The organism is Arthrobacter sp. MP_M4 (assembly GCF_035984855.1).
Taxonomy (GTDB): Bacteria; Actinomycetota; Actinomycetes; order Actinomycetales; family Micrococcaceae; genus Arthrobacter.
In genome coordinates, this window is the sequence record NZ_JAXCHX010000024.1 from 1 (window position 1) to 55,492 (window position 55,492).

Here is a 55,492-nt window from a genome sequence, read left to right on the forward strand (position 1 = left end):
AATCCGGGACCACTGGCCATCACTCAAAACAGATGTTCGCGACACCCAACAAGCATTCCAGCCAGCGACCCCCTCATTTAGGAGACACGCCCTAGGGCTCAGCTGCCGCCCCGTGGGGCATTCCCGCCGGCGGCCCGCTGTGGGATGGCCCCTGCCGATCAGCAGTCCCTGGATTTCCGCGGCCGCGGTGGAGGGCGCCGAAAAGCAGCCGGGCGGGAGTGTCTATTACCAACCGGACCCGGATCCGCCCACCAAGCGCGGCCGCCGGGGAGACTTTTCCACAGGGTTTATCCACACTGTTGGTAACTTACACGCCTGTAGTTCATGTTCTCTCCACGGATCTGACGGCCAGTGCTGGCGATTATGCTGAGCGGCATTCCCGTGTGTCCACAATTGTGGATAAGTCCTGTGGGTTGCTCTGTGATTAAGTGGACAACTCCGCTCCGGGGCAGCAACCGCCGGTCACCGGTTCGGTCTGCCGCTCCTCCCGGCTGCAGCGGTCCGGACGCGGGGATGGAACGGCGCCCCCGGGAAAATTTGATGTCAACAAGTTTATTCACAGTGTTAATAACTTGTCTGTCCAAGCAATCGGCCCTAGATGGCGCCACTGGGCGGCTGAAACTGCGGTTGCACTCGTCTGTACGGCCGTTATCCCCAGGTGTGGATAAGTTGTGGGTACTGTTTTGTTATTAAGTGGATAACTTTGATTTCCGGCACTTTCACCCGTTCCGGCGACGGGCCCATCCGCCGGGCGTGGTCCGGCCGGCCAGAAACCTCCTGGTCAAAACTTATCCACAGGTAATCCACACTGTTAATAAGTGGCGGGCCGGAACGTCGGCTGGGGTCGTCGTCGGCTCGGTGTTCCTGAGGCCTTCAGAGCGCGGCGACGCACCCCGGAGAGAATTATTGGGCCGAAAGTTACCCACACTGTGGATAACCGGGTCAGGAGTTGTGCACAGCGCAGGGGATCAGCGCGGCCAGACGCCGGACGTGCCCCTTCGGTGGCTGTCCAGCAGGTGGGTGTCGACCATGCCGATGGCTTCCATGAGGGCGTACATGGTGGTGGGTCCGACAAACGCGAAGCCACGCTTCCTCAGCGCCCTGGACAGGGCAACGGACTCGGGTGAGGTGGTGGGGACGTCCTGGTGGGTGGCTGGCTCGGGGGTGGAATCCGGCTGGAAGGACCACACGAAGTCGACAAGTCCGCCGTCGTCCCGCAGCGCAAGGGTGGCCTGGGCGTTGGTGATGGCCGCCCGGATTTTCAAGCGGTTGCGGACGATCCCGGCGTCCAGAAGGAGGCGCTCGACGTCGGCCTCTGTGAAGGCAGCCACCGTCCCGGGATCGAAATCACGGAAGGCGGCCCGGAACGCCGGCCGTTTGCGGAGAATGGTGGCCCAAGACAGACCGGCCTGGAATGCCTCCAGACTGATGCGTTCGTACAGGCCCTGCTCGTCGCGGACCGGCAGTCCCCACTCCGTGTCGTAATACTCGCGCAGCAGGGGATCCACGGCCGCCCAGGCCGGCCGGGCCAGGCCGTCGTCGCCGATCACCGCACCCAGGGCTGCCGTGTTCATCGGGGCTCCTTCGCTCTCATACTTCTCTGTTGTGGCACCCTTTGTTCCCAGCGGGCCCGACGGAAGACGCAAAAGACCGGCACACCTGGTGTACCGGTCTGCTGCGACATACTGCGGCGTTCAGGAACGCCAGCGGGTGGTCATCAGGAATCCCACGATCGCGATGCCGAAACCGGCCATGATGTTGCCTGCTCCCCAGGCGGCGACCGGAAGCGTGCCTTCGCTGATGTAGAAGGTGATGATCCACAGGAGGCCCAGGATCATAAGGCCGAACATCACCGGCTTGAACCAGACCGCGTTGGGCTTGTTGTCTTGAGCGGTGGACGTCTGCGGCGTTGCGGGGGTGGCGCGTTTGCGTCGCTTTGACTCGGGCACGGGTCCTCCTGGCGGCTGGATCAGGAGCGCAGCTTTGGCTTGATATCCTGCAAGAAGGAATACACCGGCGGTCAGCGCGCTCTTGGTCACGTATGGGTTCTTAGTCGGAGCCAATTCTAGCTGTAGTTCCCGCCGCGGCGTCCGCCCGGAACATCCCCCGATTCGGCAATTCAACGATTGGTTCAGCAAGGCACCCATGAACACAACCAAGATTCTCGTCGTCGACAACTATGACAGCTTCGTGTACACACTTGTGGGATACCTGCAGGAGCTTGGGGCGGAAACCACAGTGGTCCGCAACGACGACGTCACTTTGGCGGAGGCTATCGACCTGGCCGAGGCCCGCGACGGCGTCCTTATTTCGCCGGGCCCGGGAAACCCTGCCGGGGCGGGGGTCTGCATTGAGTTGATTAAATGGTGCGGCAACCAGGAAAAGCCGATGCTTGGAGTGTGCCTGGGCCATCAGGCGCTGGCCGAGGCCTACGGGGGAACAGTCACCCACGCTCCTGAATTGATGCACGGAAAGACCTCGCTCGTGGAGCACCACGGCGGCGGAGTGTTCGCCGGGCTGCCATCGCCCTTCACGGCGACCCGGTACCACTCCCTCGCCGCGGTCCGCGACAGCATCCCGGAGGTCCTGGACATCACGGCTGAGACGGCCAGCGGAGTGGTGATGGGACTTCAACACCGGACGGCCCCCCTCTGCGGGGTGCAGTTCCACCCGGAGTCCGTGCTGACCGAGGGGGGCTACCAGTTGCTCGGAAACTGGCTTGAATCCCTCGGCATGGCAGGTGCCGCCGCGCGTGCGGCCGCGCTGAGCCCGCTCATCAAGCACTGATCACGGCGCTGGCCACCAGCTAGGTTCCCTCTGATTTGCCAGTCTTGGTCGGCGAGGGTGTCGGGGTGGGCGTTGGCGTGGGGGTTGGTGTCGGCTCGGGACTCGGCGGCGGAGGTGGCGGCGGAGCCTTGGCCACGGTGACGGTGACGGTCTTGCCCTGTTCCACGAGGGCTTCCGCCGCATCAGCCTGGCCGGTGATCTTTCCAGGCTCCACCTGGGAGTTTTCCACCTCCGTGGCATTCATACCAAGACCAACAGCCTTCAGAGCTGCTTCCGCCTCGGCCCGGGGAAGTCCGATGAGTTGGGGAACCACCACCTTGCCGGTGGAGACGATGATTTCCACCGCACTTCCGGCCGCCACGTTCTGGCCGGGGGCCGGATTGGTGGTGATCACGATGCCGGCGGGCACTGTGGGACTGTTGGCCATGGTGGTGCCGGGTGCCCCGGCGAGCCCGTTTTGGCGGAGGACGTCGCGGGCAGCCGCTTCCGTGCGCCCGGGGAGGTCGGCAGGAATGGTGATGACACTGGGGCCCTCGGAGATGTTCAACGTAATGTCCGAATTCGGATCCAGGGTAGTACCTGTGGCCGGGACAGTCCCGACGGCGAGACCTTTGGCGATGGTCTCGTGCTGCATCCGGTTCAGCTGGGGTTTCAACCCGGCGTTGTAAAGCCTCTGGAGAGCCTCGGTCTCCGTCAATGACGTCACTGAAGGCACCAGGACCTTGGCCACCGGGGCCGGTGCCTGGTTCATCATGTTGTACAGCCAGAGACCGCCTCCTGCCAGTACGAGGATAGTAACGAGCACGAGGGCGGCAATCCACGTCCGGCGGCGGGACGTCTGGTGCTGGGTAACTTCCCGCTCGGGCGGAAGGACCAACGGCAGGCTGCCGGTGTCCGCAGCATCATATTGGACACCGTGACCCCGCGGGGCGTGGGAAGTATCGGTTGACGCGTCCGGAACGGACCAGAGCCTGCCCGTGGGGGTCTCATCGAGGAACTTTGCGCCGGTCACCGGCATGGCCGTTGTTGCTGCGTTGTCCGGCGCCGGAACCGTATCGTTCGGGTTGGTGGGCGCTTCGCTTGCAGAGGGCGGAACCACTCCGACTCCGCTCCGCGCGGCCCGCAGGGCGCGGCGGAACGCCGCGGCATCCTGAAACCGGTCCGCACGGTTCTTTTGCAGCGCTTTCATCAGCACGCTGTCCAGGGCCTCGGAGACGTCGGGATTCAGGCTGCTGGCAAGCTCGGGAATTTCGCGAACGTGCTGGTAGGCGACGGAGACGGGACTGTCGCCAATGAAAGGGGGCCGGCCGGCCAGCATTTCGTACAACAGGCATCCGGCCGAGTACAGGTCGCTGCGGGCATCCACGGTCTCCCCGCGGGCCTGTTCAGGGGAAAGATATTGTGCAGTGCCCACCACGGCCTGGGTTTGGGTCATGGTGGCCGCCGAGTCCGCCATAGCACGGGCGATCCCGAAGTCCATCACCTTGACGCTGTTGGAGTCCGGGCAGAACATCACATTGGCGGGCTTGATGTCGCGGTGGACGATCCCGGCCTTGTGGCTGTAATCGAGGGCTGAGAGCACTCCCAGCGTGAAGTCGATGGCTTGGTCAATGCTGACTTCATGGGCTTTGATCAAGTCACGGATGGTTTTTCCGGAAACGAACTCCATGACGATGAACGGGACCCGGACAGTGTCCTCATGATCGCCCGGGACAGCGTGGTCGCCGGTGTCGAAGATGGCAACGATGGACGAGTGGTTCAGTGCGGCCACCGCCTGTGCCTCGCGCTTGAAGCGCGCCTGGAACTGCGGATCCCGGGCCAGATCCGGGCGGAGCAGTTTGACGGCCACGGTGCGGCCCAGCCTGGTGTCCACACCACGGAAGACGTCGGCCATGCCTCCGCGGCCGATGAGTTCACCCAGCTCATAGCGACCGCTAAGAACGCGCTGCCTTTTCGCGGGGCTGCGGTCCTCCCGGTGCGATGGGGGTTGGGGTGAAATGGACATTGCGGCCTACGTTCCGGTGGGGCTCGGGGTCGGGGTGGGCGTCGGGACCGCGGTCGTGGGAGCGGCCTTGGCCAGATGGTAGGTCACGACGGAACCGGCGATGACTTTGCTGCCCGAAGCGGGTTCGGCGCTGACGAAGGTGCCTGCCGCTTCCTTCTTGTTGGTGGGTGCCACGTCGGCGCCCTTGGCCCAGCGCAGGCCTGCGGCCTGGATGGCCTGCTGGACGGCAGCTTCGCTTGCGCCGGACTGCAGTGTCGGCACCGGCGCGGTCTCAGGTGCCTTAGTGGGTTCCGGTCCCTTGGAGTAGCTCACGGTGATGGTGTCGAGAGGCTGGACCTGGCCTGAGGGGTTGATGTCGATCACCGTGCCCGGCGTTGAGTCGTCAAAGACTTCAGCGCCGGTGACTTTCAGGTTCAAGTTGCCAAGTTCACTGCGGACCTCGTTGTAGGGGCGGCCCAGATAGCTTTCCGGTATCACATTGATGGCAGCCGGCGTGGATTCCGTGGGCGTTGCCGAGCTGCTGGTGGGACTGGCACTCGAAGATGTGGGTGAAGCGCTGGTCGTCGTCGGCTGGGCGCTGGTCGTCGCCGCGGTGGCGGCGCCGGTGGTGACGGCGTTGCTGCTGGCCGGGGTCTGTGGGAACAGGATCCCGGCCTGGCTCAGCATCACGCCCACCAGGGCAAACAACACCAGCAGGATCAGGGCAACCAGCGGCCAGGTCCAAGGGCTGCGGCCGCGGCGCGCCGGTTCGTCGACGGGCTCGTCGTAGTCGTCGTCTTCCGGAACCCAGTTGCGTTCCGCAGCGAGGGCATCGGCGCGTGCGGGATTGTTGCTGGCGCCGTAGGCGCTTGTAGCGGCTGCCCCGGCAGCATGCCCCGCCGCGGCCCCCGCTCCGGCGGCGCCTACCACCGGCAAAGCCGAGGTGGCCGACGTCGCCCGCTCTCCCGCGCTGATAACCCCGGTCGTTGCCGTGGGGACGTCCACGGGCGCCGTGATGGGCCCGGTCGCCGCCTCGAAGAGGAGCATGCCGGGAACTGCGGCGTGGGCAGCGGCGATGTCACCCTTGCGGATGGCTTCGGCCGCTTCGGAAAGCTTAAGGGCGTCTGCCGGGCGGTTCTTGGGGTCTTTGGCCAGCATGGACATGAGCAGGGCACGGACCGGCTTGGGAAGTGATTCCGGCAGCGGCGGCGGCGCGTCATTGACCTGGGCCAGGGCTATGGCGATCTGCGATTCGCCGGAGAACGGGCGGCGTCCTGTGAGGCACTCATACCCGATCACCCCCAGGGCATAGATATCCGAGGAGCCGGTGGCAAGCTGGCCGGTCGCCTGTTCCGGGGCCAGGTACTGGGCGGTTCCCATCACCTGGCCGGTCTGGGTGAGCGGAACCTGATCCGCGAGGCGGGCGATGCCGAAGTCCGTGACCTTGACGCGGCCGTCCGGGGTGATCAGCAGGTTGCCCGGCTTGATGTCGCGGTGGACCAAGCCCTGGGCGTGGGCAACCGAGAGGGCGCGCGCCGTCTGGGCGATCATGGACAAGGTGCGGTCCGGGGAGAGCACCTGCTCGTGTTCGATGATGCTGCTCAGCGGCTGGCCCGGGACCAGCTCCATGACGAGGTAGGCGGAGCCTTCTTCCTCGCCGTAGTCAAAGACATTGGCGATCCCGACGTGGTTCAGCAGCGCAGTATGGCGGGCTTCGGCCCGGAACCGTTGGAGGAAGCCGGGATCGCCCGTGTACTCCTCCTTGAGCACCTTGATGGCGACAATGCGGCCAAGGATCAGATCTTTGGCTTTCCAGACTTCTCCCATGCCGCCGATCGCAATACGCGTCGTCAGCTGGAATCTGCCGCCGAGGGTGATTCCTGATGAAGGCCTCACTTATTCAACACCGCCTCAAAGATCTTCTTCGCGTTCGGACTGGTTAGCTTTGCGCCGGTAGTGATGTCTACGCCTTCCATGACGATGGTGACAGCCACCTGCGGGTCATTCGCCGGGGCGAACCCGGTAAACCATGAGTTGTTCAGGCCGTCGCCGAGTTCCGCGGTGCCGGTTTTGCCGGCCACCTTGACCCCGGGCACCGCCGCGGCGCGTCCAATGCCGTCGCTGACCACACTGACCATCCACTCGTTAATTTGCCGGGCGATGTCCGGTGACGTGGAGGTCCGCAGCACCTGCGGTTTCGGCTCGTTGATGGGGCGCAGGTCCGGAGAGCGCACGGCCTTGATCAGGTTCGGCTGCATCTGCACGCCGCCATTGGCTATGGCCGCGGTCATCGTGTTGATCTGCAGCGGCGTGGCGCGCACGTCCCGCTGGCCGATTGAGGACTGCGCCAGGGAAGCGTCATCCAGCTCTTCGTCGGGGAAGAAGCTCGGAGCAAAGTCCAGCTTCAACTGGTCGCCAAAGTCTTGCCCGAAACCGAATTTCGCGGCTTGGTCTGCGATGGCTTTTTGCCCGAGATCCAGCGCGATGCTGGCGAAGGGGGTGTTGCACGATTGCTGGAGGGCGAAGGCGAACGTCGCGGTGTCGCGGGTGTAGCAGTTGCCGCCGGCATAGTTGGGCAGCCGGTACGCGATGCCGGGGAAGGACATCTCCGCAGGGTTGGGCAGGGTGCTGTCCTTGTTGTATTTACCCGAGCCGAGGGCTGCGGCCGTGTCGACAATCTTGAAGACCGAGCCGGGAGCCAACAAGGCCCCGGTGGGCCCGCTGACGTTCTGGTTCAAGTTGATTCCCGGGACCTTGTTCAGTGCGGCGAAGTTAGCGGCCTCCGCTGCCGGATCCTGCGTGGCGATGAGGTTCGGGTCGTAGGAGGGCTTGGAGACCATGGCGATAATTGCACCGGTCTTCGGATTGGTCACCACGATCGAACCGCGCTGGCCATCCGGGATGAGATCGTAAGCCAGCTTTTGAATCTTGGGATCAAGCGTGAGCTCTACCGAAGCACCCTTGGGCTGGTTTCCCAGGAAGAGTTGGCCCACGCGGTCCAGGAACTGCTGATCCGAACTGCCTGCGAGCTCTTTGCCCATGGCTTTTTCAAGCCCGGTCACGCCGAAGCTGCGGGAAAAGTAGCCTGTGATGCCCGCGTAGGGCTCCGGCTGCGTGTACGTGCGCTGGAACTTGCAGCTTTCATCGGCAGCCACGGATTCCGCTACCTGCGTTCCGCCAACAATGATGGCGCCGCGGTCGTTGCAATAGTTCTGCAGCAGGGTGCGCTTGTTCCAGGCGTTGGCTTCCAGCTCGTCTGCGCCGACCACCTGGACATAGCTGAGGGCACCAAAAATCAACACGAACATCGCGATCGCGGCGATCCAGGAATTACGAATGGCTTGGTTCACAGCTTGACCGCCTCGGTGGGAGCTTCCGGAGTGCTTTGTCCCGTGCCGGGAACGGTGGCCGGCTTCGAAGGCATGGCGGGAATGACTTTCTGTGGGTCGGGTTGCTCGCCAGGGGCCAGCGGTGTCGTGTCAACCGGGCCGCGCGCCGCGTGCGAGATCATGAGCAGCAGCCCCACGATGATCCAGTTGGCGAGGAGGGAAGAGCCGCCTGCCGCCAGGAACGGTGTGGTGAGGCCTGTGAGAGGGATGAGGCGGGTGACGCCGCCGATCACCACGAAGCACTGGAGTGCTATGGCAAAGGAGAGCCCGGTGGCCAGCAGTTTGCCGAACGCGTCCCGGGTACCCAGCGCCGCACGGAATCCGCGGGTGAAGAGCAGCAGATACATCAGGACAATCGCGAACAGGCCTATCAGACCCAACTCTTCGCCGAACGAGGCGATGATCATGTCACTGTTGGCGAACGGAACCAGGTTGGGCCGCCCCTGGCCGAAGCCCGTCCCCACAAGGCCGCCGTTGGCCATGCCGAACAGCCCCTCGACGATCTGCAGGCTCCCGCCGAACTCGCGCCCATAGACCTCGTCGGTGAAGGCGTTGATCCAGCCGTCAATCCGCAGGGCGACGTGGGAAAAGACCCGGGAGGCCACGAATCCGCCCGCGGCCATGAGTGCCACGCCGATAATCACCCAGCTGATCCGGCTGGTAGCCACGTAGATCATGACCAGGAAGAGACCAAAGAACAGGATCGAGGAGCCGAGATCCCGCTGGAATATCAGCACCCCGATGCTCACCAGCCAGGCCGCCAGCATGGGTCCCATGTCCTTGAACCGCGGGAATTGCAGGGGACCGACCTTGCGGCCCGCCAGCAGGATGAGGTCCCGGTTGGAGGAAAGATACCCCGCAAAGAATATGGCCAGGGTGATCTTGGCGATTTCACCCGGCTGGAAGGTCATGGAGCCAAACCTGATCCAAACCCGGGCGCCCAGGATTTCGCCTGCGCTGATCCCGGGGACCAGCGGCAGGATGAGGAGGACGGCACTGACGGCCAGCGAAATGTACGTGAATCGGCGTAGGACCCGGTGATCCTTGAGGAACCAGATAACGGCAATGGAAACTGCCATGGCCACGACAGTCCAGCGCAACTGGTTGTTGCCCGTGTCTTCCCCGACCCGGTCCAGCCGGTGGATCATGGCCAATCCCAGGCCGTTGAGCGCCACGACCAGCGGAAGCATAACCGGATCGGCATATTTTGCCCGGATGCGCAGAACGATGTGGAAGGCGAGGGCAGCCGCAGCCAAAAGGCTCGACTGGAACCAGAAGTCGGTGTCGAAGGCCTTCTGCTGGTCGACCCCCACCAGCGCATTGGCACCGACGCCTACGGCGAGTGCAAGGACGAGGAGGACGAGTTCGGTGTTCCGTCGCGGCCTGGGCGTAGGATCGATGGGCGTCATTTGACCGCCTCGCAGAGCGGAACTGTTGCGGCCGGGGACGGTGTGGCAGTCCCGGACGTGCCGGGGCTGGCAGTATCACCCGGAGTCGCCGTCGGGGTCGGGCCGGTGGGCGTCGGGGACGCGGTGATGCATTCGTCAGCCGGGGCGGTGGTGCCTGTGCGCTCAAGGTTCTTGACGATCCGCTGGGCATCGTAAAGGTCCCGTGCCGGCACAGTCTGGCGTACACGCTGCTGGGAAAATTCAGGAAGATCTGACATCCGGATTTCGGTCACCGTTTCGAGGGTGGAGAGCTGGATGGGGCCAAGACGCTGGGAAACCCCGTTGAAGATGGCCACGTGTTGATCATGTTCTCCGATGTAGTACCGGGTCTGGGTCCAGGCGTAGCCCAGCCACAGACCCACCGTGAGGACGGCGACGATGGCGGCGGCGATGGAGATTGTCAGCCAGCGTCGGGGCCGGACGGCGGGCGAATCGACATCAACCTCGTCCTTCGTCTGTTCCGACTTGTGGGTCAGGACCGTCGCAGCACGGCGGGCCATGGTGCGGCCGGCCACAGTGGGGATGGAGCCCGAGGCGGCGGCTATTGCGGCGGCGCCGACGAGTTCGTGGGGACGGCCGGCCAGTTCCTCGCGCAGGACCTCGGCGGAAAGATGTTCGCCAAGGTGCGGATCGGTGGCGGTCCCGGGCTCTGCCTTTCGGCCCGCGTTTTCGGCCCTGTGGTCTTCGGTGGGGCCTACGGATTCTTCCGGATCAGCGGGACCACCCGACTCCTGCACTGTTTTCGCCGCCCCGAATGTGCTTCCGGTTCGCTGGGGGTCGGTGGCGGTACCTGCGGTGGTGCCCGGGATGGAAAGGGGCGTGGAAGGGACGACGTCGACGGCGGCCGTCCGGACGTCGTCGGTTGTTTGCTCGGTGATCTCCAGCATCACCACGGTGACGTTGTCCGGTGCGCCTGCCTCCAGGGTGAGGTCCACCAGCAGCTCGGCGCACTCACGCAGGTCCCTGGTCTCCCGGACGGTGCGTTCCACGACGTGGCCGGCCACGTAGTTCAGGCCATCGGAACAGAGAAGCCAACGTTCACCCGGCTCGACCTCCAGGGTTGCCAGGTCCAGCTCGGGACTGGCATCGACGTCGCCGAGGACGCGCATGAGGACATTTTTGTGGGGGTGGGTTTCGGCTTCCTCGGGCCGCAGCCGGCCTTCGTCGATGAGGCGCTGGACGAAGGTGTGGTCCACGCTGATCTGCTCGTATTCCCCGTTGCGAAGCCGGTACGCGCGGGAGTCGCCGATGTGGGCGAAGTGGAGCTTGCCTTCGGCCAGCAGAAGGGCGGTGACGGTGGTGCCCATCCCCGCCAGTTTGGGATTCATATGGACGAGTTCGGAGAGCAGCGAATTGGCGGTCTGGATCTCATCGGCAAGGATGGTGCCGGCGTCGCCATCGTAGCCATCGCTGTCCAAATGCAGCATGTCCAGCACCGTGGCGGCAGAGGCGACGTCGCCCCCGGCGTGTCCGCCCATACCGTCTGCGACGACCGCGAGGTGGCGGCCCACGTAGGCGGAGTCGTCGTTTTTCGCCCGCACGCGGCCAACGTCCGACCGTGCGGCGTAGCGCATGATGAGCGGCCGCTTGGAGGCTCGGGGTGTGCGTTCGGCCTTGTCTGCGGGAAGATCCGGAGCAGCCATGGCTACGGCCTCAATTCAATGACCGTCTTGCCGATTCTCACGGGGACACCCAGCTCAACGGGCAGTGCCCTGGTGAGCTGCTGATCGGCCAGATAGGTGCCGTTGGTAGAGCCCAGGTCCTCGATGAACCAGCGGCTGCCCTGCGGGAACAACCGGGCGTGGCGGCCCGAAGCGTAATCGTCCTCCAGGACGAGGGTGGCTTCCTGTGCGCGGCCGAGCAGGATAGGGCTCGCTGCCAGCGGGATTGTGGTGCCCTTAAGGGGGCCTTCGGTGACGACGAGCTGGCGGGGTTGCTGTTTGGCGGCGGCGGCCGGCTCGGCGAGGGCAGGGTTCTTGCGTACCTGCCGTGCCGTCGGCGCCCCCGCGGCCGCTTTGCTGCCGATCATGAGGTCGCGGCGCATAGCGGCGACAATGCTGAAGATCAGCACCCACAGGAGCAGGAGAAATCCGAAGCGGAGGGCGGTGATGGTCAGTTCACTCACCGGCGGCCGCCTGGGTTGGCGGGCAAAAGGCGGAAGATGATTTTGGTCCGTCCCATAGTGATCGTGGCCCCGTCGGTAAGCTCCGAGGACCCCGCGATCTTGTGGCCGTTGACGTAACTGCCGTTCGTGGAGCCCAGATCGACGGCCTGGGCGGTGCCCGGGCCCGTTCTGATTTCCAGATGACGGCGGGAGACGCCGGTGTCGTCAATAAGGATGTCTGCTTCGGAGGAGCGTCCCAGCACAATCGAGGGAGCGTTGAGAGAATACCGCTGCCCGTCGATGTCCAGGACAGGTTGCATCCGCGCCGGCTGGCGCGTCGGCGCGGCCGGCATGCCCGGGTGGGAAGCCGGCGCTGCGCCGGCGGGAGCGGAGGACTTTTCGGTTCGAGACTTGATCTCGAAATCCCCGGCACGGCGTTCCTCGTCCCGGCGGAAGCTGATGCGGACGGGACCCTGGAGCGTGTAACCCTGGCTGCGCACGTGGTTGATGACGACGTCGCACAGCTCTTCAGCAAGTGGCGTGCCCCATTCCTGGGCGCGCCCGAAGTCGGAGTCGCTCAGGAGTACGTCGAAAACGTTGGGGGCCAGGGTCCGCCCGGCGGCGATCGTGATCGCCTTGTTGTCCACCTCGCGGCGAAGGTGGCTGGCAATCTCGACAGGCTCGACCTGGGCGCGCGAACCGGTGGAGAAGACCCCGCGGACGGCCTTTTCGATGCCGCGCTCGACTTTGTCCAGCAATCCCATGGTGCTTCTCCTTTCGTGACGGCTGCAGGGCAGCATTCGTTCCGGAACTCGGTTTCCCACATTTGCGGGAGCCCGCTGGTGGCGGGCACTCCTACATCAGATACTACTGGGCGAGTCTGGGAATGGCCTTAATGGACGTGGCGGCACCCCGCCAGAGAAATGCCGCTGCTGCGCGCTGACCTGCGTTGACATTAGCCTCGTCCGCTGTCGGGGGGTCCCGGCAGCACGCCCCCGCGTCGTGCACGGCCGCCAGCGGTGGTCCGCCCGGGGGCCGATTGGTGTTTTCCCGCAGTTGTCCGTTATGCTTGATCTCGCTGCTTTTACGAGGTTTGCGGTCGGTATTCCGGCCCGCAAGTGTCGCAGAGGAAGTTGCGCGCGAGTGGCGGAACGGCAGACGCGCTGGCTTCAGGTGCCAGTGTCCGAAAGGGCGTGGGGGTTCAAATCCCCCCTCGCGCACGCAAATGAGAGAACCCCGATCTTCGGATCGGGGTTCTTTTTTTTGCGCCCGAAACTGGTTCGGGGGTCGCCCCGCTACAGTCGCGACGCGCCGAAGCCGGCGACCAGAGCATCGAGTCCCAGCTCAAACGCGACGTCGGCCTGGTTCGGGTAACCTTGGGCGGCCAGGCGCGCCACGGCGGCCGTGAAGTGCGGCGTCGATGCCGCCATGCTTCCGGAGTCGAAGATGTCCGCCGGAGCGGTGACGTCATAGGCCGACCCGAAGATGAAGGATTCCAGGGCCACTATCGAGGAGATAATCCGCTCCTGTGGGAAACCAGCCCGGCTGAACCCGGCACTGACGGCCTCGTACATGGCGAGCGTTTTGGGGGCGTCCGTCACCGGGAGTACGGCGATGACGGGGATTAGAGGCGTGTGTTTGGAGAACACGTCGCGGTAGCTCCAAGCCCAGCTGCGCACGGCCCGCTCCCACGGTTCGGCCTCGAAGGCTGACACGTCAACGAGTGAGGTCAGGTGGTCCTGGACCAGGACCAGGACGTCCCGTTTGGACGAGACATGGTTATACAGGGCTGACGGCGCCACGTTGAGGGTCCGCGCCAGTGCGGCCATGGTGAATCCGTCGTAGCCGCTTCTTCTGATGAGTTGCAGCGCCGCGGCCGTGATGCCGTCCTGGTCAAGGACGGCGGCGGCAGGCCTGCCCACCCGGCGGCGCGGTGCGGCGTCCTGACGGTGCGGATCCGCGGGGGCGGTGGTGGATGCCGGCATTCCTGACCTCTCTCGTGTCTTCGGGGTTCTCCCATTCTGCCTCTACTTTACGGACGGGAGCTTTCCGGCTTTGAACTCTTCCCTGCACCGCACAAAGGGTCTATAGTCAACATAAATGAACGCCATTCATTTAGTGGGCCGCATCACTTCGCGGACACGGAGAGGACAACATGCTGGAACTTGACCGCGACGTCGTCATCGTCGGAGCAGGGCCTGCCGGGCTGACCGCAGCCCGGGAATTGCGGAAGGCCGGCCTGAGCGTCGCCGTCCTGGAGGCCCGCGACCGCGTCGGCGGCCGCACGTGGACCGATACGATCGACGGCGCAATGCTGGAGATTGGCGGCCAGTGGGTCTCGCCTGACCAGACCGAACTGCTGGCGCTCCTCGATGAGCTCGCCCTGAAGACCTATTCCCGCTACCGCGACGGCAACTCCGTCTACATCGGCTCGGACGGCGAACGCACCCTCTATACCGGCGACAGCTTTCCGGTCAGTGAGACCACCGCCGCCGAAATGGCCAAGCTCACCGCCCTGCTGGATTCCCTGGCCGCCGAGGTCGGCCCCACGGAGCCGTGGTCTCACCCCAAGGCCCGGGAGCTGGATACCATCTCCTTCCATCACTGGCTGCGGGAGAACTCCACCGATGAAGAGGCCTGCAACAACATCGGCCTCTTCATCGCCGGCGGTATGCTCACCAAGCCGGCCCACGCCTTCTCGGCTCTGCAGGCAGTGCTGATGGCAGCCTCCGCCGGATCATTCAGCCACCTCACCGACGAGGACTTTATTCTCGACAAGCGCGTGGTCGGCGGAATGCAGAAGGTCTCTGAACTGCTGGCCGCGGACCTGGGCGGGGATGTTGTTCTGAACAGCCCCGTGCGCACTATCAACTGGGGGCCTGCCCCCGGCGGAGAAAACGGGGAGCGGGTGACCGCCGTTTCAGAACGCGCCACCGTGAACGCACGTTTTGTCATCATGGCCGTGCCACCCAACCTGTACTCCCGGGTCTCCTTCAACCCGCCGCTGCCGCGCCGCCAGCACCAGATGCACCAGCACCAGTCGCTGGGCCTGGTCATCAAGGTCCACGCTGTCTACAGCACACCGTTCTGGCGCGAAGACGGCCTCTCCGGAACCTGCTTCGGAGCCGGCGCGCTGGTCCAGGAGGTCTATGACAACACCAACCATGAGGACCCCCGGGGCACGCTGGTCGGTTTCGTTTCGGACGAAAAGGCCGATGCCATGTTCGAGCTCAGCAGCGAGGAACGCCGCCGGGCCATCCTCGAATCCATTGCCGGATTCCTGGGCGACAAAGCGCTCCACCCGGAGGTCTACTACGAGTCGGACTGGGGGTCGGAGGAGTGGACCCGCGGCGCGTACGCCTCCAGCTATGACCTGGGCGGATTGCACCGCTACGGAAAGGACCAGCACGCACCGGTTGGACCGATCTACTGGTCGTCCTCTGATCTTGCCGCCGAGGGGTACCAGCACGTCGATGGTGCCATCCGGATGGGCCGCCACACCGCCGCCCGGATCGTCGCTGCGGCAGACCGCGCCCCCGTGGCTTCCCGTTAGCCCCTCGCTTCGCCCAAGACCGCTTAACAGTTCAGAAAGGACCGGCCAGATGCGTTACGTAGTGGGGTATTCAGCCAATGACAGAGGCCGCGATGCCGTCAGTCTGGCCGTAGCACTGGCCCGTGGCCGCGGTGCCAGCCTGGATCTGGTGCTGGTGGTGCCGGAAGTCCAGCAATTTGCAGCGGCCCATGCGCCCAAAGCCGGTTTCGAGAACCTTCTCCACGAGCAGGCACGCGAATGGCTGAATGAAGCCCTTGCCCTCGTCCCGGATGACGTGCCGGCGCAGGCGCATATCCGTACCGGCGACTCCGATGCCCACGCGCTGATCGAGGCAGCGGAGGAATTTGGGGCGGACATCCTGGTTATCGGGGCAACCAACGCGGGGCTTTTCAAGCGCTTTACCATCGGTTCGGTAGCCAGCTCCCTGCTGCACGCGTCCACCGTCCCGGTGGCTCTGGCGCCCCACGGCTACCACCGCACGGAGGCGTTGACCAGGATCAGTTGCGGACTCGGTACCCGGGCCGGAGCCGGGAAGCTGCTCGACTTCGCGATCGGTATGGCGGCGAACCGGGGAATTCCATTGCGGGTCGTCTCACTGCTCGCGCTCGACGGCGGCGATACCTCCGGCGCGGCGGACTCCGCCCGCGAGTACGCGGAAAAGACTGTTGCCGCAGCCGCCCCGGTCAGTCCGTCGGGAGCCCCGCTCGTGGCGGAGACGGACGTCGTCGTGGCCCAGGGCCGGGCGGTCGAGGAGGCCGTGGATGACCTCCGTTGGGAAGACGGCGAGGTGCTGGTGATCGGCTCAAGCCGGCTGGCCCACGGCCGCTCCATATTCCTTGGCAGCACCGCCAACCGGATCCTGCGGGCCCTGCCGGTGCCCATGCTTGTGGTGCCCAGCGGCTACGAACTCAAGGACCAGAACCCAGAAACCTCGAATGTAACTTCCCGAGAGGCACGCCAATGAGCACCGAACACGCGACGTCCAAGACCTCGCACGACACCCAGGCTGGACTCAGCGCCAAAGGTTTGAAAGCCGGGTCGGTGGGGCTGATCGGCGCCGTCGTCATCGGCGTCTCCTGTATTGCCCCGGCCTACACGCTGACCGCTGCCCTCGGCCCCACCGTCGCCGAAGTCGGGGTCCAGCTGCCGGCCATCTTCCTCGTGGGCTTCGTCCCGATGCTCCTGGTCGCGTTCGGCTACCGGGAGTTGAACAACGCCATGCCCGACGCCGGAACCTCCTTCACGTGGGCCTCGCGTGCCTTTGGTCCGTGGATCGGCTGGATGGGCGGCTGGGGGTTGATCGCCGCGACCATCATCGTGCTCTCCAACCTCGCAGCCGTTGCGGTCGATTTCTTCTATCTCATGCTTGCCCAGCTGTTCGGCAACCCCGAACTGGCTGACCTGACGCTTAACCTGCCGCTCAACATTGCCACCACACTGGTGTTCATTGCGCTGGCCTGCTGGATCTCCTACCGCGGCATGGAAACCACGAAGGGCGTCCAGTACGTGCTGGTCGCATTCCAGCTCCTCGTGCTCGGCTGGTTCGCCGTCGCCGCCTTCAGCCATGTCGCCAACGGATCAGCCTTTGACGCCACCGCGATCACCCCCGACTGGTTCAACCCGTTTGCGGTCGGTTCCTTCTCCGCCTTCGCCGCCGGGGTTTCCCTCTCCATCTTCATTTACTGGGGGTGGGACGTCACCCTGACCATGAACGAGGAAACCCGCAACCCGGAGAAGACCCCGGGCCGCGCGGCCACCGTCACCGTGCTGGTCATCGTGATCATTTACATGACAGTAGCCCTGGCCACGCTCTCGTTTGCCGGCATCGGGCAGGAAGGCCTTGGAGCCGGGAACCCGGAAAACCAGGGCAGCATCTTCGCCGTCCTCGCCGGGCCGGTCATGGGTCCGTTCGCCATCCTGATGTCCCTGTCCATTCTGAGCAGCTCGGCCGCTTCCTTGCAGTCGACGTTCGTTTCACCGGCGCGGACGCTGCTGGCGATGGGCCATTACAAGGCGCTGCCGGCGAAATTCGGCCGGATCAGCCCCACGTTCAAGTCCCCGAGCTATGCCACCGTGGCTGCGGCGATCGCCGCCGCAGCCTTCTACGTCATTACCCGGACCACCTCCGAAAACGCGTTGTGGGACACCATCACCGCTCTGGGCATGATGATCTGCTTCTACTACGGCATCACCGCCCTGGCTTGTGTCTGGTTCTTCCGAAGCGAGGCGTTCAAGGGGGCGCATGCGTTCTTCTTCAAGTTCCTTTCTCCGCTCCTGGGCGGCGTCATCCTGCTGGTGATGTTCGTCAAGACGGCCTATGACTCCATGGATCCGGCGTACGGGTCCGGTTCCTCCGTCGGCGGCATCGGCCTCGTGTTCATTCTTGGGATGGGCGTGATCCTGCTGGGCGTGGTACTCATGCTGGTCATGGCGAAAATCCGCCCGGAGTTCTTCAGGGGCAAGGTTCTGCGCCAGGGATATTAAGCCCGGGCAGCAGCGCAGGGGAGGGTCCTTCTTCCGGCAGCCATTGGAAAGCAAGCACACTTACCAATAGGCTGGCGGGAGGGGGACTTTCCCCCGTTCGGAACGAAAACGAGGTGACAGTATGTCGGACGCAGAAAACATCAGCAAAGTTACGGACATCATCAACGATTCGCGGATCGGAATGTTCACCACCGTCAACGAGGAAGGTGCCCTGGTCAGCCGGCCGTTGGCGGTCCAGGACGTCAAGGACGACGGCGACATGTGGTTCTTCACCTCTGCCAGCACCTCGCAGGTGGCCCACGTCCGGTCCCACCCGGGGGTCAATGTCTCGTTCGGCAAGGGCACGGAATGGGTTTCCGTGGCCGGAACGGCAGAGATCGTCACGGACCGCGCAAAGATCCACGAGCTCTGGAACCAGATGGTCGAGGCCTGGTTCCCGGACGGTCCGGATACTCCGGAAGTGGTGCTGCTGCGCGTAGATTCGGACTCCGCCGAATACTGGACCAGCCCGGGCGGAACGGCCGCGACAGTGCTGCAGTGGGTCAAATCCAAGGTCACGAACAGCCGAATGAGCGTGGGCGAAAGCGGTACTGTGTCGCTGTAGCCGGCTGAGACGGCGGACCGGCGGTGCGTCCGCGGGTCCGCCGGCGCTGTCTACCGGCGCTGTCTAGTCGAGAATCTTGAGGCCGGTGTCCCAGTTGAAGGACTCGTAGGCGGAATTGGTCTGCAGCGCCATGACCAGGAGCTGGAAGCCTTCCAGCTCACGGGAGTGCCGCAGGCCACCGACCCGCAGAGGCCGGAGTCCCCCGGCCGCTGCAAATGATGCGACGCGGTTGGCTGCGTCCTCGGAGTCGGAGGCGATGAACACATCCAGCGGCATCCCGCCCGCCGCCCCCGCCGCCAGCGGTCCGGCGAAGGTCGTGTTGAAGGCTTTGACGACGTCGGCTCCAGGCAGCAGGGCTGCGATCTCCTCAGCGGCGGAGGTCCCCGGCCCGACGGTGAGGGAATCGAAAGTGTCCATGTTGATCGGGTTGCTGATGTCCACGACCGTTTTGCCGCTGAGGGTGTCGCCGAAGTGCGTGGCCACCTCCTGGGCTGCCCCGAAGTAAAGGGCAAGCACCACGATGTCTCCCTCCGGGATCTCACCAAGTCCCCCAGAGGAAGTGCCGGAGCCGAGCTCCGCGGCCAGCTTGGCCGCGTGCTCCGGCGCCCGGTCCAGGATCTGGAGCGATCGTCCTGCTGCCACGGCGCGGAGACCGAGTGCGCGTGCCATATTGCCGCTGCCGATAATGGTGATCTCTGTCATGGCGCTTCCTTTTCAGCGGGGCGTGGACTGCGGGGATCAGGGCCGTGCGGGCGGGGCGTCAACTGAGCGCGGCGTCCGCTGCCGGAAACCCCACGGACCGGGCCGGGGTATTCAGGGGAACTCCGGCGGACCGTTCGGCGTCGGCGAGGGCCTGTTCCAGACGGGCAACGGCCGGAGCGTAGTCGGCACCGCCACGCAGCAACTCTGCCGCCTTCATCGCACGGATCAGGGCGGCGGTCTCCGGCAGCCGCGGGTCACTCATGGCGGGAAAGTCAATGCAGTGCGCGGGGTCGAGTTCGTACCGCTGCCACCGGGCCAGTGCGCGGCGGTGCCGGGCTGCCGCGACCTCGTTGCCGGCAGCCGTTTCGCGGGACAGCCGCCGGGCCTCCCGGTTCCTGAACGCCCTGGGAGCCCACACGTAAGAGGCCGCGGCCGCGGCGGAAGCAAGCACACCGAGCAACAGCCCGGCCCACGGCGCCGCCAGGGCGGGCAGAATCACGGCTGGTGCAACAATGGCGAGCCCGGCGAAACCGTCCCAAAAGACGGCGTCCGGCAGGCCGTCGTCGGCCACCAGATGCTTCCGGACCAGGTAGACCGATGCAGCCGCGGCGCATACCACCGTGAGAGCCAGGGCAACCAGTTGCCAGAGCGCGAACGGGTCGGGTACAAACAGGGACGTCATACCAACACCTTCCAGGGACCCGGCCCGATGCGGGCGCGGCTCCTGATTCCATTGGAATCCATTGGAGGCGGCCCGTCAATGGTCCCGGAACGTCCGGGGAGCCTCCCGGGAAGAGTCCGGTTCACACAGACGACGGGCCGGCGACAACCCGCTCGGCGCCGCTTACATGAACGGCGCCCACGACGCCGGGATGCCGGCAATCCTCCGAGAGGGTGCCCGTCGAGGCCTCGCCGTTTCGATGGTGCCCTGCCGGTTAGACGATTCAGAGCGTCGAGTGTGGACGGAACCGACGAAACGGCCGCAGTCTGCGGGCGGTTGCTACGGCTACTCGGCCGTTGCGCGCGCTTTCTTGGCGTCTTTCTTTGCGGCGTCGTCCTTGACCCGCTGGGCCTCGGCACGGACGGCGGCGTGGGTGGAGCGTTCGGCAACGAGCCATGCCGGCGGCGCCTGCAGCAGGGCGGTGATTTCCGCCGTCGTCAAGGCTTCTTCGACGCCGCCCCGGGCGAGGCCGCTGATGGAGACATTGAGCTTTTGCGCCACCACCGGGCGGGGGTGCGGGCCGTTGCGGCGCAGTTCGGCGAGCCACTCCGGCGGGTTCACCTGGAGCTCGGCGAAATCGGCGCGGGTGATGACCGAATCCTGGAACTCCTGGGGTGTTGCGGGCAGGTAGATGCCAAGCTTCTTGGCAACGGTGGCCGGCTTCATGGACTGGGAGTTTGCAGAGGTCATGCTTCAAGGGTATCCGGCGGCCGGCCCGCAGGGCACCAAAACAGCACCATGCAGCCGGGGGCAGGGAGCCGTCCTCCGGCCCTGGCGGTACTGTAAACATGTGTCCGCAGCAGAAGAAGCACCCCAGCCCCCCGCCGAGACCGCCGATATCCCGGACGCGGCAGCCGTCCGCGAGTTGCGCTTCGCCTATGTCGCCGGCGTGACCCCGGGCAAATGGACCCGGCGCTGGGAAGAGCGGATGCCCGATGTTCCGCTGCACTCCTTTATGTCCGACGACGGTGCCCAACTTGCCGTGCTTCGGAACGGTTCCGCGGACCTGAGCTTCGTCCGGCTGCCGGTGGACCGCGAGGGCCTGAGCGTCATTGCCCTCTATGCGGAACAGCCCGTGGTGGTGGCCCCCAAGGGGCATGAGATCTCGGTATTCGAGGAGGTGGACCTGGCCGACCTCGGCAAGGAGTCGTTCCTGGATGTGGACGACCTGGGCGGACCCGAAATGGCCCTGCAGATGGTGGCCACCGGAGCCGGCCTGGTGATCCTGCCCATGTCGGTGGCCCGCCACTTCAACGTCAAAGACACCGTGGCGCGCAAGCTCACGGGGGCGCCCACTACCGAGATCGCTTTGGCGTGGCCCAGCGACACCACGGATGAGGTCATTGAGGAGTTTATCGGGATCGTCCGCGGCCGCACGGCCGCAAGCTCCCGGCAGCCTTCCGCGCAACAGGAAAAGCCCAGGAAAGAGCCCAAGCCGGATCGTCGCGGCCCTGCCGTGAAAAAGCCCAAAGTGGCGCAGCGCTACGCTCCGAACCCGGATAAGGGCCGCGGCAAGGGCTCCCGGAAAAAGGGTAAACGCTAGCGGAACACCCTCGAGGGTCGCCCGCCGCGTCTAATTGGCGCAGGCGTCCTGGAGGGCCTTCACGGAATCGGCCGGAGCCTGGTCGCCGGAATCGGCAATCTGGCGCAACGGGGTGGTGATCTCGGCGGGAACGCCGGCGGACTCCGCGCCGGCGACCAGGCCGCCGAGCACTTCTTTGTCCTGAACGCTGACCAGGCCGTCTTCCACGAGGGCGCACGCCTGCTTCTTGACCTCACTGCCGGCAGCCGTTGCAACTTGGGAAGCGCCGTCGCTGACGGCCTTGTCCGCGGCGTCCTGCACCTGCCCGCAGCCTGTCAGCGCGATCGCGAAGGTGGCTGCGGCAAGGGCGGCGAGGCGAAGTTTCATGCATCAACCCTAACAAGGGCCATTGGGGTCCGCCCGGGCAAGCGGCGGACCGACCCGCTGCGGTCTGCCGCGGCGCCTGACAGCGGTCCAGCGGCCGGCTGGAGGCAGTGAGCCAACTCCTCAGGCTTCCGGCGCGCCCGTGGAGACGCCGCTCAGGGTGTCGATGTAATCCAGCGTCTTGTCACTGACATGCCGCACGGCAGCCAGGGCCTCCCGGACATCGGTTCTCCTGGCCTGGTCACGGAGTGCGTCCCGAAGCTCCGGTACCGAATCGACGCCTTCCCGCTCCAGCACGGCGGTGATGTCCTCGACCTGGGCAAGACGGCCGGGCGAGGGCCAGTCGATAACTTCCGAGAGTTTCCCCGTGTCGAGGTGTTTGCGGAATCCGCTGGTCGTGGCGGCGTCCGGCCACGCCTCGATCAGAGCGAATACACGGGGTTTGACGGTCTCGTGGTAATTCTGTCGCCGCTGCAGCGTCGCATCGACAATGATGGCTCCGATATGGTCCCAGCCACGGCGCTCTTCCACCAGTCCGTCAGTGCTCTGGGGGTCCATGAAAACCGGAAGGTTGGCATTGTCATCGCTGATAGTCATATGGAAATACTTTCATGTGCCGGACGCAAGCGGGAGCCGCGGCGGGACTACACCGCCCGGCCCGTCAGAGCGCTCAGTCGCCGTGGACCACGCTCTGCTTTTCTTCCGAGCGGTTCAGGTAGGCCAGCAGCAGCTCCCCGGCGCGGTCAAGGTCGCCGTCCTCCAGCGCTCCGCAGATCTCTTCGTTGTCATCGAGGTAGCTGCGGTAGAAGTGCGCGTCCACGGTGGCTTTGTGGAAAAAGAGGCGCATCTCGGCCAGCACCTGGGCCATGATCGTATTAAGGCGGCTGCTCCCGGCCAAGGCCACGATTGCCTTGTGGAAGTGCTGGTTGGCGCTGCCCAGGGCCTCCTCGTCGTCGGCTGCTGCCGCCGACCGTCCTTCCTCGATGGCGGCCCGGACCGCGGCCACCCGTTCAGGGCTTCCGCCACCCCGGATGGCGCTTACCTCTACGAACCGCCGCACGGTGTAGACGTCATGGATGTCGCCCGGGCCCAGGCTGGCAACAAAGACACCCCGGTTGGGCTGCCGGACTACCAGCCGCTCTGCCGCGAGTTCGGCGAAGGCTTCCCGGACGGTGTTGCGCGAGACGCCCAAATCCTCGGAAACAGTCGATTCCGTAAGCCGCGCGCCCGGCAGCAGCACCCCTTCGGCCAGTTGCCGCCGCAGTTCCGCCGCTACCCGGCCCGCTACCGAGGGAATGGCCACCCGCAGCCGGGCCGCCCCGCTCCCGACGGCCAAAGGGGGAGCTCCGGTCAGGCCGGAAGGGTCTCGGGATCCTGCTTCGAAGCTCGTCATACCTCAGAATTTACACGATCGTTCCATCGTGGAATCGAAGAATTGTTGAACAATCCGATGATTTAGTGCATCCTTGAGGAGGGGAACCACTGAGACGAGGATCACAAATGGCAACCATCGACCTGAACAGCGACGTCGGCGAGTCCTACGGCCGCTGGAGCCTGGGAGACGACTCGGCGATGTTCCGCTCGGTTTCCAGCGCGAACGTGGCCTGCGGATTCCACGCCGGAGACCCCAGCGTGATCCGGACGACCTGCCGGGAGGCAGTCGCCGCCGGCGTCGTCATTGGCGCCCACGTCGGCTACCGTGACCTCGCCGGCTTCGGCCGCCGGTTTCTCGACATCGACCCGATCGAACTGGCGGACGACGTCGTCTACCAGATCGGGGCGCTTCAGGCTCTGGCTGCGGCAGAAGGCGGCAAGGTCACCTACGTCAAGCCGCACGGCGGCCTGTACAACGCCATCGTCGCCCACACCGCGCAGGCGCAAGCCGTTGTCGATGCCATCAAATCCGTCGACCCGAACCTGCCCATCCTCGGCCTGCCAGGTTCGGAGGTGCTGCGCCTGGCCGAGGCCGCCGGGCTCCGCGCCGTGACCGAAGCCTTCGCCGACCGGGCCTACAACCCGGACGGCACCCTCGTCTCCCGCACGCTTCCCGGCGCTGTCCTGCACGACCACGCGGAGGTCACGGAGCATGTCCTCCGGATGGCCTCTGATTCCGCCGTCCGCACAATCGACGGCTCCATCCTGAAAATCCGCGCCGAGAGCATCTGCGTGCATGGTGACTCCCCGGGGGCCGTGACCATGGCCGCGGCAGTCCGGCGGGCCCTGACCGCCGCCGGCATCAGCACCGCCGCGTTCGTCTGATCCGGTCGCCAAGAAGCACTGCTTCACCGGTGCTGCTCCCGCCAACCGGCGCTGCTCCACCACACCCACCCAGCACAGGCAGCACCCGCACCCTGGAGGAAAATCATGACCACACCGCAGCAGGCCACCCCGGCCGCCAGCAAAAGGAAGCTGCCGCCCGGCGCCTTCAAGGCCTACGTCGCCAGCCTCACCGGCACCTCGCTGGAATATTACGACTTCGCGATCTATTCCGTGGCGTCGGCGCTGATCTTTCCCAAGATTTTCTTCCCCGTCGGCGATGAACTCGTCGGCCTGCTGCTGTCCTTCTCCACTTTCGCCGTCGGCTACCTGGCCCGCCCCATCGGCGGGATCATCTTCGGCCGGCTGGGTGACAAGATCGGCCGCAAGCACGTCCTGGTGGTGACCCTCATGCTCATTGGCGTTGCCACAGTGCTTATCGGCGTGCTGCCCGACTACTCGGCCATCGGCGTCGCCGCACCCATCATCCTGGTGTTGCTGCGCCTGGCCCAGGGCATCGGCGTCGGCGGCGAATGGGGCGGAGCGGTCCTGCTTTCGAGTGAATTCGGCGACGCCAACAAGCGCGGCTTCTGGTCCTCGGCCGCCCAGATCGGCCCGCCAGCCGGCAACCTGATGGCCAACGGCGTCCTGGCCCTTCTCGCGGCGACCCTCAGCACTGAGGCGTTCCTCTCCTGGGGCTGGCGCGTAGCCTTCCTCGCTTCCGCCCTGCTGGTGGTCTTCGGTCTCCTGATCCGGCTCAAGCTCGAGGAAACCCCCGTCTTCAAAGCCATCCAGGCCCATGGCGAGGCACCCGAGGCCCCCATCAAGGAGGTCTTCACCAAAGAACCCCGCGCCCTGGTTGCCGCCGCCCTCTCCCGCATCTGCCCCGACGTTCTCTACTCGCTCTTCACCGTTTTCGTGGCCCTCTACGCGACCAAGGCACTCGGCATGACCACCGGAAATGTCCTCGGCGCCATCCTCATCGGCTCGGCTTTCCAGCTGGTGCTGATCCCCGCGGCCGGCGCCCTCACGGACCGTTTCAACCGCCGCCTGGTCTACGGCATCGCCACCGTTGCCACAGCCCTGTACATTCCCGTGTTCTTCTGGATGATCCAGGGCAAGTCGGTTGCCATGCTCACCCTCGGCGTTGTGATCGGCCTGGCCTTCCACGCCTTCATGTACGGACCCCAGGCTGCCTTCATCACCGAGCAGTTCCCGGCCCGGCTGCGCTACGCCGGCAGCTCGCTGGCCTACACCCTGGCCGGAGTGATCGGCGGCGCCGTGGCACCGCTGGTTTTCACCGCCCTCTACGCGGCGAGCGGCAACTGGTACCTGATCGCCGGCTACCTTGCGGTCGCCGCCGTCGTGACCGTCGTCGGGCTGGCCCTCGGCATGAATCCGCAGACGCAGGAAGAAGAACGCCTCCTGCAGGGAGCCCACGCCTAAGCGGCGCAGCCCACTTTCCACGCACCGGCAACGACGAAGGCAACTGATGATTGAGACAGCGGGGGAAACCCTGGCAGTACAAAAGGCGGCAGTGCAACGGGTGAGCTCCGTGCGGGCCGTGGGAACGCGCGCAGTACTGGCCGAGCTCGCCGGAGTCCAGGGCGTGCTGGCACTGCAGGCCTTTCTTCTGGAGAAACCGCTGCCGGGCCAGCTGGACGTTCTTGCCGCGGCCGAGACGGTCCTGGTCACGGCAGACTCGCCAAGTTCAGCCAGGCGGATCGCCGCGCGGCTGCTCCGGCTTGAGTTCACCGCGCCTGCGCAGCGTGACGGGGAGCTGGTGGTCATCGATACCGTGTACGACGGCGAGGACCTCGCCGAAGTGGGGGAGCTGACCGGTCTCGGGGCCGAGGGCGTCATCGCAGCCCACACCGGGCAGGTCTGGACCGTGGCCTTCGCAGGCTTCGCCCCGGGCTTCGGTTATCTGGTGGGGGACGACCAGGGGCTTGAGGTGCCGCGGCGCAGCTCGCCGCGCACCGCCGTCCCTGCCGGTTCGGTGGCGCTGGCAGGCAACTACTCCGCTGTCTACCCGCGCCGTTCGCCGGGGGGCTGGCAGCTGATCGGCCGCACCGGGGCCGCAATGTGGGACCTGGACCGTGAGCAGCCTGCCCTGGCCGCCCCCGGGCACAGGGTGCGGTTCCGCGCGGTCCGGGACGCCGTGGCGCTGGCACCGGAACACCCAGACCGAACCCCCGTCCCCGATGTGGCTGCCGGCCTGCGGGTCATCTCGCCCGGCCTGCAGAGCCTGGTCCAGGATCTGGGCCGCTTCGGCCACTCCGGCCTGGGCGTCTCCGCAGCCGGCGCGCTGGACCGGGCCTCATTGCGCAGGGCCAACCGCCTCGTCGGAAATGCCGCATCGGCTGCCGCCATTGAAACTGTTGCGGCGGGCCTCACCGTTCAGGCGGTCGGGGACCAGGTCCTCGCCGTAGCCGGGGCGCCGTCCGAACTGTCCATCGAGTCTGGTGGCGGGGACAACGGCGAGCCGGCCCGGCGGACTGTCCCGGTCGCCGCCCCCTTCGCCCTGCTCAACGGTGAAACCCTGAGGATCGGGGTGCCGCAGAGCGGATTCCGCAGCTACCTCGCCGTCCGCGGCGGCGTGGACACCGCCCCGGTACTCGGCAGCCGCTCCACTGACACCATGTCCGGGATCGGCCCCGCACCGCTCTCGGCCGGCCAGCTCCTTGCCTCCGGCGGCGAAGCCGAATCCGGCGTCGTGGGGCATCCGGAACTGCAGCCGGAGTTCCCCGGCGCCGGCGTCACCGTGCTCGACGTCGTCCCCGGACCGCGCGCCGACTGGTTCGACGCCGCAGCCTTGGCCTCTTTCTGCGGCCAGGACTGGGAAGTGACGCCTCATTCCAACCGGGTCGGCATGCGGCTGCAGGGGAATGCGCTGCAGCGCACCCGTCAGGGCGAACTGCCCAGTGAAGGCACAGTTGCAGGTGCCTTGCAGGTCCCGCCGGCAGGGCTCCCCGTGCTCTTCCTCGCCGACCACCCCATCACAGGGGGCTACCCGGTGATCGCCGTGGTGGTCGACTCCCAGCTGGACCTGGCCGCCCAGGTCCCGATCGGTGGCAGGATCCGCTTCCGCTGGGCGGACTCCGGCACCACCGAACACGCCACCCCCGACAAAGAAGCGAGTAACTGATGCGCAAGGTCCTGATCGCCAACCGCGGGGAAATCGCCGTCCGGATTGTCCGGGCCTGCGACGACGCGCGGCTGTCTTCCGTCGCTGTCTACGCGGATGTCGACGCAGACGCTCTGCACGTCTCCGCCGCGGACGAGGCGTATGCCCTGGGCGGCAACTCGCCCGCAGAGACCTACCTGAACATCCCCAAGCTCCTCGCCGCCGCTGCAGCGTCCGGCGCAGACGCCCTGCACCCCGGTTACGGCTTCCTGTCCGAGAACGCCGAGTTTGCCCAGGCCGTCCTCGATGCAGGCCTCACCTGGATCGGGCCCACCCCCGAGGCGATCCGGCTTCTCGGCAACAAAATCACCGCCCGCGAGACCGCCGTCCGGGCCGGTGCCCCCCTCGTTGCCGGCAGCGAGGGCCCGGTGGAATCCGCCGCCGAGGCCCGCGCCTCTGCCGAACAGCACGGCCTGCCGATCGCCATCAAGGCGGCGTTTGGCGGCGGCGGCCGCGGCATGAAGGTGGTCCGCCACCTCGACGAAGTCGAGGAAGCCTTCGATTCCGCCGTCCGCGAAGCCGTCGGCGCTTTCGGTCGGGGCGAATGCTTCGTGGAGCGCTATCTCGACGCGCCGCGGCACGTCGAGGCGCAGGTCCTCGCGGACAATTACGGCAGTGTCATCGTCGTCGGAACCCGCGACTGCTCACTCCAGCGCCGGCACCAGAAACTCGTCGAAGAGGCCCCTGCGCCGTTCCTCACCGACGGCCAGACCCGCCAGATTTACGACGCCGCCAAGGCCGTCTGCCGCGAAGCCGGCTACTCCGGCGCCGGCACCGTGGAATTTCTCGTCGCCGCCGACGGCACCGTGGCGTTCCTTGAGGTCAACACCAGGCTCCAAGTGGAGCATCCCATCACCGAGGAAACCACCGGGATCGACCTCGTCCAGGAGCAGTTCCGCATCGCCGCCGGGAAGCCGCTGCGCATCACGGAGGACCCGCCACCGCGCGGGCACTCGTTCGAGTTCCGGCTGAACGCCGAAGACGCGGGCCGCGGCTTCCTGCCCTCGCCCGGCACTGTCGATGAATTCTCCGGCCCCACCGGCCCGGGAGTCCGGATCGACACCGGTGTGCGCTCCGGTTCCTTCGTCCCGCCGCAGTTCGACTCGCTCCTGGCGAAACTGATCATCACCGGTGCCGACCGGCAGCAGGCCCTGCGCCGTGCCCGCCGCGCCCTCGCTGAAATCAGCATCACCGGGGTCGCCACTGTGCTGCCCTTCCACCGGGCCGTGGTGGAATCCCCGGACTTCGCCTCCGAGGACGGCCTCAACGTCCACACCCGGTGGATCGAAACCGATTTCGCGGACAGCCTCTCCATCGCCGCGGACCCGGACTACAGTGTCACCGCGCCCGACGGCGGGCGCCGCACCATCACCGTCGAGGTGGACGGCCGCCGGCTGGCGGTGGGATTGCCTGCGGACCTGCTGGATGGCTGGGCGCGCTCGGGCGGACCGCTTTCTGCGGTTGCCCCCGCCGCCGGTACGTCCGACCGGGGAGCGGCTGACGCCGATCCCCGGGAATTGCGCGCCCACATGGCCGGCACCGTCGTCAAATGGCTCGTGGAACCGGGGACCGAGGTCTCCGCGGGGGACCCCGTCGTCGTGCTGGAGGCGATGAAGATGGAAACCCGGATCGCGGCCCACCGCGGCGGAACCGTGACCGGCCGGCAAACGGAATCCGGCGGCGTCGTTACTGCGGGCGCGGTGTTGGCCCTGATCGGTTAGTTCCCGGGTGCCGGGACTCAGCCGGCCCGGTTTCCGCCGGCCGGGACTCCGACTCCTGCGTCGCGGCCCAGCTGGAGAGCAGCCGCAGTGCGTCCCCGGTGGAGGAACCGGGCTCCGCGGTGTAGACGAGCAGCGACAGCCCGGCGTCAGCCGGGAGATCCAGGGACTCGTAGAGCAGATGCAGGTCACCCACCACGGGGTGCCGGAGGTGCTTGACCCCGGTGTAGTGCTGGCGGACGTTGTGGGCCGCCCACCGGGTGCGGAACTCCTCGCTGCGCGTGGAAAGTTCCCCGACGAGGTCGCTCAATCCCCGGTCGTACGGATCCCGGCCGGCCTCGGTGCGCAGGATCGCCACCGTGTCGTTTGCTGCCCGCTCCCAGTCCGGGTAGAAGCCGCAGGAACGGGTGTCTAGAAAGATGAACCGGGCATGGTTGGCCGGCCGGACGGGGCCGGCGTACATCTCGGAATACAGTGCGTAGCCGAGCTGGTTGGCAGCGAGGATGTCCAGGCGGCCGTTGCGCACGAACGCAGGCGCGCCGGTGACCGCGTCAAGCATGAGCTGCACGCCCGTGCGCACCGGCTGCGTGGCGGCCCGGCGGCGCTGCGGCCTGCGGCTGCTGCTCGCGGCCCGCGCAAGGTCAAACAGGTGCGCCTGCTCGGCCTCGTCCAGTTGCAACGCTCGTGCCAGCGATTCCAGAACGCCCTCGGAGACTCCGGAGAGGTTTCCCCGTTCCAGCCGGGTGTAATACTCCACACTGACCCCTGCCAGCATGGCAACCTCACCGCGCCGCAACCCGGGGACACGGCGGTTGCCGCCGTATACCGGCAGCCCCGCCTGCTCGGGGCTGATTTTCGCCCGCCGGGTGGCAAGGAAGTCCCGGGTCTCACTCTGATTGTCCATACCCTCAACGGTAAAGGGTGCCGCGCTGCGAGGGAGGCCCTGCCAGTACCCCTCTCGGCAGGGCCTCCCTTAACCGCACCGGATGGTGTTTGATGGAAGGTGCCCCCGATGACGTCCGGGCCAAAAAAGGCCGCACCTGACCGGTGACCGACGCCGGGGCTACTTTCCCCCTGAACCCCACAAGCAGGAGACTCATGCTTACCGTTAACGCTTACGCCGCCACCTCGGCGACGGAACCCCTCGTTCCCACCACCATTGAACGCCGCGACGTCGGGGCGCACGACGTCCTCATTGACATCAAGTTCGCTGGCATCTGCCACTCGGACATCCACACAGTCCGCGGCGACTGGGGACCCCAGTCCTACCCGCTGGCACCGGGCCACGAAATCGCGGGTATCGTCACCGAGGTCGGCTCAGCCGTCACCAAGCACAAGGTAGGCGACCGGGTGGGTGTCGGCTGCATGGTGAACTCCTGCGGCGAATGCGTCAACTGCCAGGCCGGCGAGGAGCAGTACTGCCTCAAGGGCAACACGGGCACCTACGGCGCCGTCGACCGTGACGGCACCATCACCCAGGGCGGTTACTCGACCCACGTCGTCGTGACCGAGGACTTCGTCGTCACGATCCCCGAGGGCATCGAGCTCGACGTCGCCGCGCCCCTGCTCTGCGCCGGTATCACCACGTTTTCGCCACTGCGCCACTGGAACGCCGGCCCCGGCAAGAAAGTCGCCGTCGTCGGCCTCGGCGGTCTCGGACACATGGCCGTCAAGCTCGCCCACGCCATGGGCGCCGAGGTCACGGTGCTCTCACAGTCGCTGAAGAAGCAGGAAGACGGCCTCCGCCTCGGTGCCGACCACTACTTCGCCACGAGCGATGAGAACACGTTCACAGAGCTCGCCGGCAGCTTCGACCTGATCATCAACACGGTCAGCGCTTCAATCGACATCAGCTCCTACCTCCAGCTGCTGACCCTTGACGGTGCCCTGGTAAACGTCGGTGCTCCGGCCGAACCGCTGCCCGTGAACGCGTTCGCGCTCATCGTCGGCCGCCGCTCCTTCGCCGGTTCCATGATCGGCGGCATCCGCCAGACCCAGGAAATGCTCGACTTCTGCGCCGAGCACCATTTGGGCGCCGAGATCGAGGTCATCCCGGCCGAGAAGATCAACGAAGCCTACGAGCGCGTGCTGGCCTCCGACGTGCGGTACCGCTTTGTGATTGACACTTCCACCCTGGTCTAACTCCAAGCCCCGGACGGGCCCGGCCGGCCCCCTAACTGCTGGCCGGGCCCTTCCCGCTGGGCCGGAACGTGGTGCGGCCTCCAGGCGGCCCTGACCGGCGCCGAGCCGGACGCACCGGCCTCCTTCCAGGGCGTTGTCCCAGCTCAGGCCTAGAATGGGACCAATGATGCCTGAACGAATTTTCGCTGCGGACGGGAAGAATTCCCTGATCATCCGCGGCGGGATCATCGAATCGCTGTGGCGCCCGGGTTCCTTTGTGGACGTCGAGGACGCCAAGGACGCCATGCTGGCCGTGAATCGGGTCAGCGGCGGCATCCCGATGCCAATGCTCTCTGAAATGACCGACGTGGAGATCAGCGCAGCGGCCAGGTACGAATTCGCGCAAACTTCGGGCGTGCTGGCCATCGCCGTCCTCGGATCCAGTGCAGTGGACCGCGTCATAGCCGCCGCCATGAGCCGCCACACCCGTTACCCGCACGAGTTCTTCACGTCCAGAACTGCGGCCACCACCTGGCTGTCGGAAGTCCTTGGGGCCCGGCCGTAATCGCCGGCTGCTGACGGGGCCAATTGAACGTGCCCGGCCCGGCGGGCGGGGATTCTTCCCTCAGCAACCGCCACAATGATTATCAGTGATTGGAAGCGGTACCATTACGTCATAAAAGATCACTTCGAAGGGTGTGCTGGTGGCCGAAGTCATTGTTGCGACGGCGGCGGTCGCCTACGCCGGCAGGCGCCGGCCGGCCGCGAACACGGCGTCGACCGTGAGCTCATTGCTGAGAAGGACCGCGTCGGCGGCGTAACCGGCCGCAAGCAGGCCGAGGTCATGGCTGCGCCCGATAGCCCGCGCGGGGGTCTCGGTCAGCGCCGTGACCGCCTCTTCGACAGGGATGCCCGCCTCCGTAACCGCCCGGCGCAGGGCTGCGTCCAGAGTGAGCGTCGAGCCGGCGATGGCCCCCTCCAGCCCGGTCCCGTCGCTGGCGAGGCGGGCCACGCCGCCGGTGACGGTGACGGCCAGTGACCCGAGCACATATTCACCGTCATCGGCACCGGTGGCGGCCATGGCGTCGGTGATCAAGGCGATCCGGCCGGGAGCGCCGGCGAAGGCCAGGCGCACCACCTCCGGGTGGACGTGGACCCCGTCGTTGATGATTTCCAGCGTCACGCCGGGCGAATGCGTTGCTGCGGCGACCGGTCCGGGTGCCCGGTGGTGGATGCCGGGCATGCCGTTGAAGGCGTGGGTCAGGATCGAGGCGCCGTCCTTGAACGCCGCCAGGGCCGTGGCGTAGTCGGCTGAACTGTGCCCGACAGCCACGGCGACACCGGCGTCGACGAGCGTACGGATGGCTTCCGGCGCACCTGGCAGCTCAGGCGCCAGGGTCCATTGGCGCAGGTGGCCCCTGGCGGCGATGAGCAGCCGGGCTATCGACTCACTGTCGGGGGCGCGGAGCAGTGCCGGGTCGTGCGCCCCCCGGAAGGAGTTGTCGAGGAAGGGACCTTCAAGGTGCGCGCCAAGCACCAGCGGGTTCGTCTCGGCCGCGTCGGCGACGGCGGCGAGCCGGAGTTCAAGGTCGCTCTGGCAGGCAGTGACGAGGGAGAGCACGGCGCGGGTGGTGCCGTGTCGGTGGTGGACGGCCAGAGCTTCACGGATGGCGCGGGCGCCCTCCGGACCGTCAGTACCGACATCAAAAGCAAACCCGCCGCCGCCGTGACAGTGGATGTCGATGAAGCCCGGGGTCAGCCGGCGGCCGGCGGCATCGGTCACATCCCGGGCCGCAGCGCCCAGGGCCTGCCAGCCGGTGCCCGACCCGACAGCTGACACCGCAGTGCCCGTGAAAGCCACCCAGGCGTCGGGAGTGGTGCAGCCGCCGGAGACCAGGCGAGCGGAGTGGATGATGCAGGTGGGTGGAACAGTCATGATGCGACGATCACTTCCAGACCCTGGTCCACAAATGCGGCCCGCTGCTCCGAGGTGATCCCTGAGTCCGTGATGAGCCCTCTGAACCGGTGCAGTTCGCCCACGCGGGCGAACGCTACGCGGCCGATCTTGCTGGAGTCGGCCACGATCATGGCCTTGGCGGCGCGCTCTGCCATCAGGGAGTTGACGGCGGCCTCACGTTCATCGTTCACGGTCGGGCCAGCTTGTGGATCCAGGCCGTTCACGCCGATGAACGCGATGTCCATGCGCACCCGCTGCAGCACGGCGTCGCTGTACGGGCCGACGAGTTCGTATGAGCGCGAGTGCACCACCCCGCCGGTCACCACGGTCTTGATTTGGGGGCGCATCGCCAATTGCGCGGCGATGTTGAGGGCATTGGTCACCACCGTCAGTGTGGCGTGCGGGGAGGCCTCCATGATGTCCGCTCTGGCACCCAGTACGCCGGCGATCGCCGTGCTGGTGGTGCCCCCGCAGAGCCCGACGACGGCGCCGCGGGCTACGAGGGCGCTGGCTGCGCGTGCGATCAGGAGCTTCTGCGGCGCGTTCTGCTCGCGTTTGTAGCGCAGGGGCAGGTCATAAGCAACGGATTGCCCGATCGCACCGCCCCGCGTGCGGGTGAGCAGCTGCTGGGCCGCGAGCGTGTCGAGGTCCCGGCGCGCGGTTGCCGCCGAAACGCCGAGGCTGGTGATGATGTCATCGATCTCAATTTGGCCGGATTCGGCGAGCAGGTCGAGTACTGCGGCGAGGCGCTCCGTGCGGTCCAGTGTCATGCGGTTCCTGTCTCCATAAGAGTGGTGGCGCCAGAAAGGGCAGCCGGACGTTCAGCGGCGGCGCGGGCGCGCAGCGCCGCGCCGATGGGTCCGGCGTTCTCCCCGATCCGCGCAGGGAGCAGCAGCGGAGGGCGGTGGAAGGTGAGTAGCGCGCCGACACGTTCCCGCAGCGGGTCCCCGGCCATGACGTGTCTCCTACTCGGCTGCTTCGGTTCTGTTCCACGATCGATTCTGATCGCAAACGCCATCATCCGATCACTTTAGCTCGTCGGGCCGGCGGTCTCACCGTAGTAAGCATGACCGTACGGGTCATGAACCCTGCGGTGCACGGGCTATCGGCAGCGTCATTCCGCTGGGTCGGTGCCGGGCTTGAAAAACGCAACGGCCGAAGAGCACCGCAGTTGCGCTCAACGATGCTATCCAGACGGCCGGCATCAGCGCCGGCGGGTTGCCGGCCAAGGGTGTTGCCGTGGAGGACCGCTCCAGGCGGCAGTAGGCTTCCGATCATGCCTGTCCTTCCTTTGGCCTTCTGCGCGGTGCTCGGCATCCTTGCAGTGTTCCAACTGCTGCTCATCACCGGGCTGCCCCTGGGCCGGTTCGCTTGGGGAGGCCAGAACTCGGTGCTGCCCGCGCGGCTCAGAGTCGGAAGTGCCGTGTCGATCGTCGTCTATGCGGCTTTCGCTCTCGTTGCGTTGGAACGAGCCGGCCTGATCTCGATCCTCCCGTCGTCCTCTTTCACGGTGGCCGCGATGTGGGTGATTGCGGCCTACCTGCTCCTTAGCGTGCTGCCAAATCTCGCCTCGAAGAGCAGTCATGAAAGACGGGTGATGGTTCCGGTGTCCCTGGTCCTGGCAGGCCTTGCCTTTCTCATCGCCGTGCGGTGACTGGGCGGCGCTGCCGGACAGCCGCCGGGGGCAACCCAGCGGCCGTTACGGACCCTGGGATGCGGCCGAATGCTCGATTGTGACAGTGCCCGCGTCGCCGTCGACCCGGATCTGCTGGCCGCTGGTGATCCGCTGGGTGGCCACTCCGGTGCCGAGCACCGCGGGGATGCCGTACTCGCGGGCCACGATGGAGCTGTGGCTCAACGGGCCGCCGATGTCGGTGACCACCGCGGACGCCATAGCGAACAGCGACGTCCACGCCGGAGTGGTGATGCGGGCGACCAGGACGTCCCCCGGCACCATCCGGGAGAAATCCTCGGGCCCTCTGAGGACGCGGGCAGGGGCGCTGACCTGGCCCGCGCTGGCGCCGGCGCCCTTGATGGTCTCGTCGAGGGACTCCTGCGGGGCTGCCGGCATCATGGAGCCGAAAGCCCGTTCCATCCACCTGCTTTTCGGAAGCAGTTGGGGGGCTGCTGCTTTCGCTTGTCCCCGCCACAGCATTTTGCGTTCGTCGACGGCGCGTGCGCGGACGGGCCGGTCCGCGCCGGCAATCGCCACGGCTGCCGGCGCGCCGGGCTCGGCGAGACCGAACTCGACGGCGCTTCTGAGCTCTTGATGGTGCAGCCAGAACACATCGGCGGGCTTGGCGATGACGGCGGCCTCCACCAGCCGCTGCCCAAGTTCCAGCAGCATCCGGCGGAGCAACGGCCAGGCCAGTCCGACGTCGGCCAAAGCATCCTCGCGGATCGGTGCGGCGCGTTGTGCCCAGCGGAGCAACCGGAGGAACGCGTCGCGCCGGCGCGGACCGAGCCGGGCGGCCACGCGGCTGGTCTCCCCCTCCCGGCGGATAGCTGACATTCGTTGGCGCTCGTGCGGGTTGCTGCCCTGCCCGGTCAGGTAGAACTTCACCGTCTCCAGCAGTTGCGAGGGCTCGTCGGCCGGCACCGGGCTGGCGAAATCCAGGTTGTAGACCATGTGGCCGAACCGGTCGAGGTGGGCTTGAAAGCGGGGATTCCAGTGGTGCCAGAGGTCCGGATCCACTCCGGCGGGAGCGAGCCCGGTGCGTTGCGCCTCAACCAGGGCCGCTGTGGGCCGGGCGGAAATCGCCGGGGCCAGTCCTGGAACATCCCGGACCCAGGCGGCGAGGTCGTACAGCGACTTCTCCGCCAGGATGGGTTGGCTGTCGTAGCCAAGCAGGAACGTCTGGGCGGGAGGATCCCCGGTGCGCCGCACGAACTTCTCGTAATACGCCCGGAAGCAGATCTCGCTGGTCGCGGCGACTGGAATGACTGACTGTACAGCCGTGTAGTACACCGTCCCGGCGTCCAGCAGTGACTGCACGCCCTCCAGCAGGTCCGCCCCGGCGAGCTCCGCGACGGGTTTCGCCGACCAGTCCCCGATGACTTTTTCGTAGCGGGGGTGGGAGAAGTCCCGCCAGCCTGCCAGTCCCATGTGCGCCTTGCCGCGGGCCAGTGAGCGTACCGCGGTCAGCGACTTGCCGGTCACCCGCCACATGGCCGAGTTGCGGTAGTAGTAATAGGCGTAGCCGTTGATGGTGGGCAGCCCGACGTCGTTCTCATGAACCACGTTCTTGCCGGCAGCTTCGGACATCAAGGCGCGCAGGGACCGGGACACCGAGCCATCGATGAGATCGGCGAACAAGGGTGAGAGCGGGTCCGGCAGCTGCTCCACGATGCTCGCCCGGAAGTAGAGTCCCTTCGGATAGGGCACCGTCCAGGTGTCCGGTGTCTCGGCCGCCGGTTCCGGCAGCGCCGTGATGGGCCGCGATTGCAGAATGAACAACTCCCCACCGGCCCGGGCCCACTCGATGTCCTGCGGTTCTCCGAACTGGTCCGCGATCCGGGTTCCGCAGCTGGCCAGCTCCGCCGCCGCTGCGTCGTCCAGAACCGCCTGCCGACGGCGGAACGCGGGTACCGGTTGCTCCCGGGTGCCGTGCTCGGCGTAGACCGTCATGACCTCCTTGTCAGCGGTCCGGCGCGACAGGACTCGGCCCGTCCCGGCGTCGACGACGGCGTCGTCCGTGGTTACTGCGCCACTGACCACGGACTCGCCCAGGCCCCAGGCGGCACTGATCAGGAGTTGGTCGCGGCGTCCGTTGGCCGGATTGGCGGTGAACATCACTCCGGCCGATTCGGCCTCGACCATCCGCTGGACCACCACCGCCAAGCGCACGGTGTCCGGGCCAATGCCTTCATGCGCGCGGTAGGCCAAAGCGCGCGCCGTCCACAAGGAGGCCCAGCAATCCCGGACGGCTGCGGCCAGGGCCTCCGGGCCGCGGACGTTGAGGTAGGTTTCCTGTTGCCCGGCGAAGCTGGCAGAGGCGAGGTCCTCGGCCGTGGCGGAAGAACGCACCGCCACGGCCGCATATCGGCTGGCAGCCCTTCCAGCGCTGAGAAGTCCGTAGGCTGTGTTTAGTTCCGTCGCGATCCCGGCCGGCATGGTCCCGCCGGCGAACAGGGCACGGATCTTGTTGGCGGCAGCCTCGTAATCCGCCGGCGCCGCCTGCGGCGGCAGCGCAGCCAGTTCCTGGATGCCGGACCCGAGGTGATTGTCTTCTACAAACTCCGCATAGGCTGCGGTGTTGAGTACGAACCCCGGAGGAACCGGCAGTCCGGCCCGAACGAGGCCAGCGAGTCCGACGCCCTTCCCGCCCACCACAGCAACCTCGTCCCGGTCCACATCATCGAAGTAGTTGATGTAAGTCATGGTGCGACCTTCCTGCCCGGAGCCCCAGCCCCGTGAATGTCTCTGCTGCGCAACATAGTGGCACTGCGGCCGGCGCAGTGCCATAGCGGTGCGGGGACGTTTGCAGGCAGCCTCGGCTCCGGGCCGTGAACTCCGGCGGCAGCGTTCCGTCACCAGCAGGTCCCGGGGTGTACCCGAAGTCACACGCCGGGCATCCCACAGCCCGTGGGCGCCTTCGACGAGGCCGCCTTCGCAGCGCGGACTGGCAGCTAACTGTCTGTCAGAAGTTTCGCGTAGTTCGCCATCGACTGCTGATACCGGGGCAGGTGGGGTATCAACGCTTCGAGTGCCACGCGGAGCGCCTCGTCGTGCCCGCCCGCATCCCGCAGGGCCAGGGCCCGCACCGCGCTGGGCGCCCCGCCCAACGCATGCGGATCGGCGTGCGAAAGTATCTCCAAAGCCTTTGAGCTGTGGCCAAGCGCCCGCTGGGAGCTGGCCATCTGCACGCAGGTGCGGGTCAGTCTGAGGGGGTCAAGTCCGGCAGCCAGCCCGGCCTCGTAAAAGGAAACAGCGTCGGCAGTGCGTCCCGTGGAATCGCGGATGCAGGCACGCTCAAAATCAGCGCGGCCGTCGGGGGCGGGCGAGGCGGCTGCGAGCTCGTCGAGTTCAGCCACGATCTCATCGCCGTTGGTTGGGGCTGCCTCGAAGGCGGTCCAGAAAGCGGCCACTCGGCGCTCCCATTCGTCCATGGTCATATGCCGATCCTACGGGCCAACGGTGCCTGTAAGAATGAGGGCATGGCCCTTCACGATTATCCGATCCGGCGGCTCGCAGAGGACCCTGCGAACACTTTGGACCGCTTACGTTGGCCTGCCTCCCTGCCTCCGGTCGCCCAGGTCCTCGATCAAGGACTGGACCTGACGTCCGCTACCGTGCTGGTGGGCGAGAACGGGACCGGAAAATCCACGCTGGTGGAAGCCATCGCGCTGGCTTACGGTTTGTCGCCTGAGGGGGGATCAACCGGAGCGCGGCACACGACCCGGGCCAGCGAATCCGCGCTCGCCGATCACCTGCAGTTGGTCCGGAACGCCGGTACCACCAGGCGGGGCTACTTTCTCCGTGCGGAAACCATGCATGGGTTCTTTACCTATCTTGAGAGCAACCCGAGCACCGCCGGACCGGATATTCCGTTCCATGACATGTCCCATGGCGAGTCGTTCCTGGAGCTGGCCGTTAACCGATTCCGCGGGGACGGACTGTGGGTGCTGGATGAGCCGGAATCCGCGTTGTCCTTTACCGGGTCCCTCACCCTGCTTGCCGTCCTGAAAAATCTACTGGCCGCCGGCAAATCCCAGGTCATCATGTCCACCCACTCGCCGGTGCTCGCGGCCCTTCCCGGCGCGCAAATCCTCGAAGTGGGGCCCTGGGGATTGCGGCCGCGGATGTGGGCTGATCTGGACCTCGTCGCAAACTGGCGGTCGTTCCTGGACGCGCCGGAGCGGTACCTCCGCCATATGTAGGCGCGGCCGCCGGGGAGGGACGTCGGTCCGCTGTACCGTGGTGGCCAATGACTATTTCAAAGTTCCTTGCGGCGTATGACCAGCAGCTTAGGACGGATGCGGAGACCCCCAGTGCGATCGCAGTTGAGCGGCTGGGCCCTCTGCGCCTGGTGACCTTCGAGGGCGGCCGCGGCTTCGTGACCTATCGGGACCTCGAGGGGGCGGATGCTGAGACGATCGCTCGATGGGTGGCCGAAGCACTGGCGGTCTATCGAGCAGATCCGGCGATTGTGCGGGTCGAATGGAAGACGCGCGGCCATGACCACGCCCCCGGACTCCACGGTGCGCTGCTCGCGAACGGATTCGAAGCTGACGAGACCGAGGCAATCATGATCGGGCCGGCCGGTGTTCTCAGTGGGGAGGTGGAGCTTCCGCCAGGGGTGGGCCTGCGGCGGGTCACGGAGGAGCGGGACATCCGGGCCATGAGCGCCATGCAGGATGAGGTCTTTGGCAGTCCACCCTCGGACGGCAACGCCGAAGCCGTCCTGCGCCGGGCCGCCTGCGGCGACGGGATGGAGCTGTGGGTTGCCGAACATCGAGGGGTGATCGTCAGCGCCGGCCGCCTCGAGCCGGTTCCCGGCACGGACTTTGCGGGAATCTGGGGCGGGGCGACCCGTGAGCAATGGCGCGGCCGGGGAATCTACCGGGCAGTCACCGCCGCCCGGGCCCGTGCCGCGCTCGCTCTGGGCAAGACGCTCATCCACAGCGATTCAACGGACTATTCACGGCCGATCCTGGAACGCTATGGCCTGCTTCGGGTCTCAACGACGACGCCGTACCGCTGGCGGCGCTGAAACCGGAGCCTGTGTTCCCGCCCGCGGGTTTTATTCGGCCGAGGGCCGCTGCCGCTGCCGTTTCGTCGCTGACCGCTGTTCCTTGGCGGCCAGGCGGCGACGGTTCGAGCCCCGGGTGGGTTTGGTGGCCCGGCGGGGAGCAGCCTCGGGGGTCAGCGCCCCCGCCGCCAGGTTGGCGAGCTTGGCCAACGCGATCTCGCGGTTGCGCAGCTGGGACCGCCGTTCTGACGCGGTCACGGTCAGTACCCCGGCCACCAAGCGTTGTTCGAGCCGGGTGAGGAGCATCAGCCGTTGGCTCTCCGTCAGCACCGCCGAGGCGGCGACGTTCCACAGGAGCTCGACGCGGCTGTCCGAGGTGTTGACGTGCTGACCGCCAGGCCCGGAGGACCGCGAGAACCGCCAGCTGAGTTCTGCTGCCGGAATGGTGAGCGCGGGCGACACCTCCAGATCCATGCCACCAGCGTTGCACGAAAAAGTCCGGATCAAGAACCCCTTCTGCCTCGCCGGCGCCCAGCATCGCCGGTTCCGGCCGGCGCCTAGTGCGTCAGGTCCTGGCCTTTTGTCTCGGGGATGGTAAAGACGAAGAGCGCGCTGAGGACCAGGAGGCCCACCGCATACAGGTTGAACCCGTCGGCCACGCCAATGGTGCCGAGCCAGGTCTGCAGATACGCGGCGGTTCCGCCAAACACGGCCACGCAGATGGAATACGGCACGCCGACGCCGATGGTCCGGATGCTCGGGCTCAGCCGGGACTAGACTCATCCCGGGCCGACGGGCCGACGGGCCGACGGGCCGCCTGCTGACGCGCCAGGCCCCCCGACAAGGAGGTCAGGATGGCCGGCGGCAGCCGTGAACCCGGCAGGACGGTGACCTCAAAGGTCCTCTCCATCCTGGAAGCCTTCGAAAAGTCCCGGGGCGCCCTCAGCCTGACCGACATCGCGGAGACATCCGGACTGCCGTTGAGCACCACCCACCGGCTGGTCGCCGAACTCACCGACTGGGGATTGCTCTCCCGCGAGCCGAACGGGCGCTACCAGCTGGGCATCCGGCTCTGGGAGCTTGCCCAGAACACCGGGCGTCAATTGCGCGACGCGGCCCGCCCGTACGTCCAGGACCTGTTCTCCCTCACCGGCGAAACCGCGCACCTGGCGGTCCGGGCAGGCCACGAGGTGCTTTATATCGACCGTGTTTACGGCTCCAAGCGGGTGCCGCGGGCCTCCCGGGTGGGCGGCCGGCTGCCCATGCACGCGACCGCCGTCGGCAAGGTCATCCTGGCCTACGACGAGGACTGGGTGCGGGATGCATACCTGAACCGGCAGCTGAAGCGGCACACCGCGCACACTCACGTGGACCCGAAAAAGCTGGCCGCGGAGTTGACCCAGATCCGCGGCCAGGGTTACGCCACGACGCTTGAGGAAGTCCGGCTGGGGTCTTGTTCAATCGCCGTGCCGGTCTTCCATACCGGCAGGATCGGTGCCTCGATCGGGTTGGTACTGCCCACCAGCCAGGCCGCCACGATGACCCGGCACCTGCCTGTCCTGCGGGGCATAGCCGCCCAGATTGAGCGTGCCACCGCCAGGATCCCGCTCGAAACGCTGCTGGGCAGCCATACGGCCGGGACGCATTGAGCCGCCGCCCGCTCCGCTGCGGCATGTCCAGGCCGAGGTGTCCTGTGACCGGGGCCAGCACCGTGAACTGCAGCAGTGCGGGAGCAACTGGTTTCCACTGAGTGGAAGTACGCATGTCCGCTGGTAGTGATGGGGGCCACACTGGGATTTAAGAACCCCGGCATGCACTGGCGCTGCCGGCGGGACCGAACCCAAGGAGCTCAGATGTCACCCTCGACGGAAACGGCCGGTCGCTGTCCCTTTGGACACGGCGCCGAAGCGCCCGCAGGGCACCACGGCTACGAGCCGTTCCAGATGAAAGACCCCTTTCCGGCTTACGCCCAGCTCCGGGCCGAGCAGCCTGTGATGTTCGACGAGCGGGTCGGCCTCTACGTCGTTTCCCGTTACGAGGACATCAAAGCGGTCTTTGAGGACTGGCAGACCTTTTCCAGCGAAAACGCCCAGGCTCCCGTCCGCGAACGCGGCGCTGCCGCGAAGAAGATCATGGAGGATGGTGGCTTCACTGCCTATTCGGGCTTGTCCGCCCGCCGCCCGCCGGAACACACACGTATCCGCGCCGTGGTCCAGAAAGCTTTCACGCCCCGCCGCTATAAGGCACTGGAACCCTTCATCCGGCAGAACGTGGCCGGCCTGCTCGAAAAAATGCTGGCCCGTCCTGATCGCCGCGGTGACATGGTCAAGGACCTCGCCTACGACGTCCCCACCATCACTATCCTCACCCTGATCGGCGCGGATGTCTCCCAGGTGGACACCTTCAAGCGCTGGAGTGATTCCCGCGCCGCGATGACCTGGGGCGACCTCAGCGATGAGGAACAGATCCCGCACGCCCACAACCTCGTCGAGTACTGGCAGGAATGCCTCCGTCTGGTCAAGGTGGCCCACGAGGAAGGCGGTGACAACCTCACCGCGGACCTGGTGAAGTCGCAGCAGGAAGGCGCCGAGATCTCCGATCATGAGATCGCCTCGGTCCTCTACAGCTTGCTCTTCGCCGGCCACGAGACCACCACCACGCTGATCTCCAACGCCCTCCGCGAACTCCTGGCCCGCCCGGAGCAGTGGAAGCAGCTCGTCGAGGACCCCAAGAAAATCCCTGCCGCCATCGACGAAGTCCTGCGTTACGCCGGCTCGATCGTCGGCTGGCGGCGCAAGGCCCTCCAGGACACCGAGGTGGGCGGCGTCGCCATCGAGGAAGGCGCGCAGCTGCTGCTCCTGATGGGCTCCGCCAACCGCGACGAGAACAAGTTCAACGCCGGCGAGGACTTCGACATCACCCGCTCCAATGCCCGCGAGCACCTGTCCTTCGGGTACGGCATCCACTACTGCCTGGGCAATATGCTCGCCAAGCTCCAGGCCAAAATAGCGCTCGAGGAAGTGGCCCGGATCGCCCCGGAGCTGCAGCTGGAGAAGCCGGAAGCCATCACTTTCCGCGAAAATCTTTCCTTCCGCGTCCCCGAGACCGTTCCCGTCAGCTGGAAGGCTTGAGAAATATGCAAAGCAACGAATACATCCAGTTCTTCGACGGCGGCATCGAACCGAAGCTGGAGAACCTCGGCGGCAAGGGCGCCTCCCTGGTCACCATGACCTCTGCCGGCATGCCCGTCCCGCCGGGCTTCGTGGTCACCACGGCCCAGTTCGACGCCTTCATGGAGGAGGCCGGCATCACCCGGCACATCCACCAGCTTCTCGCCGATCTGGACCCCGAGGACATGGGCCAGGTGGACAGGGTCTCCGCCGCCATCCGCGAGGACATCTGCTCCAGGGCGGTGCCCCAAACACTGCGTGAGCTTACCGTAGGTGCCTACGAGGCCCTGATGTCCCGCTTCGAGGCGCCCGTTCCTGTGGCCGTGCGCTCAAGCGCCACCGCCGAGGATTTGCCGGACGCCTCCTTCGCCGGCCAGCAGGACACGTACCTCTGGCTCGACGGCGTCAAGGCCGTCACCGAACACATCCGGCAGTGCTGGGCCTCGCTCTTCACGTCCCGAGCCATCATCTACCGGCTCAAGAACAACATCCCCAACGAGGGACTCTCCATGGCTGTCGTGGTGCAGAAGATGGTCAACGCCCGCGTCTCCGGCGTCGCGATCACCATGGACCCCACCAACGGCGACCGCTCCAAGATCACCATCGACTCCTCCTACGGGGTAGGAGAGATGGTCGTCTCCGGCCAGGTCACCCCGGACAACATCAAACTGGACAAGGTCACCCTGGCCGTCATCTCCGAACACCTCGGCGACAAGCACGCCGAACTCGTCCCGGACGCCGCAGCCGGCCGGCTGGTGGAACGTGAAGTCGACGCCGAGCGCCGGGGCCGACGCAGCCTCAGTGACGCGGAACTCACCGCCGTCGCGCAGATGGCCAAACGCGCGGAGAAACACTACAGGTGCCCGCAGGACATCGAATGGGCCCTCGACACGGACCTGCCCGACGGCGAGAACCTGCTCCTGCTGCAATCCCGCCCGGAAACCGTGCACTCGTCGAAACCAGCCACGCCGACAACGCCGCAACCTGTGGTCGCGGGATACTTCAGCGGATTCAGCGCCGGCACACTCAAGCCGTCGGTCCAGTAAACGCTCTTCCCGTCAGTCCGCCTCCCACCACGGCTCACCGTCGAGCCAGTATTGAAAGGACCGCCATGTCCCTGAAGTCCTTCCCCAAACCCTCCGAGCTCGCGGTTCCCGCCGGCGCCGAGGGCTGGGAAAAGATCTACCCGTATTACCTGGTCTTCCAGGACAAGCTCAGGGAACAGGAGGACGCCAAGTTCTGGTTCTGCGACAGTCAGCACTGGCCCACGGTGTTCAAGCCCTTCGAGACCATCGGCGGCGAATTCGCGGTCAAGTGCCTGGGCCAGTACAACGCCCGGCACCTGATGATTCCCAACGCCAACGGCATTGAATTCCGCGTGCACCTCGGCTATTTGTACATGTCGCCCATCCCGGTGCCGGAGGACCAGATTGCCGCGCGGGTGCCCCTGTTCGAACAGCGCGTGGGCCACTACTTCCAGAACTGGGACCAATTGCTCAAGCAGTGGCACGTCAAGGTCAAAGGGACCATTGAGGAGATGGAATCCATCTCGTTCCCCAAGCTTCCGGACGTGGTCCCGATGGAGGACATCCTCTCCGGCAAGGGCAAGGACGGCTCCGAGAAGCTGCTGGAGAGCTATGACCGCCTGATCCAGCTGGCGTACCAGAACTGGCAGTACCACTTCGAGTTCCTCAATCTCGGCTACATCGCCTATTTGGACTTCTTCAACTTCTGCAAGCAGGTCTTCCCCAACATCCCGGACCAGTCCATCGCCACCATGGTCCAGGGCGTCGACATGGAACTCTTCCGCCCGGATGACGAGTTGAAGGGGCTGGCCAAACTGGCCGTCGAACTGAAGCTGCAGCCGCATTTTGCCAACACGGACGACGTCGAGTCCACCCTTGCTGCGATCGCGGCGGCCCCCGGGGGGGACCGCTGGACGGCCCAGTACGAGGCCGCCAAAGATCCGTGGTTCAACTTCACCGTGGGCAACGGCTTCTACGGCCACGACAAGTACTGGAACGAACACCAGGAAATCCCGCTCGGCTACATCGCGGACTACATCCGCCGCGTGGACGAGGGCCAGGAAATCATGCGCCCGGTGGCGGCCCTCATCATCGAACGGGACCGGATCATCGAGGAATACCGGGACCTCCTGGAAGGCGAAAACCAGGCACTCTTTGACGCCAAGCGCGGGCTCGCGGCCACCGCCTACCCGTATGTGGAGAACCACAACTTCTACATCGAGCACTGGACCATGGGCGTCTTCTGGCGCAAGATCCGCGAACTCAGCCGCATGATGCACTCGGAGGGTTTTTGGACCGAGCCGGATGACCTGCTCTACCTGGGCCGCAATGAGGTCCGCGACGCACTCTTCGACCTCGTCACCGGCTGGGGCGTCGGCGCCAAACCGATCGGCCCGGACTACTGGCCCGAGGAGATCGAGCGCCGCCGCGGGATTGTGGATGCGCTCAAGACCGCCCGGCCGGCACCAGCCCTGAACACCCCGCCGGAAATTATCACCGAACCGTTCACCCGGATGTTGTGGGGCATCACCACCGAGCAGGTCCAGCAGTGGCTGGGCGCCGGCGAAGCGGTCGAGGGCGGCGGGCTGCGCGGCATGGCAGCTTCGCCCGGTGTCGTCGAAGGCCTGGCCCGCGTGGTCACCGACGCGGACCGGCTCTCCGAGGTGCAGCAGGGCGAGATCCTGGTCGCCACCGTCACGGCACCGTCCTGGGGCCCGATCTTCGGCAAGATCAGGGCCACGGTGACTGACATCGGCGGCATGATGAGCCACGCGGCGATCGTCTGCCGGGAATACGGCCTCCCGGCCGTGACGGGTACCGGCTCGGCGTCGACCACGATCAAGACCGGCCAGCGGTTGCGGGTGGACGGGACCCAGGGCACGGTCCAGATCCTCGACGCGGAGGAACCGGAGCTCCAGGTCACCGGGCCCGGGGCGCACAGCCACAGCCATGTCTGAACAGCGGATGCCTGACCCGAATATGCCTGTTGCGGAATATGAGGGCGCCGGGCAGCCGGGTGCAGCTGGCGGGGCGGAGACCCGCCAGAAGGGCAAATCCGCCCGCACCGTCCTGATCACCGGAGCCGCCGGCGGCCTGGGCCGGGCGTTCGCGCTTGGCTTCGGCCGCCGCGGCTACCGCGTGGCGGTGGCGGACGTGAACCTCGACGGCGCGGGGGAAACGGCCAAATTGGTCCTCGACACCGGGGCCGACGCGGCAGCCTTCCACGCCGACGTCACCAGCGTCGACTCCACCGAAGCCCTCGCGAGAAGCTGCGCGGACTTCGGCAACGGAAGCATCGACGTCGTGCTGAACAACGCCGCGGTGTACGCCGGGGTGACCCGCAGCCCGTTCGAGGACATCGATCCGGCTGAATGGGACCTCGTGATGAACGTCAACCTCAAGGGCCCCTGGCTCATGACGCGGGCCGCCAGCCCGTACTTGCCCGAGGGCGGGCGCGTCATCAACCTCTCCAGCGCCACGATCTTCAGCGGCTCGGAGCAGTGGCTCCACTACGTCGCCTCCAAGGGCGGGGTGGTGGCCCTGACCCGGGTACTGGCCAAGGAACTGGGCCGGCGGGGGATTACGGTCAACGCGATCGCCCCCGGCTTCACCCTCACCGAGGCCAGCTACGGGCTGATGGAGAACGCCGAGAACTACGGTGTGGACCGCGGCGCGATCAAGCGGGCCAGCCAGCCGGAGGACATCGTGGGCGCGGCGCTCTTCCTGGCCGGGCCGGACAGTTCCTATTACACCGGGCAGACCATGGTGGTCGACGGCGGCCGCCAGTTCATCTGACCGTTCCCTTTCCCGCTCAACTTCCGCTTTCAACCCCAAGGAGAACCAATGCCAACGGTTCATTTCACCGACGCCGAGGGCGGCGTCCGCGACGTCCAGGGCAATCCCGGCGACTCTGTCATGGAAACCGCGGTGCGCAACGGCGTCCCCGGCATCGTGGCCGAATGCGGCGGTTCGCTGTCCTGCGCCACCTGCCACGTCTTTGTCCGCGAGGACTGCCTCTCGAAGCTCCCGCCGATGGAGGACATGGAGGACGAGATGCTCTACGGCACCGCCGTGGACCGCGAGGACAACTCCCGGCTGTCCTGCCAGGTCCGGCTCACCGACGAGCTGGAACTGTTCGTCACCACCCCGGAAACCCAGGTGTAGGAATGGGCACCTCTGTTGCCGCCGCCACTGAGCAGACCGTCACTGAGCATATCCCCGCAGCGCAGACCGGCGCCGGTGCCGCGGCTGCGGCGGACAGCCCCACCCGCACCGGCCTGCTGATCATCGGAGCCAGCCAGTCCGGCGTCCAGCTCGCGGTCTCGCTCCGTGCGCTCGGCTTCGACGAGCACATCACCCTTCTCGGCGACGAGGACCACCGCCCCTACCAGCGCCCGGCCCTGTCCAAGGAGTTCCTTCAGGGCACGGTGGAGAGCGAATCCCTGATTTTCCGCTCCAACGAGTACTGGGCCGAGCACAACGTGGACCTGGTCAAGGGCGAGTACATCGTCAGGATCGACAAAGAGGCGGACGGTTCGGGAGAGGCACACTCTTCTTCCGGCAGGCAGTTCCCCTTCAAGCGCCTCGCCCTCACCGTCGGTGCCCGGGCCCGGAAACTGGAGATCGAGGGCGGTGGCCTCGGCGGCGTGCTCTACCTTCGCAACGCCGACGACGCCCTGGCACTCAAGGCCAGGGTGGGCGACGCGCAGGACGTCGTGGTGATCGGCGGCGGTTTCATCGGCCTCGAGGCCGCGTCCAGCCTGCAAAAGATGGGCAAGAACGTCACCGTGCTGGAATTTGGTCCGCGCCTGGTGGGCCGCGCCGTCGGCGAGGAAACAGCCGAGTACTTCCTGCAGGCGCACCGGGCCCGCGGCCTGGACATCCGGCTGAACACGAGCGCCAAACGCTTCACCGCCGGCGCAGGTGGCGCGGATGACGGCGGCGCGGTTGCCGGTGTCGAACTCCAGGACGGTACGGTGCTGCCTGCGCAGATCGTACTCGTCGGCATCGGGGTCATCCCCAACACCCAACTGGCCGAACAGCTTAACCTGGCCGTGGACAACGGGATCGTCGTGGACCGCTTCGCGCTGGCCTCGGACGGCAGCACGGTGGCGCTCGGTGACTGCGCCAACATGCCCAACCCGGTGCCCGGCTCGCAACCCGGCGAGCGGATCCGGTTGGAAAGCGTCAACAACGCGATCGAACACGCCAAGGTGGCGGCCTACTCGCTCACCGGCCGGCGCGAGGAATACGCCGGCATCCCGTGGTTCTGGTCCAACCAGGCAGACCTCAAACTGCAGATCGCCGGACTCTGCAACGGTTACGACCAGACCGTGCTGCGCCGCAACGGGGAACGCGGCAAATTCAGCGTCCTGTACTACCGCCAGGGCCGGGTCATCGCCGCGGATTGCGTCAACGCCCCGCTGGACTTCATGGCCGTCAAAAACGCGCTCGCCAAGGGCCACAATATCCCCGCCGGCGCCGCCGCGGACCCGGCCACACCCCTCAAGACGATCACCACGGACAGCTGACTGCACTCAGACAGTAAGCCGGCCCCACCCGAAGGAGCATTATGACCACCCCCAAGACCCCGGTCGCGGAGACCGGCGCCGCGAACCCGGTTTCCGATGATCCGGCGGCAGCCAATCCCGCTGCTGCGAGGTTCGCCGCCGCGTACCCGGTCCGGCCAATTCCGGCGCAGGGACCGGTGGACATCGCCCCGATCGCCACCACCCCGGCGGCGCTCGACGACCTTGATGGGCTCTGGCGGGCCGTGGTGCGGGAAACCCGTACCCGCGGCAACGATATCCATCTGCCCATCTCTCTCGCCTTCGCTGAACGCCTGTGCCGGGCCTACCCCGAGGCCGACGCGGAACTGGTCCGGGTGTCCACGCTGCTGCACGACACCGGCTGGGCCCATGTGGATGAGTCCCGCATTATCTCTGAGGGCTTCGCCGGGGACTGGCGAAAGGCCGCCATTCGTTATGAACACGAGAAGCAGGGCTGCGACGTTGCCCGCCGGGTGCTCCCGGGCCTCGGCTACTCCGCAGAATTCACCGCCCGCATCTGCGACATTATCGACGGCCACGACACCCGCCCGGTGGCCCATTCGCTGGAGGACGCCCTGATGCGAGACGCCGACCGGCTCTGGCGCTTCGACCAGGCGGGGATTGCCCTGGCATCCTCCTGGTTCAAGATGGACCCGGCCACCTACACGGACCGGCTGACCGCGGAGATTGTGCCGGAGCTCATCACCCAGGCGGCCCATGACATGGCCGCCGCCGACCTGACCCGCTCCACCGCCCTGCTCAAGACGGCGGTCATCCGATGACTGCTGCCACGCACGATGCTCCCGCCCTGGCAGCCCGGGCCGCACTGAGGCTGCCGTACACCCACGTCGATGACATGTTCATCGACGGCGCGTGGACGCCGGCGCGGGGCTCCGGCCGCAACCCGGTCACCGACCCCGCCACCGGCGAAGTCTGGGGCTCTGTCCCGGACGGCACCGCCGAGGACGTTGACGCCGCCGTCGGTTCCGCACGCAGGGCGTTCGACGCCGGTCAGTGGCCGCGGTTGACGCCGTCGGCGCGGGCCGCGTATCTGCTGCGCATCGCCGCGGAGGTGGAGAAGCGGGCCGGGGAACTCTCGCTGACGAATACCCGCGAAAACGGCTCGCCGGTCTCCGAATCCACCGGGGCGGCCGCCAACGCGGCCGGCATCTTCCGTTACTTCGCCACCTTGGCCGAATACCTTGAGCGTGAGGACGTACGGGCCTTTCCCAGGGGCGGCGGGGAATCAGTGGTCCGGCGTGAACCGATCGGGGTGTGCGCACTGATCGCGCCCTGGAATTTCCCGATCAACCTCGTGGTCATCAAGCTCGCCCCGGCCCTGCTGGCTGGCTGCACGGTGGTCATCAAACCGGCGTCGCCCACCCCGCTGTCCCTGCGGATAATCATAGATGCGGTTGCTGCCGCCGGCGTCCCGGCCGGTGTCGTCAACTTTGTCACCGGCTCCGGCCGCCTGGGGGATGAACTTGTGAAGCACCCGGGCGTGGACAAGGTGGCTTTCACAGGTTCCACGCCGGTTGGCCGGAGAATCGCGGCGGCATGCGGTGAGCTGCTGCGCCCCGTCACCCTGGAACTCGGCGGCAAGTCCAGCGCAATTGTGCTGCCGGACGCGGACCTCGCCGCGATGTCCGAGGTGTTGATCCGGTCCTCCCTGCGCAACACCGGGCAGACGTGCTACATCTCAACCCGGATCCTCGCCCCCGCGAGCCGCTACCAGGAAGTGGTGGACATGGTCACGGCCACTATCGCAGCGGGCAAGCAGGGCGACCCGCTGGACCCGGATACGGTGTTCGGCCCGTGTGCCACCGAATCCCAGTACCGCACCGTCCTGGAGTACGTGGAATCCGGGCTGGCCGAAGGTGCCCACGCCACCACCGGTGGCAGCGCAGCGTCCCAGGGCGGCGGGCTCGAGGGCGGGTACTTCGTGGAACCCACCGTGTTCGCCGACGTTACCCCGGACATGCGGATCTCACGCGAGGAAATCTTCGGACCGGTCCTGTGCATCCTGCGCTACAACGACGACGACGGCAGCGTTGACGAGGCCGTTGCGCTGGCCAACAACACCGACTTCGGCCTGGGCGGACTGGTGTTCGGCAGCGACCCCGGGGCCACGCTGGCCGTCGCGGACCGGATGGACACCGGCTCGGTGGGTATCAACTTCTTCGCTTCCAACCACGCGGCACCGTTCGGCGGCCGGCACGATTCAGGGCTGGGCACCGAGTACGGCGTCGAGGGGCTCAATGCCTACGTCAGCTACAAATCGATCCACCGGAAAGCGTAACGCCGCCCCGCACGGCAAGTGTTGCAGCGCCAACCGACGTCCTGATGCCGACGGTCGTTTCCTTCCCGGGTAAATCGGCCCTACTACCGCTGGCGGTGCGGGCAGATTATCGGGGTATCCACCCCTTTCAAACTCTGGAGGCGATCGACGTGTCGGTTTATACGCTGGGAATCTGGCTGGTCCACCCGGGCCGCGAGAATGATTTCGTGCAGGCCTGGCGGGACCTGGCCCGGAAGACCCGGGACGACTTCCCGCATGCGAAGGCCGTGCTCATGCATGACCGCGATGTTCAGAACCGGTTCATCAGCACCGGACCGTGGGAATCCCTGGAACAGATCGAGCAATGGCGGGCGTCCGAGACGTTCCAGCAGAGCATGAGCGGCCTGCACGAGATGCTGGAGCATTTCGAGGCGCGCACCCTGGATGAGGCCGCCAGCATCGGCTGAGCGTGGGGGCGGTCGGCCTCCACCGTACGGCTCTACGCTGGGCTCCGCTCTTCGGGCTACAGTTCATTCAGGGGCCCGCCCCAGGACAGCGTTATTGGTATCGCCGCGAACGACGGCGGAGAAGTACACCCGGGAGTTTTCAGTGCGGCACGGATCCAAGCCCACCATCCGCGACGTCGCGGAGGCCGCGGGCGTGTCCCTGACCACGGTTTCGTACGTGCTTTCCGGCCGCCCGGGCGGCACGACGCGGATCAGCCAGCCCACCCAGGACAGGGTTTCTGCCGCGGCCCGGGAACTGGGTTACGTGCCCAACCGGGCTGCCCGCGGGATGCGGCGCGGGCGCACCGACGTCGTGGCCGTGGCGGTCACGGACCTCGATCACTCCTGGGACCGCGCCCTGGCCGGCGCAGCGGTTAAGGTTCTGCTCTGCCGCGGCTACCAGCCGGTCATCCTGGTGGGTGAAAGCTGGCGGCAGTTCATGCTCTCCGGAGGCGCCGACGGTGTCATCCTGGGCTCGCATCCGGTGGTCCGCACCGCTGCCGACCTCGCGGCAATGAAGGAACTCAGCATCCGCGGTGCCGCGCAACTGCTCTTCTCCGGCACCGTGCAGGTGGACGGCGTCGACGTCCTGGCCCCGGGCGCGGCGGCCGATACGCTGGCGGAGCGCGCCGTCGCGACATTGCTCGACCGGCTTTCCGCATAGGCGCCTGCGCCCGCCGGGACTACCCGTCCTGCAGCGGGCGGCGGGCCAGCCACGCCGCGACAACGGCGCCGGAGATATTGTGCCAGAGCGAGAACACAGCCGAGGGGAGCGCTGTCAGCGGGCTGAAGTGCGCCGTGGCAAGGGTGGCGGCCAGGCCGGAATTCTGCATTCCGACCTCGAATGCCAGGGCGCGGCGGGCCTTGTCATCCAGGCGGCCCACTTTGCCGGCCAGGTAGCCCAGACCCAGGCCAAAGCCATTGTGCAACACCACGGCCAGGAACACGATCCCGCCGGCGGCGACGATTTTGCTGGCGCTCCCGGCCACCACAACCGCCACGATCAGGGAAATCACGACGGCGGAGGCCCAGGGCAGGACCGGCAGTACCTTGGCGATGAATTTCTTGAAGAAGAGGCGGGCCAGGAGGCCGGCGATCACCGGAAGCAGGACGGTCTTGACGATGTCCAGCACCATGCCGCCGGCGTCGATCTGCAGGTAGGAGCCAGCCAGGAACAGCACCAGCAAGGGCGTCACGATCGGCGCGATCAGGGTGGAGACGGACGCAACGGCGACGGACAGGGCAACGTCGCCCTTGGCCAGGAATGCCATGACGTTCGACGCGGTGCCTGAGGGTGCGCAACCCACCAGGATGAGGCCCACAGCCAGTTCCGGCTGCAGGTTCAGGGCGAGGGCGATCAGCCAGCCTGCACCGGGCATGATGACGTAGTGCGCCACGATGCCGAGAACCACGGCCCACGGTCGCTTAGCAACGGAGGCAAAGTCGGGCGGCGTGAGGGTCAGGCCCATACAGAACATGATGATGCCCAGCAGATACGGCACGCCGGGTCCCAGGGGCTTGAAGGCGCCCGGAAGCAGATACCCGGCGACGCCGGCGATAACCACCAGCAGCGGAAAAACGGTCACCGCGATGCGCGCGATTCTGGCCTCCGCGGCGAGGGCCGGATTGTCCGGGCCCGGGCCATCGCCGGTCTGCGGATTGGACTGCGGGGATTTGGTTGCCTCAAGCATCCAAGCATGGTGCCATCGCGGCCGCGGGCTGGCCAGTTCATGACGACCTCGTGCACGAATATGTCGGATTTCAGGGGCGTTTGTCCTTCGCCCGGTTCGCGGCGGAGCCGCTCAGGCGGTGAGACCGCGCAGCCTGGCGATAAAGTCGTCCGCCTGGGCAAGATTGCGCGCCATCTTGGCCCGCTGGTGCCCGGCTTGCTCCAGGATCTCCGCCAGCCGGAGCGTGACTCCCGGCTTGCCCGGACTGTTGGCCAGCAGGCCCAGTATCTCGGCCATCTCCTCAAGCGAGAACCCCAGCGGCTTCATCTGCTTAATGACCATCAGCCGTTCGAAGTCACCCGGCGAATACACCCTGAAACCGCCGTCCGTCCGGGCGGTGGCGGGGAGCAGCCCGACGTCGTCGTAGTGGCGGATGGTCCGCAGGGACAGGCCGGTCCGCTCTGCCAGTTCACCGATGTGCATGGTGTCGGTGGTCTTGCCGGTCATCAGAGCTCCCATCTCTTCGGATTTAAACTCTACCATCACGTTAGGGTAGAGTTGCGGGCTTGGGGTTGAGATGAGCACGACCCGTCTCCCTTTCCCGACGCGAAGTTGCGCCCCTCATTCATCAGCAGAATGAAGCCGCCGTCGAGCGTCATTCTTAACCACGAACGGAGCCAGGAATGGCCGCCACCAAAGTTGAACACCCCCCGGCATCCACGCCCGAACAGCTTCAATCGGTGCGGGAGACCCTGAAGTCCCCGCGCCGATTGAAGACGGAAGTCCTCGCCGGACTCGTCGTCGCGCTGGCCCTCATTCCGGAGGCCATCGCGTTCTCGATCATCGCCGGCGTGGATCCCCGGATTGGACTCTTCGCCTCCTTCACCATGGCCGTCACCATCGCGTTCGTCGGCGGCCGCCCGGCCATGATCTCGGCAGCTACCGGCGCGATTGCCCTCGTGATTGCCCCACTGGTGAGGTCCCACGGCATGGACTACTTCATCGCCGCCGTCATCCTCGCCGGCATCTTCCAGATCATCCTGGGCCTCTCCGGCGTCGCGAAACTGATGCGGTTCATCCCCCGCTCGGTGATGGTGGGCTTCGTCAACGCCCTGGCCATCCTGATCTTTATGTCCCAGGTCCCGGAACTCCTTGGCGTCCCCTGGCTGGTCTACCCCCTCGTTATCCTGGGCCTGGTCATTGTGTTCGGCCTGCCCAGCCTCACCAGGGCCGTCCCCGCACCCCTCGTCGCGATCGTCGCCCTCACCCTGATCACCGTGTTCGCCGCCGTCGCGGTTCCCACCGTGGGGGACAAGGGCGAACTCCCGGACTCGCTGCCCACCCTCTTCGTTCCGAACCTCCCGTTCAGCCTCGAGACCCTGCAAATCATCTTCCCGTTCGCCCTCGCGATGGCCTTCGTGGGACTTCTGGAATCCCTTATGACTGCCAAGCTGGTCGACGACGTCACCGACACCCGCTCCCACAAGACCCGCGAGGCCTGGGGACAGGGCGTCGCCAACATCGTCACCGGTTTCTTCGGCGGCATGGGCGGCTGCGCCATGATCGGCCAGACCATGATCAACGTCAAAGCCTCCGGCGCCCGAACCCGGATCTCCACCTTCCTGGCCGGTGTTTTCCTGCTCATCCTTGTGGTGGTCCTCGGCGGCATTGTCTCGCTGATCCCCATGGCGGCGCTGGTCGCCGTCATGATCTTCGTGTCGGTGGCAACCTTCGACTGGCACAGCATCCGGATCAGCACCCTGAAACGCATGCCCAAAAGTGAAACCGCTGTCATGCTCGCCACCGTGATCGTCACCGTCGCCACCCACAACCTGGCCATCGGCGTCGGAGTCGGCGTGCTGGTCGCAATGGTGATGTTCGCCCGCAGGGTCGCCCACTTCGTCACCGTCGAACGCACCGTCACCAGCACCGGCGGTACCGAAACAGCCACCTATGTGGTGGACGGCGAGCTGTTCTTTGCCTCATCCAACGACCTCTACACCCAGTTCGAATATGCACTGGATCCCGAGCGCGTGGTCATTGACATGCATGCCTCCCACCTGTGGGACGCCTCCACGGTTGCTGCACTGGATGCCATCACGGAGAAGTACCGCCACCACGGCAAAATCGTTTTAATCGTCGGCCTCAACGACGCCAGCGTCACGATGCGCGACCGCCTCGTCGGCAAGCTCGGCGCCGGCCACTAGGGTGCGCTCCCGCCCGGTTGCTTGTACCCGAGAGCGGAAATCCGGGCACACCGGGTGGGTTCGCCGGGTTCGGTAGGCTCGACCGCAATGATTGCCCCGCTCAAGGAGAACCCGCTATGGCTGCCGACAGTCCGACAATTCTCGCAACCTCCGGTGGTTACAAGCCGGGGGCCCGCACACGCTTGGAATTCAACCAGCTGGTCCATCACGCGGTGGACCTGTCCGGGGTCAGCGGCAGAGCGCCCAGGATCGCCCATGTCGGCACCGCCAGCGGTGACCAGCGATGGTTCAACAACGAGATCAGCGAAGCGGGGAACGTTGCCGGTTTCCACCTCACGCACCTGAACCTGTTCCCCATGCCCAACGTGGGCAACATTGAGGAATACCTGCTCGGCCAGGACGTCGTATGGGTCAACGGCGGCTCCGTGGCCAACCTGCTCGCCGTTTGGCATGCCCACGACCTGGGTCCCGTC

General features: G+C 66.4%; 53 protein-coding genes, 1 tRNA gene and 1 pseudogene (1 of these 55 cut by a window edge). 29 read left to right on the forward strand and 26 right to left on the reverse strand.

Annotated features, from left to right (window positions below; genetic code table 11):
* Positions 1–968: 968 nt before the first annotated feature.
* Positions 969–1,574: a DNA-3-methyladenine glycosylase I gene (locus tag RCH15_RS15245; RefSeq protein ID WP_326961510.1), complete on the reverse strand. Its 606-nt coding sequence runs from the start codon at positions 1,572–1,574 to the stop codon at positions 969–971.
* A 120-nt stretch (positions 1,575–1,694) separates the two neighbouring features.
* The gene (locus tag RCH15_RS15250; protein ID WP_326961511.1) at positions 1,695–1,949 is read right to left on the reverse strand and encodes a cell division protein CrgA; all 255 of its coding nucleotides are present in this window, start codon (positions 1,947–1,949) and stop codon (positions 1,695–1,697) included.
* A 196-nt stretch (positions 1,950–2,145) separates the two neighbouring features.
* Here RCH15_RS15250 and RCH15_RS15255 point away from each other — a divergent pair, with 196 nt between their 5' ends.
* Positions 2,146–2,787 carry an aminodeoxychorismate/anthranilate synthase component II gene (locus RCH15_RS15255; protein ID WP_326961512.1) on the forward strand — a complete coding sequence of 214 codons (642 nt, stop codon included), beginning with the start codon at positions 2,146–2,148 and terminating at the stop codon, positions 2,785–2,787.
* A gap of 19 nt (positions 2,788–2,806) precedes the next feature.
* Here the strand turns inward: RCH15_RS15255 and pknB are convergent, their stop codons facing one another.
* The 7 genes from pknB to RCH15_RS15290 are packed head-to-tail and all read right to left on the reverse strand — an operon-like array spanning position 2,807 to position 12,476.
* Positions 2,807–4,792 (reverse strand): Stk1 family PASTA domain-containing Ser/Thr kinase, encoded by a 1,986-nt coding sequence (pknB, locus tag RCH15_RS15260; protein ID WP_326961513.1) that lies wholly within the window; start codon positions 4,790–4,792, stop codon positions 2,807–2,809.
* Between the two features lie 6 nt (positions 4,793–4,798).
* Entirely contained in the window at positions 4,799–6,667 is a 1,869-nt protein-coding gene (locus RCH15_RS15265) for a protein kinase domain-containing protein (RefSeq protein ID WP_326961514.1), read from the reverse strand.
* Positions 6,664–8,121, reverse strand: coding sequence for a peptidoglycan D,D-transpeptidase FtsI family protein (locus RCH15_RS15270; protein ID WP_326961515.1), 1,458 nt, complete (start codon positions 8,119–8,121; stop codon positions 6,664–6,666). The genes RCH15_RS15265 and RCH15_RS15270 overlap by 4 nt, the downstream gene beginning before the upstream one ends.
* Complete coding sequence (locus tag RCH15_RS15275; protein WP_326961516.1) at positions 8,118–9,569, reverse strand: FtsW/RodA/SpoVE family cell cycle protein; 1,452 nt, start codon at positions 9,567–9,569, stop codon at positions 8,118–8,120. The genes RCH15_RS15270 and RCH15_RS15275 overlap by 4 nt, the downstream gene beginning before the upstream one ends.
* Positions 9,566–11,251: a PP2C family protein-serine/threonine phosphatase gene (locus RCH15_RS15280; RefSeq protein WP_326961517.1), complete on the reverse strand. Its 1,686-nt coding sequence runs from the start codon at positions 11,249–11,251 to the stop codon at positions 9,566–9,568. Before RCH15_RS15280 ends, RCH15_RS15275 begins: the two co-directional genes overlap by 4 nt.
* A 2-nt stretch (positions 11,252–11,253) precedes the next feature.
* Positions 11,254–11,733: an FHA domain-containing protein FhaB/FipA gene (locus RCH15_RS15285; RefSeq protein WP_326961518.1), complete on the reverse strand. Its 480-nt coding sequence runs from the start codon at positions 11,731–11,733 to the stop codon at positions 11,254–11,256.
* Positions 11,730–12,476, reverse strand: coding sequence for a DUF3662 and FHA domain-containing protein (locus RCH15_RS15290; protein WP_326961519.1), 747 nt, complete (start codon positions 12,474–12,476; stop codon positions 11,730–11,732). Before RCH15_RS15290 ends, RCH15_RS15285 begins: the two co-directional genes overlap by 4 nt.
* A 373-nt stretch (positions 12,477–12,849) precedes the next feature.
* Here RCH15_RS15290 and RCH15_RS15295 point away from each other — a divergent pair.
* Positions 12,850–12,932, forward strand: a tRNA-Leu gene (locus RCH15_RS15295).
* Positions 12,933–13,007: 75 nt separating this feature from the next.
* Here RCH15_RS15295 and RCH15_RS15300 read toward each other — a convergent pair.
* Positions 13,008–13,697, reverse strand: coding sequence for a TetR/AcrR family transcriptional regulator (locus RCH15_RS15300; protein ID WP_326961520.1), 690 nt, complete (start codon positions 13,695–13,697; stop codon positions 13,008–13,010).
* Positions 13,698–13,867: 170 nt separating this feature from the next.
* On the opposite strand from RCH15_RS15300, the gene RCH15_RS15305 reads away from it, so the two are divergent.
* The 4 genes from RCH15_RS15305 to RCH15_RS15320 all read left to right on the forward strand — a co-directional run bounded on the left by RCH15_RS15305 (position 13,868) and on the right by RCH15_RS15320 (position 18,353).
* The gene (locus RCH15_RS15305) at positions 13,868–15,265 is read left to right on the forward strand and encodes a flavin monoamine oxidase family protein (protein WP_326961521.1); all 1,398 of its coding nucleotides are present in this window, start codon (positions 13,868–13,870) and stop codon (positions 15,263–15,265) included.
* Positions 15,266–15,314: 49 nt separating this feature from the next.
* Positions 15,315–16,229: a universal stress protein gene (locus RCH15_RS15310; RefSeq protein ID WP_326961522.1), complete on the forward strand. Its 915-nt coding sequence runs from the start codon at positions 15,315–15,317 to the stop codon at positions 16,227–16,229.
* Positions 16,226–17,749 (forward strand): APC family permease, encoded by a 1,524-nt coding sequence (locus RCH15_RS15315; protein WP_326961523.1) that lies wholly within the window; start codon positions 16,226–16,228, stop codon positions 17,747–17,749. The genes RCH15_RS15310 and RCH15_RS15315 overlap by 4 nt, the downstream gene beginning before the upstream one ends.
* A gap of 121 nt (positions 17,750–17,870) precedes the next feature.
* On the forward strand, positions 17,871–18,353 hold the full coding sequence (locus RCH15_RS15320) for a pyridoxamine 5'-phosphate oxidase family protein (RefSeq protein ID WP_326961524.1): 483 nt from the start codon (positions 17,871–17,873) through the stop codon (positions 18,351–18,353).
* A gap of 63 nt (positions 18,354–18,416) precedes the next feature.
* On the opposite strand, the gene RCH15_RS15325 is transcribed toward RCH15_RS15320, so the two are convergent.
* The 3 genes from RCH15_RS15325 to RCH15_RS15335 all read right to left on the reverse strand — a co-directional run bounded on the left by RCH15_RS15325 (position 18,417) and on the right by RCH15_RS15335 (position 20,466).
* Entirely contained in the window at positions 18,417–19,055 is a 639-nt protein-coding gene (locus RCH15_RS15325; protein WP_326961525.1) for an NADPH-dependent F420 reductase, read from the reverse strand.
* A 58-nt stretch (positions 19,056–19,113) separates the two neighbouring features.
* Positions 19,114–19,737 carry a hypothetical protein gene (locus RCH15_RS15330; RefSeq protein WP_326961526.1) on the reverse strand — a complete coding sequence of 208 codons (624 nt, stop codon included), beginning with the start codon at positions 19,735–19,737 and terminating at the stop codon, positions 19,114–19,116.
* Positions 19,738–20,061: 324 nt separating this feature from the next.
* Entirely contained in the window at positions 20,062–20,466 is a 405-nt protein-coding gene (locus RCH15_RS15335; RefSeq protein WP_326961527.1) for a DUF5997 family protein, read from the reverse strand.
* 100 nt (positions 20,467–20,566) lie between these two features.
* Here RCH15_RS15335 and RCH15_RS15340 point away from each other — a divergent pair, with 100 nt between their 5' ends.
* Entirely contained in the window at positions 20,567–21,319 is a 753-nt protein-coding gene (locus RCH15_RS15340) for a LysR family substrate-binding domain-containing protein (RefSeq protein ID WP_409017197.1), read from the forward strand.
* 30 nt (positions 21,320–21,349) lie between these two features.
* On the opposite strand, the gene RCH15_RS15345 is transcribed toward RCH15_RS15340, so the two are convergent.
* The 3 genes from RCH15_RS15345 to RCH15_RS15355 form a co-directional block, all read right to left on the reverse strand.
* Positions 21,350–21,685, reverse strand: coding sequence for a hypothetical protein (locus tag RCH15_RS15345; RefSeq protein WP_326961529.1), 336 nt, complete (start codon positions 21,683–21,685; stop codon positions 21,350–21,352).
* Positions 21,686–21,805: 120 nt separating this feature from the next.
* On the reverse strand, positions 21,806–22,279 hold the full coding sequence (locus RCH15_RS15350; protein WP_326961530.1) for a hypothetical protein: 474 nt from the start codon (positions 22,277–22,279) through the stop codon (positions 21,806–21,808).
* 73 nt (positions 22,280–22,352) lie between these two features.
* The gene (locus RCH15_RS15355) at positions 22,353–23,075 is read right to left on the reverse strand and encodes a GntR family transcriptional regulator (protein ID WP_326961531.1); all 723 of its coding nucleotides are present in this window, start codon (positions 23,073–23,075) and stop codon (positions 22,353–22,355) included.
* 107 nt (positions 23,076–23,182) lie between these two features.
* Here RCH15_RS15355 and RCH15_RS15360 point away from each other — a divergent pair, with 107 nt between their 5' ends.
* The 4 genes from RCH15_RS15360 to RCH15_RS15375 all read left to right on the forward strand — a co-directional run bounded on the left by RCH15_RS15360 (position 23,183) and on the right by RCH15_RS15375 (position 28,846).
* A complete protein-coding gene (locus RCH15_RS15360; RefSeq protein ID WP_326961532.1) occupies positions 23,183–23,941 on the forward strand; it encodes a LamB/YcsF family protein in 759 nt (252 codons plus the stop codon).
* Between the two features lie 105 nt (positions 23,942–24,046).
* Positions 24,047–25,384: an MFS transporter gene (locus RCH15_RS15365; protein ID WP_326961533.1), complete on the forward strand. Its 1,338-nt coding sequence runs from the start codon at positions 24,047–24,049 to the stop codon at positions 25,382–25,384.
* 46 nt (positions 25,385–25,430) lie between these two features.
* The gene (locus RCH15_RS15370) at positions 25,431–27,086 is read left to right on the forward strand and encodes a 5-oxoprolinase/urea amidolyase family protein (RefSeq protein ID WP_326961534.1); all 1,656 of its coding nucleotides are present in this window, start codon (positions 25,431–25,433) and stop codon (positions 27,084–27,086) included.
* Positions 27,086–28,846 (forward strand): acetyl/propionyl/methylcrotonyl-CoA carboxylase subunit alpha, encoded by a 1,761-nt coding sequence (locus RCH15_RS15375; RefSeq protein ID WP_326961535.1) that lies wholly within the window; start codon positions 27,086–27,088, stop codon positions 28,844–28,846. The genes RCH15_RS15370 and RCH15_RS15375 overlap by 1 nt, the downstream gene beginning before the upstream one ends.
* On the opposite strand, the gene RCH15_RS15380 is transcribed toward RCH15_RS15375, so the two are convergent.
* A complete protein-coding gene (locus RCH15_RS15380) occupies positions 28,812–29,747 on the reverse strand; it encodes a helix-turn-helix transcriptional regulator (RefSeq protein ID WP_326961536.1) in 936 nt (311 codons plus the stop codon). The two genes, RCH15_RS15375 and RCH15_RS15380, sit on opposite strands and share 35 nt — an antisense overlap.
* Positions 29,748–29,941: 194 nt before the next feature.
* On the opposite strand from RCH15_RS15380, the gene RCH15_RS15385 reads away from it, so the two are divergent.
* Together RCH15_RS15385 and RCH15_RS15390 are read left to right on the forward strand one after the other, a co-directional pair.
* Entirely contained in the window at positions 29,942–30,985 is a 1,044-nt protein-coding gene (locus RCH15_RS15385) for an NAD(P)-dependent alcohol dehydrogenase (RefSeq protein ID WP_326961537.1), read from the forward strand.
* Between the two features lie 163 nt (positions 30,986–31,148).
* Complete coding sequence (locus RCH15_RS15390; RefSeq protein ID WP_326961538.1) at positions 31,149–31,529, forward strand: DUF7793 family protein; 381 nt, start codon at positions 31,149–31,151, stop codon at positions 31,527–31,529.
* Between the two features lie 174 nt (positions 31,530–31,703).
* On the opposite strand, the gene nagA is transcribed toward RCH15_RS15390, so the two are convergent.
* From nagA to RCH15_RS15405, 3 genes are read right to left on the reverse strand one after another with little or no spacing between them, the layout of a single operon-like run.
* Complete coding sequence (gene nagA / locus RCH15_RS15395; protein WP_326961539.1) at positions 31,704–32,900, reverse strand: N-acetylglucosamine-6-phosphate deacetylase; 1,197 nt, start codon at positions 32,898–32,900, stop codon at positions 31,704–31,706.
* Positions 32,897–33,685, reverse strand: coding sequence for a DeoR/GlpR family DNA-binding transcription regulator (locus RCH15_RS15400; RefSeq protein WP_326961579.1), 789 nt, complete (start codon positions 33,683–33,685; stop codon positions 32,897–32,899). Before RCH15_RS15400 ends, nagA begins: the two co-directional genes overlap by 4 nt.
* A gap of 2 nt (positions 33,686–33,687) precedes the next feature.
* On the reverse strand, positions 33,688–33,876 hold the full coding sequence (locus tag RCH15_RS15405; RefSeq protein ID WP_326961540.1) for a hypothetical protein: 189 nt from the start codon (positions 33,874–33,876) through the stop codon (positions 33,688–33,690).
* Between the two features lie 321 nt (positions 33,877–34,197).
* Between RCH15_RS15405 and RCH15_RS15410 the strand changes: the two genes are divergently transcribed.
* Positions 34,198–34,575 carry a hypothetical protein gene (locus RCH15_RS15410; protein ID WP_326961541.1) on the forward strand — a complete coding sequence of 126 codons (378 nt, stop codon included), beginning with the start codon at positions 34,198–34,200 and terminating at the stop codon, positions 34,573–34,575.
* A gap of 45 nt (positions 34,576–34,620) precedes the next feature.
* Here the strand turns inward: RCH15_RS15410 and RCH15_RS15415 are convergent, their stop codons facing one another.
* A complete protein-coding gene (locus tag RCH15_RS15415) occupies positions 34,621–37,302 on the reverse strand; it encodes a PEP/pyruvate-binding domain-containing protein (RefSeq protein WP_326961542.1) in 2,682 nt (893 codons plus the stop codon).
* Positions 37,303–37,550: 248 nt separating this feature from the next.
* Positions 37,551–38,036 carry a tetratricopeptide repeat protein gene (locus RCH15_RS15420; protein WP_326961543.1) on the reverse strand — a complete coding sequence of 162 codons (486 nt, stop codon included), beginning with the start codon at positions 38,034–38,036 and terminating at the stop codon, positions 37,551–37,553.
* A gap of 42 nt (positions 38,037–38,078) precedes the next feature.
* On the opposite strand from RCH15_RS15420, the gene RCH15_RS15425 reads away from it, so the two are divergent.
* Positions 38,079–38,801 carry an AAA family ATPase gene (locus tag RCH15_RS15425; protein WP_326961544.1) on the forward strand — a complete coding sequence of 241 codons (723 nt, stop codon included), beginning with the start codon at positions 38,079–38,081 and terminating at the stop codon, positions 38,799–38,801.
* A gap of 47 nt (positions 38,802–38,848) precedes the next feature.
* A complete protein-coding gene (locus RCH15_RS15430) occupies positions 38,849–39,634 on the forward strand; it encodes a GNAT family N-acetyltransferase (protein WP_326961545.1) in 786 nt (261 codons plus the stop codon).
* Between the two features lie 30 nt (positions 39,635–39,664).
* Here the strand turns inward: RCH15_RS15430 and arfB are convergent, their stop codons facing one another.
* Together arfB and RCH15_RS15440 are read right to left on the reverse strand one after the other, a co-directional pair.
* On the reverse strand, positions 39,665–40,087 hold the full coding sequence (arfB, locus tag RCH15_RS15435) for an alternative ribosome rescue aminoacyl-tRNA hydrolase ArfB (protein ID WP_326961546.1): 423 nt from the start codon (positions 40,085–40,087) through the stop codon (positions 39,665–39,667).
* Positions 40,088–40,170: 83 nt separating this feature from the next.
* Positions 40,171–40,371, reverse strand: a pseudogene (locus RCH15_RS15440) (MFS transporter); the annotation flags it as partial.
* 96 nt (positions 40,372–40,467) lie between these two features.
* Here RCH15_RS15440 and RCH15_RS15445 point away from each other — a divergent pair.
* The 11 genes from RCH15_RS15445 to RCH15_RS15495 all read left to right on the forward strand — a co-directional run bounded on the left by RCH15_RS15445 (position 40,468) and on the right by RCH15_RS15495 (position 51,806).
* On the forward strand, positions 40,468–41,262 hold the full coding sequence (locus RCH15_RS15445) for an IclR family transcriptional regulator (RefSeq protein WP_326961547.1): 795 nt from the start codon (positions 40,468–40,470) through the stop codon (positions 41,260–41,262).
* A gap of 204 nt (positions 41,263–41,466) precedes the next feature.
* Positions 41,467–42,744: a cytochrome P450 gene (locus tag RCH15_RS15450; protein WP_326961548.1), complete on the forward strand. Its 1,278-nt coding sequence runs from the start codon at positions 41,467–41,469 to the stop codon at positions 42,742–42,744.
* A 5-nt stretch (positions 42,745–42,749) separates the two neighbouring features.
* A complete protein-coding gene (locus RCH15_RS15455; RefSeq protein ID WP_326961549.1) occupies positions 42,750–43,829 on the forward strand; it encodes a PEP/pyruvate-binding domain-containing protein in 1,080 nt (359 codons plus the stop codon).
* A gap of 65 nt (positions 43,830–43,894) precedes the next feature.
* The gene (locus RCH15_RS15460) at positions 43,895–45,766 is read left to right on the forward strand and encodes a PEP-utilizing enzyme (RefSeq protein WP_326961550.1); all 1,872 of its coding nucleotides are present in this window, start codon (positions 43,895–43,897) and stop codon (positions 45,764–45,766) included.
* A gap of 7 nt (positions 45,767–45,773) precedes the next feature.
* The gene (locus RCH15_RS15465; protein WP_326961551.1) at positions 45,774–46,604 is read left to right on the forward strand and encodes an SDR family NAD(P)-dependent oxidoreductase; all 831 of its coding nucleotides are present in this window, start codon (positions 45,774–45,776) and stop codon (positions 46,602–46,604) included.
* A 48-nt stretch (positions 46,605–46,652) separates the two neighbouring features.
* Positions 46,653–46,973 (forward strand): 2Fe-2S iron-sulfur cluster-binding protein, encoded by a 321-nt coding sequence (locus tag RCH15_RS15470; protein WP_326961552.1) that lies wholly within the window; start codon positions 46,653–46,655, stop codon positions 46,971–46,973.
* Positions 46,974–46,975: 2 nt separating this feature from the next.
* On the forward strand, positions 46,976–48,340 hold the full coding sequence (locus tag RCH15_RS15475; RefSeq protein ID WP_326961553.1) for an NAD(P)/FAD-dependent oxidoreductase: 1,365 nt from the start codon (positions 46,976–46,978) through the stop codon (positions 48,338–48,340).
* 41 nt (positions 48,341–48,381) lie between these two features.
* Positions 48,382–49,140, forward strand: coding sequence for an HD domain-containing protein (locus RCH15_RS15480; RefSeq protein ID WP_326961554.1), 759 nt, complete (start codon positions 48,382–48,384; stop codon positions 49,138–49,140).
* Positions 49,137–50,657: an aldehyde dehydrogenase family protein gene (locus tag RCH15_RS15485; RefSeq protein WP_326961555.1), complete on the forward strand. Its 1,521-nt coding sequence runs from the start codon at positions 49,137–49,139 to the stop codon at positions 50,655–50,657. The genes RCH15_RS15480 and RCH15_RS15485 overlap by 4 nt, the downstream gene beginning before the upstream one ends.
* A gap of 149 nt (positions 50,658–50,806) precedes the next feature.
* Positions 50,807–51,103, forward strand: coding sequence for an antibiotic biosynthesis monooxygenase family protein (locus tag RCH15_RS15490; protein ID WP_326961556.1), 297 nt, complete (start codon positions 50,807–50,809; stop codon positions 51,101–51,103).
* A 94-nt stretch (positions 51,104–51,197) separates the two neighbouring features.
* The gene (locus RCH15_RS15495) at positions 51,198–51,806 is read left to right on the forward strand and encodes a LacI family DNA-binding transcriptional regulator (RefSeq protein ID WP_326961557.1); all 609 of its coding nucleotides are present in this window, start codon (positions 51,198–51,200) and stop codon (positions 51,804–51,806) included.
* Positions 51,807–51,825: 19 nt separating this feature from the next.
* On the opposite strand, the gene RCH15_RS15500 is transcribed toward RCH15_RS15495, so the two are convergent.
* Together RCH15_RS15500 and RCH15_RS15505 are read right to left on the reverse strand one after the other, a co-directional pair.
* Complete coding sequence (locus RCH15_RS15500) at positions 51,826–52,833, reverse strand: bile acid:sodium symporter family protein (RefSeq protein ID WP_326961558.1); 1,008 nt, start codon at positions 52,831–52,833, stop codon at positions 51,826–51,828.
* A 111-nt stretch (positions 52,834–52,944) separates the two neighbouring features.
* Positions 52,945–53,355 carry a helix-turn-helix domain-containing protein gene (locus tag RCH15_RS15505; RefSeq protein WP_326961559.1) on the reverse strand — a complete coding sequence of 137 codons (411 nt, stop codon included), beginning with the start codon at positions 53,353–53,355 and terminating at the stop codon, positions 52,945–52,947.
* Positions 53,356–53,495: 140 nt separating this feature from the next.
* On the opposite strand from RCH15_RS15505, the gene RCH15_RS15510 reads away from it, so the two are divergent.
* Both RCH15_RS15510 and RCH15_RS15515 read left to right on the forward strand, forming a co-directional pair.
* Positions 53,496–55,019, forward strand: a complete 1,524-nt coding sequence (locus RCH15_RS15510; RefSeq protein WP_326961560.1) for a SulP family inorganic anion transporter — start codon at positions 53,496–53,498, stop codon at positions 55,017–55,019.
* Positions 55,020–55,135: 116 nt separating this feature from the next.
* Positions 55,136–55,492, forward strand: partial view of a peptidase E gene (locus RCH15_RS15515; RefSeq protein WP_326961561.1) — the 5' end (the start) only. The gene runs 384 nt beyond the window's last position; 357 of the gene's 741 nt are visible here — the first part of the coding sequence; its start codon is at positions 55,136–55,138; its stop codon lies beyond the right edge, outside the window.

What these genes read in the sequence shown, in the direction of transcription:
- RCH15_RS15245 (WP_326961510.1), bottom strand. Translation starts at nt 1,574, where the DNA reads ATGAACACGGCAGCCCTGGGTGCGGTGATCGGCGACGACGGCCTGGCC.
- RCH15_RS15255 (WP_326961512.1), top strand. Translation starts at nt 2,146, where the DNA reads ATGAACACAACCAAGATTCTCGTCGTCGACAACTATGACAGCTTCGTG.
- pknB (WP_326961513.1), bottom strand. Translation starts at nt 4,792, where the DNA reads ATGTCCATTTCACCCCAACCCCCATCGCACCGGGAGGACCGCAGCCCC.
- RCH15_RS15275 (WP_326961516.1), bottom strand. Translation starts at nt 9,569, where the DNA reads ATGACGCCCATCGATCCTACGCCCAGGCCGCGACGGAACACCGAACTC.
- RCH15_RS15280 (WP_326961517.1), bottom strand. Translation starts at nt 11,251, where the DNA reads ATGGCTGCTCCGGATCTTCCCGCAGACAAGGCCGAACGCACACCCCGA.
- RCH15_RS15290 (WP_326961519.1), bottom strand. Translation starts at nt 12,476, where the DNA reads ATGGGATTGCTGGACAAAGTCGAGCGCGGCATCGAAAAGGCCGTCCGC.
- RCH15_RS15300 (WP_326961520.1), bottom strand. Translation starts at nt 13,697, where the DNA reads ATGCCGGCATCCACCACCGCCCCCGCGGATCCGCACCGTCAGGACGCC.
- RCH15_RS15305 (WP_326961521.1), top strand. Translation starts at nt 13,868, where the DNA reads ATGCTGGAACTTGACCGCGACGTCGTCATCGTCGGAGCAGGGCCTGCC.
- RCH15_RS15310 (WP_326961522.1), top strand. Translation starts at nt 15,315, where the DNA reads ATGCGTTACGTAGTGGGGTATTCAGCCAATGACAGAGGCCGCGATGCC.
- RCH15_RS15315 (WP_326961523.1), top strand. Translation starts at nt 16,226, where the DNA reads ATGAGCACCGAACACGCGACGTCCAAGACCTCGCACGACACCCAGGCT.
- RCH15_RS15320 (WP_326961524.1), top strand. Translation starts at nt 17,871, where the DNA reads ATGTCGGACGCAGAAAACATCAGCAAAGTTACGGACATCATCAACGAT.
- RCH15_RS15325 (WP_326961525.1), bottom strand. Translation starts at nt 19,055, where the DNA reads ATGACAGAGATCACCATTATCGGCAGCGGCAATATGGCACGCGCACTC.
- RCH15_RS15330 (WP_326961526.1), bottom strand. Translation starts at nt 19,737, where the DNA reads ATGACGTCCCTGTTTGTACCCGACCCGTTCGCGCTCTGGCAACTGGTT.
- RCH15_RS15335 (WP_326961527.1), bottom strand. Translation starts at nt 20,466, where the DNA reads ATGACCTCTGCAAACTCCCAGTCCATGAAGCCGGCCACCGTTGCCAAG.
- RCH15_RS15345 (WP_326961529.1), bottom strand. Translation starts at nt 21,685, where the DNA reads ATGAAACTTCGCCTCGCCGCCCTTGCCGCAGCCACCTTCGCGATCGCG.
- RCH15_RS15350 (WP_326961530.1), bottom strand. Translation starts at nt 22,279, where the DNA reads ATGACTATCAGCGATGACAATGCCAACCTTCCGGTTTTCATGGACCCC.
- RCH15_RS15355 (WP_326961531.1), bottom strand. Translation starts at nt 23,075, where the DNA reads ATGACGAGCTTCGAAGCAGGATCCCGAGACCCTTCCGGCCTGACCGGA.
- RCH15_RS15360 (WP_326961532.1), top strand. Translation starts at nt 23,183, where the DNA reads ATGGCAACCATCGACCTGAACAGCGACGTCGGCGAGTCCTACGGCCGC.
- RCH15_RS15365 (WP_326961533.1), top strand. Translation starts at nt 24,047, where the DNA reads ATGACCACACCGCAGCAGGCCACCCCGGCCGCCAGCAAAAGGAAGCTG.
- RCH15_RS15370 (WP_326961534.1), top strand. Translation starts at nt 25,431, where the DNA reads ATGATTGAGACAGCGGGGGAAACCCTGGCAGTACAAAAGGCGGCAGTG.
- RCH15_RS15375 (WP_326961535.1), top strand. Translation starts at nt 27,086, where the DNA reads ATGCGCAAGGTCCTGATCGCCAACCGCGGGGAAATCGCCGTCCGGATT.
- RCH15_RS15380 (WP_326961536.1), bottom strand. Translation starts at nt 29,747, where the DNA reads ATGGACAATCAGAGTGAGACCCGGGACTTCCTTGCCACCCGGCGGGCG.
- RCH15_RS15385 (WP_326961537.1), top strand. Translation starts at nt 29,942, where the DNA reads ATGCTTACCGTTAACGCTTACGCCGCCACCTCGGCGACGGAACCCCTC.
- RCH15_RS15390 (WP_326961538.1), top strand. Translation starts at nt 31,149, where the DNA reads ATGATGCCTGAACGAATTTTCGCTGCGGACGGGAAGAATTCCCTGATC.
- nagA (WP_326961539.1), bottom strand. Translation starts at nt 32,900, where the DNA reads ATGACTGTTCCACCCACCTGCATCATCCACTCCGCTCGCCTGGTCTCC.
- RCH15_RS15405 (WP_326961540.1), bottom strand. Translation starts at nt 33,876, where the DNA reads ATGGCCGGGGACCCGCTGCGGGAACGTGTCGGCGCGCTACTCACCTTC.
- RCH15_RS15410 (WP_326961541.1), top strand. Translation starts at nt 34,198, where the DNA reads ATGCCTGTCCTTCCTTTGGCCTTCTGCGCGGTGCTCGGCATCCTTGCA.
- RCH15_RS15415 (WP_326961542.1), bottom strand. Translation starts at nt 37,302, where the DNA reads ATGACTTACATCAACTACTTCGATGATGTGGACCGGGACGAGGTTGCT.
- RCH15_RS15420 (WP_326961543.1), bottom strand. Translation starts at nt 38,036, where the DNA reads ATGACCATGGACGAATGGGAGCGCCGAGTGGCCGCTTTCTGGACCGCC.
- RCH15_RS15425 (WP_326961544.1), top strand. Translation starts at nt 38,079, where the DNA reads ATGGCCCTTCACGATTATCCGATCCGGCGGCTCGCAGAGGACCCTGCG.
- RCH15_RS15430 (WP_326961545.1), top strand. Translation starts at nt 38,849, where the DNA reads ATGACTATTTCAAAGTTCCTTGCGGCGTATGACCAGCAGCTTAGGACG.
- arfB (WP_326961546.1), bottom strand. Translation starts at nt 40,087, where the DNA reads ATGGATCTGGAGGTGTCGCCCGCGCTCACCATTCCGGCAGCAGAACTC.
- RCH15_RS15445 (WP_326961547.1), top strand. Translation starts at nt 40,468, where the DNA reads ATGGCCGGCGGCAGCCGTGAACCCGGCAGGACGGTGACCTCAAAGGTC.
- RCH15_RS15450 (WP_326961548.1), top strand. Translation starts at nt 41,467, where the DNA reads ATGTCACCCTCGACGGAAACGGCCGGTCGCTGTCCCTTTGGACACGGC.
- RCH15_RS15455 (WP_326961549.1), top strand. Translation starts at nt 42,750, where the DNA reads ATGCAAAGCAACGAATACATCCAGTTCTTCGACGGCGGCATCGAACCG.
- RCH15_RS15460 (WP_326961550.1), top strand. Translation starts at nt 43,895, where the DNA reads ATGTCCCTGAAGTCCTTCCCCAAACCCTCCGAGCTCGCGGTTCCCGCC.
- RCH15_RS15465 (WP_326961551.1), top strand. Translation starts at nt 45,774, where the DNA reads ATGCCTGACCCGAATATGCCTGTTGCGGAATATGAGGGCGCCGGGCAG.
- RCH15_RS15470 (WP_326961552.1), top strand. Translation starts at nt 46,653, where the DNA reads ATGCCAACGGTTCATTTCACCGACGCCGAGGGCGGCGTCCGCGACGTC.
- RCH15_RS15475 (WP_326961553.1), top strand. Translation starts at nt 46,976, where the DNA reads ATGGGCACCTCTGTTGCCGCCGCCACTGAGCAGACCGTCACTGAGCAT.
- RCH15_RS15480 (WP_326961554.1), top strand. Translation starts at nt 48,382, where the DNA reads ATGACCACCCCCAAGACCCCGGTCGCGGAGACCGGCGCCGCGAACCCG.
- RCH15_RS15485 (WP_326961555.1), top strand. Translation starts at nt 49,137, where the DNA reads ATGACTGCTGCCACGCACGATGCTCCCGCCCTGGCAGCCCGGGCCGCA.
- RCH15_RS15500 (WP_326961558.1), bottom strand. Translation starts at nt 52,833, where the DNA reads ATGCTTGAGGCAACCAAATCCCCGCAGTCCAATCCGCAGACCGGCGAT.
- RCH15_RS15505 (WP_326961559.1), bottom strand. Translation starts at nt 53,355, where the DNA reads ATGGTAGAGTTTAAATCCGAAGAGATGGGAGCTCTGATGACCGGCAAG.
- RCH15_RS15510 (WP_326961560.1), top strand. Translation starts at nt 53,496, where the DNA reads ATGGCCGCCACCAAAGTTGAACACCCCCCGGCATCCACGCCCGAACAG.